This is a genomic window from Acidovorax sp. GW823-FHT02H02 (genome assembly GCF_058797075.1).
This window is the reverse complement of the sequence record NZ_JBXAJH010000016.1, coordinates 1-56841: the sequence shown is the minus strand read 5'-3', so window position 1 is coordinate 56841 and position 56841 is coordinate 1. Positions and strand designations below refer to the sequence as shown.

The 56841-nt window shown below is 65.8% G+C and carries 50 protein-coding genes (1 of these 50 only partly in view); 33 read left to right on the top strand and 17 right to left on the bottom strand.

The annotated features are described in order from the left end of the window. From AC1RDS_RS16500 to AC1RDS_RS16460, 9 genes are all read left to right on the top strand, one after another. Positions 1 to 51, top strand: partial view of a GTP pyrophosphokinase gene (locus tag AC1RDS_RS16500; protein WP_348683794.1) — the 3' end only. It extends 1020 nt beyond the left edge of the window; only the last 51 of its 1071 coding nucleotides appear in the window; the start codon falls outside the window, past its left edge; it ends in the stop codon at positions 49 to 51. A 249-nt stretch (positions 52 to 300) separates the two neighbouring features. After that, complete coding sequence (locus AC1RDS_RS16495) at positions 301 to 1902, top strand: polyhydroxyalkanoate depolymerase (RefSeq protein ID WP_287877884.1); 1602 nt, start codon at positions 301 to 303, stop codon at positions 1900 to 1902. Further along, entirely contained in the window at positions 1902 to 2594 is a 693-nt protein-coding gene (gene rsxB / locus AC1RDS_RS16490) for an electron transport complex subunit RsxB (protein WP_348683792.1), read from the top strand. Before AC1RDS_RS16495 ends, rsxB begins: the two co-directional genes overlap by 1 nt. Positions 2595 to 2862: 268 nt before the next feature. After that, positions 2863 to 4068, top strand: coding sequence for a succinyldiaminopimelate transaminase (gene dapC / locus AC1RDS_RS16485; protein WP_348683790.1), 1206 nt, complete (start codon positions 2863 to 2865; stop codon positions 4066 to 4068). Between the two features lie 4 nt (positions 4069 to 4072). After that, on the top strand, positions 4073 to 4897 hold the full coding sequence (gene dapD, locus AC1RDS_RS16480; RefSeq protein ID WP_348683788.1) for a 2,3,4,5-tetrahydropyridine-2,6-dicarboxylate N-succinyltransferase: 825 nt from the start codon (positions 4073 to 4075) through the stop codon (positions 4895 to 4897). A 68-nt stretch (positions 4898 to 4965) separates the two neighbouring features. Further along, positions 4966 to 6126 (top strand): PilT/PilU family type 4a pilus ATPase, encoded by a 1161-nt coding sequence (locus AC1RDS_RS16475; RefSeq protein WP_092698410.1) that lies wholly within the window; start codon positions 4966 to 4968, stop codon positions 6124 to 6126. 23 nt (positions 6127 to 6149) lie between these two features. Further along, positions 6150 to 7355 carry a succinyl-diaminopimelate desuccinylase gene (gene dapE / locus AC1RDS_RS16470; RefSeq protein ID WP_092698412.1) on the top strand — a complete coding sequence of 402 codons (1206 nt, stop codon included), beginning with the start codon at positions 6150 to 6152 and terminating at the stop codon, positions 7353 to 7355. After that, positions 7352 to 8281, top strand: coding sequence for a 50S ribosomal protein L3 N(5)-glutamine methyltransferase (gene prmB / locus AC1RDS_RS16465; RefSeq protein WP_348683784.1), 930 nt, complete (start codon positions 7352 to 7354; stop codon positions 8279 to 8281). The genes dapE and prmB overlap by 4 nt, the downstream gene beginning before the upstream one ends. Then, positions 8281 to 10341, top strand: a complete 2061-nt coding sequence (locus tag AC1RDS_RS16460; protein ID WP_092698416.1) for an ABC-F family ATP-binding cassette domain-containing protein — start codon at positions 8281 to 8283, stop codon at positions 10339 to 10341. Before prmB ends, AC1RDS_RS16460 begins: the two co-directional genes overlap by 1 nt. A 375-nt stretch (positions 10342 to 10716) precedes the next feature. Here the strand turns inward: AC1RDS_RS16460 and phbB are convergent, their stop codons facing one another. The 3 genes from phbB to AC1RDS_RS16445 all read right to left on the bottom strand — a co-directional run bounded on the left by phbB (position 10717) and on the right by AC1RDS_RS16445 (position 14751). Beyond that, positions 10717 to 11454: an acetoacetyl-CoA reductase gene (gene phbB, locus AC1RDS_RS16455; RefSeq protein WP_092698418.1), complete on the bottom strand. Its 738-nt coding sequence runs from the start codon at positions 11452 to 11454 to the stop codon at positions 10717 to 10719. A 329-nt stretch (positions 11455 to 11783) separates the two neighbouring features. Beyond that, positions 11784 to 12962, bottom strand: a complete 1179-nt coding sequence (locus AC1RDS_RS16450; protein WP_348683782.1) for an acetyl-CoA C-acetyltransferase — start codon at positions 12960 to 12962, stop codon at positions 11784 to 11786. Between the two features lie 88 nt (positions 12963 to 13050). Then, complete coding sequence (locus AC1RDS_RS16445; RefSeq protein ID WP_348683780.1) at positions 13051 to 14751, bottom strand: PHA/PHB synthase family protein; 1701 nt, start codon at positions 14749 to 14751, stop codon at positions 13051 to 13053. 108 nt (positions 14752 to 14859) lie between these two features. Between AC1RDS_RS16445 and AC1RDS_RS16440 the strand changes: the two genes are divergently transcribed. Further along, on the top strand, positions 14860 to 15210 hold the full coding sequence (locus AC1RDS_RS16440) for a hypothetical protein (RefSeq protein WP_092698424.1): 351 nt from the start codon (positions 14860 to 14862) through the stop codon (positions 15208 to 15210). On the opposite strand, the gene pgeF is transcribed toward AC1RDS_RS16440, so the two are convergent. After that, positions 15130 to 15987: a peptidoglycan editing factor PgeF gene (gene pgeF / locus AC1RDS_RS16435; protein WP_092698426.1), complete on the bottom strand. Its 858-nt coding sequence runs from the start codon at positions 15985 to 15987 to the stop codon at positions 15130 to 15132. The genes AC1RDS_RS16440 and pgeF overlap by 81 nt on opposite strands. Before the next feature lie 7 nt (positions 15988 to 15994). Next, entirely contained in the window at positions 15995 to 16663 is a 669-nt protein-coding gene (gene maiA / locus AC1RDS_RS16430) for a maleylacetoacetate isomerase (RefSeq protein ID WP_092698525.1), read from the bottom strand. Positions 16664 to 16874: 211 nt separating this feature from the next. Here maiA (AC1RDS_RS16430) and AC1RDS_RS16425 point away from each other — a divergent pair, with 211 nt between their 5' ends. Then, the gene (locus tag AC1RDS_RS16425; RefSeq protein ID WP_092698428.1) at positions 16875 to 17570 is read left to right on the top strand and encodes a fumarylacetoacetate hydrolase family protein; all 696 of its coding nucleotides are present in this window, start codon (positions 16875 to 16877) and stop codon (positions 17568 to 17570) included. A gap of 93 nt (positions 17571 to 17663) precedes the next feature. Further along, positions 17664 to 18215 carry an NUDIX hydrolase gene (locus AC1RDS_RS16420; protein WP_026436540.1) on the top strand — a complete coding sequence of 184 codons (552 nt, stop codon included), beginning with the start codon at positions 17664 to 17666 and terminating at the stop codon, positions 18213 to 18215. Between the two features lie 40 nt (positions 18216 to 18255). Here AC1RDS_RS16420 and AC1RDS_RS16415 read toward each other — a convergent pair whose 3' ends face one another. The 9 genes from AC1RDS_RS16415 to smc all read right to left on the bottom strand — a co-directional run bounded on the left by AC1RDS_RS16415 (position 18256) and on the right by smc (position 30754). After that, complete coding sequence (locus tag AC1RDS_RS16415; protein WP_348683777.1) at positions 18256 to 18738, bottom strand: hypothetical protein; 483 nt, start codon at positions 18736 to 18738, stop codon at positions 18256 to 18258. Positions 18739 to 18899: 161 nt separating this feature from the next. Beyond that, positions 18900 to 19373 (bottom strand): Spy/CpxP family protein refolding chaperone, encoded by a 474-nt coding sequence (locus tag AC1RDS_RS16410; protein WP_092698432.1) that lies wholly within the window; start codon positions 19371 to 19373, stop codon positions 18900 to 18902. Beyond that, positions 19370 to 19834 (bottom strand): anti-sigma factor family protein, encoded by a 465-nt coding sequence (locus AC1RDS_RS16405; RefSeq protein WP_287880382.1) that lies wholly within the window; start codon positions 19832 to 19834, stop codon positions 19370 to 19372. The genes AC1RDS_RS16410 and AC1RDS_RS16405 overlap by 4 nt, the downstream gene beginning before the upstream one ends. Positions 19835 to 19848: 14 nt before the next feature. After that, the gene (locus tag AC1RDS_RS16400; RefSeq protein ID WP_092698527.1) at positions 19849 to 20403 is read right to left on the bottom strand and encodes a sigma-70 family RNA polymerase sigma factor; all 555 of its coding nucleotides are present in this window, start codon (positions 20401 to 20403) and stop codon (positions 19849 to 19851) included. Positions 20404 to 20535: 132 nt separating this feature from the next. After that, positions 20536 to 22821 carry a penicillin-binding protein 1A gene (locus AC1RDS_RS16395; protein ID WP_092698436.1) on the bottom strand — a complete coding sequence of 762 codons (2286 nt, stop codon included), beginning with the start codon at positions 22819 to 22821 and terminating at the stop codon, positions 20536 to 20538. Between the two features lie 64 nt (positions 22822 to 22885). Beyond that, positions 22886 to 23845: a patatin-like phospholipase family protein gene (locus AC1RDS_RS16390; protein WP_092698438.1), complete on the bottom strand. Its 960-nt coding sequence runs from the start codon at positions 23843 to 23845 to the stop codon at positions 22886 to 22888. Beyond that, positions 23845 to 25947: an NAD-dependent DNA ligase LigA gene (ligA, locus tag AC1RDS_RS16385; protein WP_287880386.1), complete on the bottom strand. Its 2103-nt coding sequence runs from the start codon at positions 25945 to 25947 to the stop codon at positions 23845 to 23847. The genes AC1RDS_RS16390 and ligA overlap by 1 nt, the downstream gene beginning before the upstream one ends. Before the next feature lie 14 nt (positions 25948 to 25961). After that, the gene (locus tag AC1RDS_RS16380) at positions 25962 to 27077 is read right to left on the bottom strand and encodes a cell division protein FtsZ (RefSeq protein ID WP_348683774.1); all 1116 of its coding nucleotides are present in this window, start codon (positions 27075 to 27077) and stop codon (positions 25962 to 25964) included. Positions 27078 to 27229: 152 nt separating this feature from the next. Continuing rightward, positions 27230 to 30754: a chromosome segregation protein SMC gene (gene smc, locus AC1RDS_RS16375; RefSeq protein WP_348683772.1), complete on the bottom strand. Its 3525-nt coding sequence runs from the start codon at positions 30752 to 30754 to the stop codon at positions 27230 to 27232. 356 nt (positions 30755 to 31110) lie between these two features. Here smc and AC1RDS_RS16370 point away from each other — a divergent pair, with 356 nt between their 5' ends. Then, entirely contained in the window at positions 31111 to 31773 is a 663-nt protein-coding gene (locus AC1RDS_RS16370; protein WP_287880393.1) for a cistern family PEP-CTERM protein, read from the top strand. 529 nt (positions 31774 to 32302) lie between these two features. Here AC1RDS_RS16370 and AC1RDS_RS16365 read toward each other — a convergent pair. Further along, entirely contained in the window at positions 32303 to 35467 is a 3165-nt protein-coding gene (locus tag AC1RDS_RS16365; RefSeq protein ID WP_348683201.1) for a bifunctional diguanylate cyclase/phosphodiesterase, read from the bottom strand. Between the two features lie 239 nt (positions 35468 to 35706). On the opposite strand from AC1RDS_RS16365, the gene AC1RDS_RS16360 reads away from it, so the two are divergent. The 6 genes from AC1RDS_RS16360 (at position 35707) to AC1RDS_RS16335 (ending at position 42953) form a co-directional block, all read left to right on the top strand. Then, positions 35707 to 37095, top strand: coding sequence for a sensor domain-containing protein (locus AC1RDS_RS16360; protein ID WP_092698448.1), 1389 nt, complete (start codon positions 35707 to 35709; stop codon positions 37093 to 37095). 101 nt (positions 37096 to 37196) lie between these two features. Further along, on the top strand, positions 37197 to 37664 hold the full coding sequence (locus AC1RDS_RS16355; protein ID WP_092698450.1) for a CopD family protein: 468 nt from the start codon (positions 37197 to 37199) through the stop codon (positions 37662 to 37664). Positions 37665 to 37844: 180 nt separating this feature from the next. After that, positions 37845 to 38360, top strand: coding sequence for a MarR family winged helix-turn-helix transcriptional regulator (locus tag AC1RDS_RS16350; protein ID WP_092698452.1), 516 nt, complete (start codon positions 37845 to 37847; stop codon positions 38358 to 38360). Positions 38361 to 38394: 34 nt separating this feature from the next. Further along, positions 38395 to 39849, top strand: coding sequence for an efflux transporter outer membrane subunit (locus AC1RDS_RS16345; protein WP_348683204.1), 1455 nt, complete (start codon positions 38395 to 38397; stop codon positions 39847 to 39849). Positions 39850 to 40034: 185 nt separating this feature from the next. Then, positions 40035 to 41330: an HlyD family secretion protein gene (locus AC1RDS_RS16340; RefSeq protein ID WP_348683206.1), complete on the top strand. Its 1296-nt coding sequence runs from the start codon at positions 40035 to 40037 to the stop codon at positions 41328 to 41330. Positions 41331 to 41342: 12 nt separating this feature from the next. After that, complete coding sequence (locus AC1RDS_RS16335; RefSeq protein ID WP_348683208.1) at positions 41343 to 42953, top strand: DHA2 family efflux MFS transporter permease subunit; 1611 nt, start codon at positions 41343 to 41345, stop codon at positions 42951 to 42953. A 72-nt stretch (positions 42954 to 43025) separates the two neighbouring features. Here AC1RDS_RS16335 and AC1RDS_RS16330 read toward each other — a convergent pair whose 3' ends face one another. Next, positions 43026 to 43928, bottom strand: a complete 903-nt coding sequence (locus AC1RDS_RS16330; RefSeq protein ID WP_348683210.1) for a LysR family transcriptional regulator — start codon at positions 43926 to 43928, stop codon at positions 43026 to 43028. 4 nt (positions 43929 to 43932) lie between these two features. Beyond that, positions 43933 to 44415 carry a MarR family winged helix-turn-helix transcriptional regulator gene (locus tag AC1RDS_RS16325; RefSeq protein WP_348683212.1) on the bottom strand — a complete coding sequence of 161 codons (483 nt, stop codon included), beginning with the start codon at positions 44413 to 44415 and terminating at the stop codon, positions 43933 to 43935. Between the two features lie 129 nt (positions 44416 to 44544). On the opposite strand from AC1RDS_RS16325, the gene AC1RDS_RS16320 reads away from it, so the two are divergent. The 14 genes from AC1RDS_RS16320 to AC1RDS_RS16255 all read left to right on the top strand — a co-directional run. Continuing rightward, the gene (locus AC1RDS_RS16320; protein WP_348683214.1) at positions 44545 to 45747 is read left to right on the top strand and encodes a 3-hydroxybenzoate 6-monooxygenase; all 1203 of its coding nucleotides are present in this window, start codon (positions 44545 to 44547) and stop codon (positions 45745 to 45747) included. Positions 45748 to 45797: 50 nt separating this feature from the next. Next, on the top strand, positions 45798 to 46931 hold the full coding sequence (locus AC1RDS_RS16315) for a cupin domain-containing protein (protein ID WP_348683216.1): 1134 nt from the start codon (positions 45798 to 45800) through the stop codon (positions 46929 to 46931). Between the two features lie 83 nt (positions 46932 to 47014). Further along, positions 47015 to 47722 (top strand): fumarylacetoacetate hydrolase family protein, encoded by a 708-nt coding sequence (locus AC1RDS_RS16310; protein WP_348683218.1) that lies wholly within the window; start codon positions 47015 to 47017, stop codon positions 47720 to 47722. Positions 47723 to 47737: 15 nt separating this feature from the next. Beyond that, a complete protein-coding gene (gene maiA, locus AC1RDS_RS16305) occupies positions 47738 to 48376 on the top strand; it encodes a maleylacetoacetate isomerase (protein ID WP_348683220.1) in 639 nt (212 codons plus the stop codon). Between the two features lie 157 nt (positions 48377 to 48533). Then, positions 48534 to 49562, top strand: a complete 1029-nt coding sequence (locus tag AC1RDS_RS16300; protein WP_348683222.1) for a Bug family tripartite tricarboxylate transporter substrate binding protein — start codon at positions 48534 to 48536, stop codon at positions 49560 to 49562. A gap of 264 nt (positions 49563 to 49826) precedes the next feature. Next, positions 49827 to 51350, top strand: a complete 1524-nt coding sequence (locus AC1RDS_RS16295) for a CoA-acylating methylmalonate-semialdehyde dehydrogenase (RefSeq protein WP_348683224.1) — start codon at positions 49827 to 49829, stop codon at positions 51348 to 51350. After that, positions 51350 to 51814 carry a lysozyme inhibitor LprI family protein gene (locus tag AC1RDS_RS16290; RefSeq protein WP_348683226.1) on the top strand — a complete coding sequence of 155 codons (465 nt, stop codon included), beginning with the start codon at positions 51350 to 51352 and terminating at the stop codon, positions 51812 to 51814. Before AC1RDS_RS16295 ends, AC1RDS_RS16290 begins: the two co-directional genes overlap by 1 nt. Next, positions 51804 to 52970 carry an acyl-CoA dehydrogenase family protein gene (locus AC1RDS_RS16285; RefSeq protein WP_348683228.1) on the top strand — a complete coding sequence of 389 codons (1167 nt, stop codon included), beginning with the start codon at positions 51804 to 51806 and terminating at the stop codon, positions 52968 to 52970. Before AC1RDS_RS16290 ends, AC1RDS_RS16285 begins: the two co-directional genes overlap by 11 nt. 59 nt (positions 52971 to 53029) lie before the next feature. After that, positions 53030 to 53467 carry a TfoX/Sxy family protein gene (locus tag AC1RDS_RS16280; protein WP_348683230.1) on the top strand — a complete coding sequence of 146 codons (438 nt, stop codon included), beginning with the start codon at positions 53030 to 53032 and terminating at the stop codon, positions 53465 to 53467. 105 nt (positions 53468 to 53572) lie between these two features. Beyond that, the gene (mmsB, locus tag AC1RDS_RS16275) at positions 53573 to 54469 is read left to right on the top strand and encodes a 3-hydroxyisobutyrate dehydrogenase (protein ID WP_348683232.1); all 897 of its coding nucleotides are present in this window, start codon (positions 53573 to 53575) and stop codon (positions 54467 to 54469) included. Positions 54470 to 54952: 483 nt separating this feature from the next. Beyond that, positions 54953 to 55420 (top strand): hypothetical protein, encoded by a 468-nt coding sequence (locus AC1RDS_RS16270; protein ID WP_348683234.1) that lies wholly within the window; start codon positions 54953 to 54955, stop codon positions 55418 to 55420. A gap of 339 nt (positions 55421 to 55759) precedes the next feature. Next, positions 55760 to 56206, top strand: coding sequence for an IS200/IS605 family transposase (gene tnpA / locus AC1RDS_RS16265; protein WP_348683236.1), 447 nt, complete (start codon positions 55760 to 55762; stop codon positions 56204 to 56206). A gap of 114 nt (positions 56207 to 56320) precedes the next feature. Beyond that, positions 56321 to 56572, top strand: coding sequence for a hypothetical protein (locus AC1RDS_RS16260; protein ID WP_287878980.1), 252 nt, complete (start codon positions 56321 to 56323; stop codon positions 56570 to 56572). Between the two features lie 111 nt (positions 56573 to 56683). Beyond that, positions 56684 to 56841: helix-turn-helix domain-containing protein (locus AC1RDS_RS16255; RefSeq protein WP_492227190.1), on the top strand; the 158-nt coding region annotated here is incomplete at its 3' end.

Here is a 56841-nt window from a genome sequence, read left to right as displayed (position 1 = left end):
GTGGCGCGGGAAAGCTTCGAAGCCTGGCTGCAGGAGCACGGCAGCCCTTGAGGCAGACAAAGACAGCAGCGTGCCCCGGCACCCCCAAGTTGCACACGAGAAAACCAGAATAAAATTACTGTTAGCGATTAACAGTATTGCGCATGAAGCTCTAATTTTTATAGCATCAAAGACAAAGATACAGGCCATGCCCCGATGCCACCGGCTTGTCCCCCAGGTGACTTCGGATTGGTGGTTTCACTCCAGACACTCGTAACGAGTTGCTGTTATATTGCACTGCAACATAACGGAGTTTCACCCATGCTCTACCAGATCTACGAAACCCAACGCTCCTTAATGGAGCCCTTTGCCGAATTTGCCCAAGCGGCCTCCAAGCTGTACAGCCACCCCTCCTCCTTCCTGAGCCAAATGCCGCTCGCGCAGCGCGTTTCTGCCGGCTACGACCTGCTCTACCGCCTGGGCAAGGGCTATGAAAAACCGGAATTCGACATTCCCACGGTGGATGTGGACGGCGTGGGCGTGGCCATCCATGAGCGCGTCGAGATCAACAAGCCCTTTTGCGAACTGCGCCGTTTCAAGCGCTTTTCGGACGATCCGGCCACGCTGACCAAGCTCAAGACCCAGCCCGTGGTGCTGATCGTGGCGCCGCTGTCGGGCCACTACGCCACCTTGCTGCGCGACACCGTGCGCACCATGCTCAAGGACCACAAGGTCTACATCACCGACTGGCGCAGTGCCCGCCTGGTGCCCCTGTCCGAGGGGGAGTTCCACCTCGACGACTATGTGAACTATGTGCAGGAGTTCATTCGCCACCTGCAGGGCATCTATGGCAACTGCCATGTGATCAGTGTCTGCCAGCCCACCGTGCCGGTGTTGGCCGCCGTGTCGCTGATGGCCAGCCGGGGCGAAACCACCCCCATCACCATGACCATGATGGGTGGCCCCATCGATGCACGCAGGTCCCCCACCACGGTGAACAACCTGGCCACGAACCGCAGCTACGAGTGGTTTGAAAACAACGTGATCTTCCGGGTGCCCGACAACTTTCCGGGCGCCGGCCGCCTCGTGTACCCCGGTTTCCTCCAGTACACCGGCTTTGTGGCCATGAACCCCGACCGCCATGCCACCAGCCACTACGACTATTTCAAGGACCTGATCAAGGGCGACGACGCCAGCGCCGAAGCGCACCGCAAGTTCTACGACGAATACAACGCCGTGCTGGACATGGATGCGGATTACTACCTGGAAACCATCAAGACCGTGTTCCAGGACTACAGCCTGGTCAACGGCACCTGGGATGTGCGCTCGCCCGAAGGCAAGATCGAGCGCGTGCGTCCGCAGGACATCACGACCACCGCGCTGTTCACGGTAGAGGGCGAGCTCGACGACATCTCCGGCTCGGGCCAGACGGAGGCCGCGCACGACCTGTGCACCGGCATCGAGCGCAAGGAGCAGCACCACCTTGAAGCCAAGGGCGCGGGTCACTACGGCATTTTCAGCGGCCGCCGCTGGCGTGAGATCGTGTATCCCAAGGTGCGCGCCTTCATCCAGCAGCACCAGGCGCCCCGAGCCCAACCCTCCATGCCCGCACCGGCCAGCGAACCGGTCGTGTCGGTCAGCGCAGCCCCCGCACCGAGCGCACCCGTGGTGGCACCTGCCGCGCCGATGCAAGCTGCTGCCAAAGCGGCTCCGCAGTCCACCAGCGCGCGCGCCGCCAAGTCGGCCACCGCCCCGCGTCCTGCCAAGGCCGCTGCACCCAAGGCCGTGCAGGAAGTCCGCTCCAACCCGGCACCAGCCGGTGTGGCCACCCGGTGGGTCAAGCCCGCGGGCGGTGAAGCCGTTGCCAAAACCGCAGCGCCGGCAACGCCCGGCGCCAAGCGCTCCGCAGCACGCAAGGCCTGATGCCAGGCTTGCGGCAGAACGTGGACGAACTGGCAGAGCGCATCAACGCGGCCCTGCCCCAGACGCAGTGCACCCGCTGCGGCTACCCCGACTGCGCCAGCTATGCGCAGGCCATCGCCGCAGGAATCGCATCCATCAACCAGTGCCCACCGGGCGGACAGGAGGGGGTGGCCCGGTTGGCGGCCATCACGGGCCAGGCCGTGCAGCCGCTCCATCCAGACCACGGACTGGAGGCCCCGCGGACGGTGGCCGTCATCGATGAAAACTGGTGCATTGGCTGCACCCTGTGCATCAAGGCCTGCCCCACCGATGCCATCGTGGGCGCCAACAAGCTCATGCACACCGTGATGCCAGCCCATTGCACGGGTTGCGAGTTGTGCATACCGGTGTGCCCCGTGGACTGCATCCAGCTGGAAAATGCCAGTGGCAACGCCACCGGCTGGGCCGCCTGGACCTCGGCCCAGGCCGACGCCGCACGCCAGCGCTACACCGCGCGCCAGCAACGGCTGGCGCAGACCGGCGCCGAACCACCCGAGGCCGGGCCAGATGGCGGCACGCCCCTCCCCCCTGATGCGGGCACTGCACCGGCTTCGCCGGCCTCCACGGCCTCGATGGCGCAGGAGACACGCCAGGCCGCCATCGCAGCGGCCATGGCCCGCGCACGGCAGCGGCGAGGCCCTGCCTCGCAATGAGGTGCGTGGTGCCCCCGCCGCTGCAGCCGAAATAGCGGTACTTGCCAGCCGGACAGAGGGAGCCAGCGCATAAGCCACTGGCCCGGCCGCAGCAACCAGAACCCTGGCATGGCATCTCCGACAGGTTTCAAATAGCGACAGACATACGGAAAAGCGCCACTTACGCCGGATTGACACATGCAGGCTTCATGGGTTTTCCTTCGGTGATCCCCTTTTCAGCGTGGCGGCACGGCCAGCGCGGGCAAGGCATCGCCCATAATGCAGCCCCATGAATCCCCTGCTTTCCCATCTGCAGCCCTACCCATTCGAGCGGCTGCGGCAGCTTTTTTCGGGGATCACCCCCCCTGCGGCCTTGAGTCCGATCAGCCTGGGCATGGGTGAGCCGCGCCACCCTACGCCGCAGTTCATCAAGGATGCCATCAGCGCCAACCTGGGCGGGCTGGCCAGCTATCCAGCCACGGCGGGCGAGTTGCGCCTGCGCGAGGCGTTTTCTGCCTGGCTGTCGAAACGCTACGACCTGGCCGTGGATGCCGGCACCCAGGTACTTCCCGTGAACGGATCGCGCGAAGCCCTGTTTGCCTTTGCCCAGACCGTGATCGACCCGTCCCGAGGCCAGCCCGTGGTGGTTTGCCCCAACCCGTTCTATCAAATCTACGAAGGCGCGGCCGTACTGGCTGGCGCAACACCCTATTACGCCCCCAGCGACCCGGCCCGCAACTTTGCGGTGGACTGGGACAGCGTGCCCGAGGCGGTGTGGCAGCGCACGCAGCTGCTGTTTGTCTGCTCGCCCGGCAACCCGACAGGCGCCGTGATGCCGCTGTCCGAATGGCAAAAGCTGTTCGAGCTGAGCGACCGCCATGGCTTCGTCATCGCCTCGGACGAGTGTTACAGCGAGATCTACTTCCGCGACGAGCCCCCGCTGGGGGGCCTGCAGGCGGCCGCCCAACTGGGGCGCAGCGACTTCAAGAACCTGGTGTCCTTCACCAGCCTGTCCAAGCGCAGCAATGTGCCGGGGCTGCGCAGCGGCTTTGTGGCCGGTGATGCCGCCCTGATGAAGGCCTTCTTGCTGTACCGCACCTACCACGGCAGCGCCATGGGGCCGGTGGTGCAGGCCGCCAGCATCGCCGCCTGGAGCGACGAGCAGCATGTGGTGGAAAACCGCACGCTCTACCGCAAGAAGTTTGCGCAGGTCACGCCCCTGCTCGCCGGCGTGATGGATGTCTCCTTGCCTGACGCCGGCTTTTACCTCTGGGCCAGGGTGCCCGAGGCCCTGGGCATGACCGACACCGAGTTCGCCCAGGCCTTGCTGGCTCAATACAATGTCACCGTGCTGCCGGGCAGCTACCTGGCCCGCGAGGCCCAGGGCAGCAACCCCGGCGCCCAGCGCGTGCGCATGGCCCTGGTGGCCGACACCGAAGAATGCGTGGAAGCCGCGCTGCGCATCGTCCAATTCATCCAATCCCGTACTGCCTGACACCATGACCCAACAACTCCAGACCCTCATCGACAACGCCTGGGACAACCGCGCCAACCTCTCGCCCGCCTCCGCTCCCAAAGAAGTGCAGGACGCAGTCGAGCATGTGATTTCCGAGCTCAACAACGGCAAGCTGCGCGTCGCTACCCGCGAAAGCGTGGGCCAGTGGACCGTGCACCAATGGATCAAGAAGGCCGTGCTGCTGTCGTTCCGCCTCAAGGACAACGAACTCATCGAGGCCGGCGACCTGGGGTTTTATGACAAGGTGCCCACCAAGTTCGGCAATCTCAGCGCCGACGAAATGGCCGCCACCGGCGTGCGCGTGGTGCCACCGGCCGTGGCGCGCCGCGGCAGCTTCATCGCCAAGGGCGCCATCCTGATGCCGTCCTACGTGAACATCGGCGCGTATGTCGATGAAGGCACGATGGTCGATACCTGGGCCACCGTGGGCAGCTGCGCGCAGGTGGGCAAGAACGTGCACCTGTCGGGCGGCGTGGGCCTGGGCGGCGTGCTAGAGCCGCTGCAGGCCAACCCCACCATCATCGAAGACAACTGCTTCATCGGTGCCCGCTCCGAAGTGGTCGAAGGCGTGATCGTGGAAGAAAACTCCGTCATCAGCATGGGCGTGTACCTCGGCCAGAGCACCCCGATCTATGACCGCTCCACCGGCGAAATCAGCTACGGCCGCGTGCCCGCCGGCTCGGTGGTCATCAGCGGCAGCCTGCCCAAGGAAGGCGGCAAGTACAGCATGTACGCCGCCATCATCGTCAAGAAGGTGGATGCCAAGACCCGCTCGACGACCAGCCTGAATGATCTGCTGCGCGACTGAGCGCGGCTGACCGCCCACGCCAGCGCAATTGCCACCACAGCCGACACGAACAACGAGAGGGAAACACCATGAGCACGATGGAACGAATCCTGCGCCTGATGGCGGAGAAGAAGGCCTCCGATGTCTATCTGTCGGCCAACGCGCCAGCGCTGATCAAGATCAACGGCGAATGCGTGCCGATCAACAACCAGATCCTGCCGCCCGACGCGCCGCGCAACCTGCTCTCCGAGGTGGTGCCACCGGACCGCATCGAAGAGCTGGAAGAAACCGGCGAACTCAACATGGGCGTGCCGCTGACCGGTGTGGGTCGTTTCCGTGTCAGCGCCATGCGCCAGCGCGGCAGTTATGCGGTGGTCATCCGCTTCATCTCGCAGCACATACCCGAGCTCGGTTCGCTGGGCCTGCCGCCCGTTCTGCGCGAACTGATCATGGAAAAGCGCGGCCTCATCCTGGTGGTGGGCGCCACGGGCTCGGGCAAGAGCACCACGCTGGCGTCGATGATCGACAGCCGCAACGAACAGCTGACCGGGCACATCCTCACCATCGAGGACCCGGTGGAATACCAGTTCAAGAACAAGAAATCGATCGTGAACCAGCGCGAGATCGGCAGCGACACCCAGTCGCTGCAGACGGCTCTCAGGAACGCACTGCGCCAGGCCCCTGACGTGATCCTGATCGGTGAAATCCGCGACCGGGAAACCATGTCGGCGGCCATTGCCTATGCACAGTCCGGCCACCTGTGCCTGGCCACGCTGCACGGCAACAACAGCTACCACGCGCTCAACCGGATTTTGAGCTTTTACCCCGTCGAGGTGCGCCCCACCATGCTGGGCGATCTGGCATCGGCGCTCAAGGCGGTGGTGTCGCAGCGACTGGTGCGCACGGTGGAAGGTGGCCGCGTGCCCGCCGTGGAAATCATGCTCAACACCAAGCTCGTTTCCGAGCTGGTGGAAAAGGGCGACTTCTCGGGCGTGAAGGAGGCCATGGAAAAATCCATGGCCGAAGGCTCGCAGACCTTCGAAGAAGCCCTGGCCCACCACATCATGGAAGGCAAGATCGACCGCAAGGAAGGACTGGCCCACGCCGACTCGCCCACCAACCTCATGTGGCGTCTGCAAAACGACTTCGCCCTGGCGGCCAACGCTGCCAGGGCCCAGAAAGAGGCGCGGGACATCCCCGACGACCAACCTTCTTTCACCGAAATCGTGCTGGACGTCAAAGCCGCCTGACCCGGCCTCACCTGAATTCCCCGATGTCCCGCACCCTGCACCTGGCCGAACAGCTCATCTCCCTGCCCTCCCTCACGCCGGAGGACGCCGGCTGCCTTGACCTGCTGGCGGCACGCCTGGCCCCGCTGGGTTTTGTGTGCGAACGCCTGGACAGTGGCCCCGACCATTTCCGCGTCAGCAATTTGTGGGCAAAACGGCCTGCGGCGCTTGCACCATCTGCTCAGCAAGCTACAAAGACCATCGTATTTGCCGGTCACACCGACGTGGTGCCCACCGGCCCGCTGGCACAGTGGAGCAGCCACCCCTTCACGCCCACGCACAAGGACGGCAAACTTTTTGGCCGCGGCGCCAGCGACATGAAAACCTCCATCGCCGCCTTCGTCGTGGCGGTGGAAGAATTCCTGGCCACCCACCCCGATCCGCACCTCTCGATCGCCTTTCTGCTGACCAGCGATGAGGAGGGCCCCTCGGTGGACGGCACCAAGGTGGTGGTAGAGCAGCTCCGGGCGCGCGGCGAGCCGCTCGACTATTGCATCGTGGGCGAACCCACTTCGGTCGAAAAGACCGGCGACATGATCAAGAACGGCCGGCGCGGCACGCTCAGCGGCAAGCTCACCGTGCGCGGCATCCAGGGCCACATCGCCTATCCGCAGCTGGCACGCAACCCCATCCACCAGGCGCTGCCGGCGCTGGCCGAGATGGCCGCCACCGAGTGGGACCCGGGCAATGCCTTCTTTCCGCCCACCAGCTGGCAGATCAGCAACATGCATGGCGGCACCGGCGCCACCAATGTGATTCCGGGCGAGGTGGTGGTGGACTTCAATTTCCGCTTCTCCACCGAATCCACCGCCGAAAAGCTCAAGCAGCGCGTGCACACCCTGCTGAACCGCCATGGCCTCGAATACGACCTGCAGTGGACGCTGGGCGGCCAGCCCTTCCTGACCACACCGGGCGACCTCGTCACGGCCGTGCAGCGGGCCATCCTGGCCGAAACCGGACTGAGCACCGAACTGTCCACCACTGGTGGCACCAGCGACGGCCGCTTCATCGCGCAGATCTGCCCCCAGGTGATTGAGCTGGGGCCGCCCAACGCCACCATCCACAAGATCGACGAGCATGTGGTCGTGGCCGACATCGAACCGCTCAAGGCCATCTACCGCCGCACCCTCGAAAACCTGAACCAGATGGCCAGCCTGGCGCCCGCAGCCACCCAGGCGGCCGCGGCATGACCGGCTCCACCACCGCCCTGCCCGCCTTGCAAGGCGCCACCGTGGGCGCATTGGTGCAGTCGGGCGCCGCACTGCTCACCGCCGCGGGCGTTTCCTTCGGACACGGCACCACCAATGCCCAGGACGAAGCCGCCTGGCTGGTGCTGTGGCGCCTCGGGCTGCCGCTCGACAGCAACCTGGGCGATGGCCCAGATTCCGTGGCAAATCAGCCTGTAGACCAGGATCAACTTGCCCTGGCAGCTACACTTTTTGAAGAACGCATCCGCACCCGCAAACCCGCCGCCTACCTGACCCGCGAGGCCTGGCTGCAGGGCGTGCCGTTTTACGTGGACGAGCGCGCCATCGTGCCGCGCAGCTTCATCGCCGAGCTGCTGGCCGATGGCAGCATCGATGATTTCCTGGGCGCGCACACGCGCCGCGTGCTCGACCTGTGCACCGGCAACGGCAGCCTGGCCGTGCTGGCGGCCATGGCCTGGCCCGAGGTTGAAGTCACGGGCGCCGACATCTCGCCCGATGCACTGGCCGTGGCCCGCATCAATGTGGACCGGCACGGCCTGCAGGACCGCATCGCGCTGCAGCTGTCGGACGGCCTGGCCCAGTTGCCCGGCCCGTGGGACCTGATCCTGTGCAACCCGCCCTACGTCAACGCGGCCAGCATGGCGCAACTGCCCGCCGAATACCGGGCAGAACCCACCCTGGCCCTGGCGGGCGGCACCGATGGCATGGACTTCATTCGCCAGCTGCTGCAGGACGCCCCCGCACGCATGAGCGAAAATGCGGTCCTCATTCTCGAAATCGGCAACGAACGCGCCCACTTTGAAGCGGCCTTCGGGCAGCTGCCCGTGTACTGGATAGATACCAGCGCGGGCGAAGACCAGGTGCTTCTGGCCACACGCCAGGCCCTGGTTTCCTATTTTTCCTCCTGATGATCACTCTTAAAAATGTCACCTTGCGCCGCAGCGCCAAGGTGCTGCTCAATGGCGTCAACGCCACCATCAACCCCGGCGAAAAAGTCGGTCTGGTGGGCCGCAACGGCGCCGGAAAATCCAGCCTGTTTGCCCTGTTCAATGGCTCCCTGCACGAAGACGGGGGCGATTTCTACATCCCGCCCCAGTGGCGCATGGCGCAGGTCGCGCAGAACATGCCCGAAACCGATGAGTCCGCCACCGACTTCGTCGTCACCGGAGACACCCGCCTCGTCGAACTGCGCGCCCAACTGGTGCAGGCCGAAGCCGAAGATGACGGCATGGCCATCGCCCACGCCTACACCGACCTGGCCGATGCCGGCGACCACGACGCCATTCCACGTGCGCAGGCACTGATCCTGGGCCTGGGCTTCAAGGTGTCCGAGCTGGACAAACCCGTCAACAGCTTCTCGGGCGGCTGGCGCATGCGCCTGCAGCTGGCCCGCGCGCTGATGTGCCCGTCCGATCTGCTGCTGCTCGACGAGCCCACCAACCACCTGGACCTCGATGCCCTGGTCTGGCTGGAAGCCTGGCTCAAGCGCTACGAAGGCACGATGATCGTCATCAGCCACGACCGCGAGTTCCTCGATGCCGTGACCAACGTCACCATGCACATCGACAACGCGCAGATCACGCGCTACGGTGGCAACTACAGCAAGTTCGAGGATCTGCGCGCCCAGCAGCTCGAATTGCAGCAGGCCAGCTTTGCCAAGCAGCAGGAAAAGATCGCCCACCTCAAGAAGTTCATCGACCGCTTCAAGGCCAAGGCCAGCAAGGCCAAGCAGGCGCAAAGCCGGGTCAAGGCGCTCGACCGCATGGAAAAGATCGCCCCCGTGCTGGCCGATGCCGAATTCACCTTCGAATTCAAGGAGCCGCAGAACCTACCCAACCCGATGCTGGCCATCAGCGACGCCTCGTTTGGCTACCGCGCCGAAGACGGTGCGCAAACCACCATCCTGGAAAACGTCAGCCGCAGCGTGCTGGCGGGCCAGCGCATCGGCATCCTGGGTGCCAACGGCCAGGGAAAATCCACGCTGGTCAAGACCATTGCCCGCACCATGGCGCCGCTGGCCGGCACCGTGACCGAGGGCAAGGGCCTGTCGATCGGCTACTTTGCTCAGCAGGAACTGGACGTGCTGCGCCCGCACGAAAACCCGCTGGAGCACATGATCCGCCTGGCGCGCGAACTGGGCCCCAACAGCCGCGAAGCCAGTCGCGAGCAAGACCTGCGCAGCTACCTGGGCACGTTCAACTTCACCGGCGACATGGTCAAGCAGAGCGTGGGCAGCATGAGCGGCGGCGAAAAAGCCCGCCTGGTGCTGGCCATGATCGTCTGGCAGCGCCCCAACCTGCTGCTGCTCGACGAGCCCACCAACCACCTGGACCTGGCCACGCGCGAGGCGCTGTCGATGGCGCTCAACGAGTTCGAAGGCACCGTCATGCTGGTCAGCCACGACCGCGCCCTGCTGCGCGCCGTGTGCGACGAGTTCTGGATGGTCGGCCGCGGTGCCGTGGGGCCGTTTGATGGCGATCTCGACGATTACCAGCGCTACCTGCTCGATGAGGCCAAGCGCCAGCGCGAACTGGCCAAGACCGAAGCGGCGGCCGAAAGCGCGGCACTCAAGGCCGCTGCAGCGCCTGCACCCGTTGTCGTGGCGGTTACCGCCCCTGTTTCCATAGCTGCCAGCGCAAACCAGACAGGCGCCAAAGGCCGAATGGATGCCAAACCCACTGTCGATGCCAAGGAACAGCGCAAGCTCGATGCCCAGGCGCGCCAGCAGCTGGCGGAAAAAACGCGGCCCCTGAAACGCGAAATCGAACAGATCGACCAACGCCTGGCCACCCTGGTCGCCGAGCGGGCCGGCCTGGAAGAACGCCTCACCCAGGCGCTGGCGCCCGCGGAAATCGCCGACCTGGGCCGGCGCCTGAAAACCGGCCACGACGAAACGGCACGGCTGGAAGAACGCTGGCTGGAAATTTCTGCTGAGTTGGAAGAAATGGGCGTGAGCGCCAGCGCCTGATACGTAAAATCTTGTAATTTCTTCCGATATTTATTGGTCTTTAAGCCAATAAACACCTGCGCTGACAGCTATTATTTTTGAAGCAAATTTTCTCATCAAAATAGCGAGTGATACGGTTGCATTTTTTTGCGTTTGGACGTCAACCAAGCCTTGAGTGAGCGCGTTGTTGGTACATCACAGGAGTTTTCCAGTATGAATACCACCGCAATCTTGTCCGCTTGGCCCGAAGACGAACGCGACCGCAAACGCGCACCGGCCCGCCTTTGAGGGCGTGGCAGCCGCCCACCATGGCGGTGGTAGCCCCTTCATCCATGTTCCTCTCAACAAAAAACCCCGCAATGCGGGGTTTTTTGTTGTCGGCTTCGGGGCTTCGTGTCAGCCCATGTGCAAGCCACCGTTGACGGAGAAATCAGCCCCGGTGGCGTAGCCTCCCTCTTCCGAAGCCAGCCAGGCGATGATGGAGGCAATTTCGCTGGGCTCGCCCAGGCGCTTGACGGGCACGGTGGCCACGATCTTCTCCAGCACATCGGGGCGAATGGCCTTGACCATGTCAGTGCCGATGTAACCCGGGCTCACGGTATTCACCGTCACGCCCTTGGTGGCCAGTTCCTGCGCCAGCGCCATGGAAAAGCCGTGCATGCCGGCCTTGGCGGCCGAATAGTTGGTCTGCCCCGCCTGGCCCTTCTCGCCATTCACGCTGCTGATGTTGATGATGCGGCCCCAGCCCTTTTCCACCATGTCGGCCACCACCTGCTTGGTGACATTGAACATGCTGTTGAGGTTGGTCTCGATCACCTGGTCCCAGTCCTCGCGGGTCATCTTGAGGAACATGCGATCGCGCGTGATACCGGCGTTGTTCACCAGCACATCGATCGAACCATGTTCGGCCTTGGTCTTGGTGAAGGCTTCCACGGTGGAATCCCAGTCGCCGACATTGCCCACCGATGCGTAAAAGGTGTAGCCCAGCGCTTTTTGCTCATCGAGCCACTTGCTGAAGTCTCGCGTGGGGCCACAGCCGGCGATGACCGTGAACCCCTCCTTGTGCAAACGCTGGCAGATGGCGGTGCCGATGCCACCCATGCCGCCGGTGACATACGCTACTTTCTGGCTCATTTGATTTCTCCTGGTTGTGATGTGCTCCGCACCCACTCTACCCAAGAATTGATACGCTGCGGTGAAGAAAAACACGGAAGCCTTCGTTTTTTCTGCAAGACTGCACCGATCGATCCCCACCCGCGTGCTGTGCATGGCAGAAAGGGCCGCGATCCGGCACAAACCGTCCTCGCCAGACCGCGTTTCGGCATAAGCACACCCGCAGCGGCTGCCTCCGCGGGCACAGGCCTGTGCGCCCTGCCTGCGGCATCAAACACCACCGGCAACAAAAAAGCCGCGTGGCAACGCGGCTTCTGAAGGGGGCCTTTGCAGGCGGCGTGCGGGTACCCTCAGCGCTCCAGCGCCAGCGACACGCCCATCCCTCCGCCAATGCACAGCGCCGCCAGGCCCTTCCGGGCGTCGCGGCGCTGCATCTCGTGCAGCAGCGTGACCAGGATGCGGCAGCCGGACGCACCAATGGGGTGGCCGATGGCAATGGCGCCACCGTTCACGTTGACCTTCGCGGGGTCGATGGCCAGTTCCTTGTTGACGGCGCAGGCTTGCGCTGCAAAGGCTTCGTTCAGCTCGAACAGGTCCACGTCGGCAGCGTTCCAGCCCGCGCGCTGCAGCGCCTTGCGCGAGGCGGGCACCGGGCCCATGCCCATGGTGGCCGGGTCGAGGCCGCTGGTGCCAAAGGCGGCAATGCGGGCCAGGGGCTTGAGGCCCAGGGCGGCAGCCTTCTTGGCGCTCATCACCACCACGGCAGCGGCGCCATCGTTGATGCCCGAGGCATTGCCCGCCGTCACGCTGCCCGCCTTGTCGAAGGCCGGGCGCAGGCCGGTCAGCACTTCGGCATTGGTCTTGCGGTTCAGGTATTCGTCGGCATTGAAGAGGATGGGGTCGCCCTTCTTCTGGGCCAGGCTCACGCCCACGATTTCATCGGCAAACTTGCCTGCGTCCTGCGCGGCGGCGGCCTTTTGCTGGCTGCCCAGGGCCAGGGCGTCCTGCATGTCGCGGGTGATGCCGTAGGCCTTGGCCACGTTTTCTGCCGTGATGCCCATGTGGTACTGGTTGTACACGTCCCACAGGCCATCGACGATCATGGAGTCGACCATTTTCCAGTCGCCCATGCGCTGGCCGTCGCGCGAACCGTTGAGCACGTGGGGCGAAAGGCTCATGTTTTCCTGGCCGCCGGCCACCACGATTTCGCTGTCACCCCAGGCCACGGCCTGGGCCGCCAGCATCACCGCCTTGAGGCCCGAGCCACAGACTGCATTGATGGTGAGGGCCGGTGTTTCCTTGGCCACGCCGGCCTTCATCATCGCCTGGCGCGCGGGGTTCTGGCCTACGCCAGCCGTCAGCACCTGGCCCATGATGACTTCGCCGATCTGGTCGGACGCCAGCCCGGCCCGCGCGATGGCCTCGCGGATCACGATGGAGCCCAGTTCGGTGGCGGGCGTCTTGGCCAGAGCGCCACCAAATTTACCCACGGCAGTGCGGGCAGCAGAAACAATGACGATGTCTTCCATGGAAAGTCCTTTCGAAGTAAATCGGTGGGGGCGAAAGCACGCGCCCCGGAGAGTTTTCAGATTCTCGCAGCCCTTTGGAGCGGTTCGCTCAGGCCTTTTGCTTCACGTAGCGGCCAGGTGCCGGCTCGATGGCCTTGAACCGGGCGCCTTTGCCGTAGGCCTTGGGTGCCGCAACCTGTTTGCCGGCGTGGCCCTTGAGCCAGCCGGACCAGTCGGTCCACCAGCTACCCGGGTACTCCGTGGCGCCTTCCAGCCATTGGTCGAGCGTTGCGGGCAGCTTGCCGTCGGCGCGAATCCAGTGGCTGCGCTTGCCCTTGGCGGGCGGGTTGATCACACCGGCGATATGCCCCGAGGCGCCCATCACAAAGCGCTTCTTGCCGGGCAGCACCTGGGTGGAGGCATAGGCCGCATTGATGGGCACGATATGGTCTTCGCGCGAGCCGTAGATATAGACCGGCAGCGTGAGGTTGGTCAGGTCCATCTTCTCGCCGCAGACGGTGAGCTTGCCGGGCTGGACCAGGTTGTTTTCGAGGTAGAAATTGCGCAGGTACCAGGCGTAGAACGGCCCGGGCAGGTTGGTGCTGTCGCTGTTCCAGTACAGCAGATCGAACGGTGGCGGTGTTTCGCCCTTGAGGTAGTTGCCCACCACGTAGTTCCACACCAGATCGTTGGGCCGCAGGAAGCTGAAGGTCGAGGCCAGGTCCTGCCCTTTCATGAGCCCGCCCTTGCCCATCTGCATCTCGCGGAACTTCACGAAGTTCTCGTCGATGAACACGTCCAGGATGCCGGTGTCGGTGAAGTCGATGAGCGTGGTCAAAAAGGTGGCGCTGGCCACGGGCTCATCGCCGCGCGCAGCCAGCACGGCCAGCGCATTGCTCAGGATGGTGCCGCCCACGCAAAAACCCAGGGCATTGATCTGTTCGGCACCCGTGATGTTCTGCACCACGTCGATGGCGGCCATCACGCCGTCTTCGACATAGTCATCCCAGGTCTTGTGGCCCAGGGAGTCGTCGGGGTTGCGCCAGCTCACCACAAAGGTGCGGTGGCCTTGCTCGACGGCATAGCGGATCAGCGAATTCTCGGGCTGCAGATCCAGGATGTAGAACTTGTTGATGCACGGCGGCACCAGCAAAAACGGCCGCTCGTACACCTTGGCGGTGAGCGGCTTGTATTCGAGCAGCTGGAACAGTTCGTTCTCGAACACCACCGCGCCCTCGGTGGTGGCCACGTTGCGGCCCACCTCGAACAGGCTTTCGTCGGTCATCGACACATGGCCCTGGGTAATGTCGTGCAGCAGGTTCTGCATGCCTTTGGCAATGCTTTCACCCTTGGTTTCGATGGCCTTTTTCTGCGCTTCGGCATTGAAAGCCAGAAAGTTGCTGGGCGCCATGGCGGCCATCCACTGCTCCACGCCAAAGCGGATGCGGGCACGGGTCTTGGCGTCGGCCTCGACCGCCTCGGCCAGGCCCATCAGCGTGCGCGCGTTGAGCAGGTAGGCCGCCGCGGAGAACGCGGCCACCGGGTTGCTGGCCCAGCCCTCGCCCGCGAAACGCCGGTCTTTCAGTTCGGGAGTGGTTTGCAGGCCCTGGGCCCACAATTCCTGGGCATCCTGAAGATACTGCTGCTGCAGTGCCTGCAATTTGTTCGGCGAAAACTTCAAGGGTGCGGCACCTGGCGTGCGGCCCGCCAGGTCTGCGGATTGAAAGGATTGCACCGCCTTCGTCCAGCTGTCCCCGAAAATCTGCTGGAATTGCTGGGCGCTTTGGGCCCAGAGTGCTTCAGAATTCATGCTGCATCCTCAATGGTTGGTCGGTCGCACGGGGCTTGCGCACCATTGTTGCCCACCTGCTGCCGCAAGGCAATGTTCACCCGCGTTTTTCTCTTCTCTCTTGTTCTCATGTACCTCGTTGTCATCACCTGGCTGTATGTCACCCTCATGATGGCCGTGGCCGAAGCCACCAGCAGCACGGGCAGCCTGATGGGCGCTGTCGTGACGTTTGTGCTGTATGGGCTGCTGCCGGCCGGCATCGTGGCCTATATCCTGGGCACGCCCGCGCGCAAGCGGGCCATCAAGGCGCGCGAGCAGGCGCAGCAGGCCGCCTATGACGCTGAGCAAGCTGGCAATCCGCCGGATGCAGGGGCTACACCGGGTGCCGCGCCGGCAGCGTCAGCCGCGCCAGATGCAGGCGGCCATGCGGCCGCTGCCACCAAGAGCCCTCTGGTCGCGCCGGTACGAAAAGAACCGTGAGGCATTGCCCACGGTGCACCAGGGCGCAGTGCTGTCATTGCCGTAGATCTGCGTGACGCCCAGGGTACGCAGCCGCAGCCGCGCCAGCCCTGCCAGATCGGCCAGAAACTTGCCCTGGCCCTGCGCCGCAAAGCACGCCTGGGCCGCCGGGTGGTGTTGGCAGAATGCCTCGCGCACCTCTGCACCCACCTCGAAGGCCGTGGGGCCGATGCAGGGCCCCAGCCACGCCATCGTGTCAGCAGCCAGCGCATCAACCGCTTCGTTTTTGATAGCTGATGGCGATTTACCAGCCAGCGCCAGAGCCTTGAATCGTTCAAAAACAGACTCCAGCACACCCACCCCGTCCATTCCCGCCAGCCCGCGCCAGCCCGCATGGACCGCGCCCACCATGGCACCCGAGCCATGGGCGAGCAGCACGGGCAGGCAATCGGCCACCATGATGGTGCAGACGGCTCCCGGCTCTGTGGCCACGCAGGCATCGGCCTCGGTGCCGTCGGGCGTGGCGTGGTCGATCTCGGCCACCGCCGTGCCATGCACCTGGTTCAGAAAGACGGGCCGGGCACCCGGGGTGGCGCCCTGCACCACGGCCTGCAAACGCTGGCGATTGGCCTGCACTGCCGCTGGCGCATCGCCCACATGGCTGCCCAGGTTCAGGCTGGCATAGGGGCCGCTGCTCACGCCACCGGCCCGCGTGGTGCACAGGGCGTGCACGCCGGCAGGCGCGGGCCACTGCGGCTGCAGCCAGTCGGCATGCGCCATCCCTGTCGAGAGGTTCATCGCCTGCTCACGGCTGATGGTCCGGGCAGGCCGAGGGTTGTGCCTGCGCAAACGCAGGCAGCGCCATGCAGGCAGCAAAGGCCGCCATGGTCAGCGGCAGCCCTTGCAGTTGGACATTGAAGCGCTGGCAATTGAAGACATGCGGCACCAGGCAACAATCGGCCAGCGTGGGGGCATCGCCCCAGCAATACACCGAAGGCGCCAGCCCCTGCGCCACGCGCTGCTGCGCCAGCAGCTCCAGCTGGCGCTCGAATGCCTCCAGCCCGCTGCGCGCCCAATGCTGGTACCAGGCGTTCTTGGCGTCCTCCGAAACCTTCAGCTCACGCACCAGGTATTTGAGCACCCGCAAGTTGTTCAGAGGGTGCATCTCGCACGCCACCATCTGCGCCAGGGCCCGCACCTGGGCCCGGGCCAGCGGCTCGGCGGGCAGCAGGGGCGGCGCAGGATGGGTTTCATCAAGGTATTCGATGATGGCCATGGACTGGGACAGCGCCACGCCATCGTCGGTCAGCAAGGTGGGCACGAGGGCATCGCCCACCCGGCCGGTGTAGGCCGGGTCGTGGTGCTCGCCGCGCACCAGATGCACGGGGATGTATTCGTAGCCAAGCCCCTTGTGCTGCAGCGCGATGCGCACGCGAAACGACGCCGACGAGCGGAAATAATTGAACAGTTTCATGGGTTGCAGAGCGTGGGTGGTGCGCGAAGGGAGGCTGGCGGGGAGGTGGGCTTTGCCGGTCTGCGCCGGCAGGAACACCCCGGGCGCGAGTGTAGCGCCGCTGGGCAGACACGCCGGCCCCGTGGCACACTGGTGCAAGGCGGCGCCACCGCGCCAGAGCCCCGCGCCTGCGCCCCGCCCTATTGACCATCCTGTAGCAGAAAGACCCCCCATGAGCTATGTTTTTTCTCCCGCGCCCGTGGCCAGCGTGCCCGTTGTGGGCTCTGGCGACCGTTTCCCCGTGCACCGCATTTACTGCGTGGGCCGCAACTACGAAGAACACGCCAAGGAAATGGGCTTCACCGGCCGCGAGCCGCCCTTCTTCTTCCTGAAACCTGCCGATGCCATCGTGGTGGTCAACGCCGGCGAAACCGGCCTGCTGCCCTACCCCAGCCTCACGGCCAACCTGCACCATGAGATCGAGCTGGTGGTGGCCATTGGCAAGGGCGGCAAGAACATCCAGGCCGCCGATGCACTGCAGCACATCTACGGCTACGCCGTGGGCCTGGACATGACGCGCCGCGACCTGCAGAACGACATGAAGAAACAGGGCCGCCCCTGGTGCATCGGCAAGGGCTTTGATGCCAGCGCCCCCATCGGCCCCATCACGCCGGCCGCACAGGCAGGTGACGTGGCCCATGCGGCCATCTGGCTGCAGGTCAATGGCGCCGACCGCCAGCGCAGCACCGTGGCCCAGCTCATCTGGAACATCGCCGAGACCATCGAACACCTGTCTGCCGCCTGGGCGCTGCAGCCGGGCGACCTGATCTACACCGGCACGCCCGAGGGCGTGGGTGCCGTGGTGCGCGGTGATGTGCTCGAAGGCGGCGTGGAGGGTCTCACCCCGCTGCGCCTGAGCGTGGTGTAGCCGCCCTGGCACTGCCCGCATTCACTTTACTTTTCATGACTGCAAGCGCTTGATGCACAAGCGCCTGCAGCCTGTTTGAATCCTATTTTTCGCATGACCTTTCGCAGCCCGATCCAACACTGCCGCGCCTGCGGTACGGCCGTGGTCTACCGCCTGCCCGACGACGGCGACACCCGCCAGCGCGCCGTCTGCCCGGCCTGCAACACCGTGCACTACGAGAACCCGCTGAATGTGGTGGGCACCGTGCCGGAGTTTGCCGATGGCCGGGTGCTGCTGTGCAAGCGCAACATCGAGCCGCGCTGGGGCAAGTGGACGCTACCGGCCGGATTCATGGAGCTCGATGAAACCACGTCCCAGGGCGCGGCCCGCGAAACCGACGAAGAGGCCGGCGCCCAGATCGAGATGGGCCCGCTGTTCAGCCTGCTGAACGTGCGCCGCGTGGGCCAGGTGCACCTGTTCTACCGCGCCCGGCTGCTCAGCGAGCAGTTCAACCCCGGCTACGAGACCATCGAGGCGCGCCTGTTCACCGAAGCCGAGGTGCCCTGGGATGAGCTGGCGTTCCGCACCGTCAAGGAAACGCTGGAACACTATTTCGCCGACCGCAAGGCCGGGCAGTTCGGGCTGCACTGCATCGACCTGGAATAGCCCGCCCCCGCACCGTGCGGCCCGGGGTTCGCTCGCGCACTCAGTGCGGCAGCGCGATGGCTTTCCAGCCGGAATGGTTGAAATGGCTGCCGTAGGTGTTGAGCGCCTGCGCCACCTTCACCACCCCCGCTGCGCGTGCCTGCTCGCCTTCCTTGCCCTGCGCGGCATCCACGCCGCCCAGAATCTCGCCGATCACGACGTGCAGCTGGGCATCGGCCTGGGGTTCGAGCTTGCAGTTTTCCACGATGAACGCCACCTGTTTGGAGACTTCCGCGCCAAAGGCATCGTAGTCGGCAGCCCGCGCCTTGCCCGCATGGGCCAGGGGCAGCGTGCGGTTCACGGCCTTGTGCATGGCGTTCATGCCCTGGCGCAGCGGGGCATCGATGTGCCATTTCTTGCCGGCATTGCGTTCGACTTTCTGAGGCGTGGCGGCGCCATGGTCATGGGCGGCCGGGCTGGCGGCCAGCGTGGCAACCGGCAGGATCAGGGCGGCGGCGAGCACAAGGTACAGAGGGGATTGCATGAGAAGACTCCGGTAGGTTGAACAAAAGGGCCGGCAATTGCCGGGCCTTGTTGCTTCAAACGATGGACGACCGCCAATGTTCCATCTGTTTTGCATCTTTTTTGATGCACTGCTGATGCACGGACTTTGGCGGCCCCCGCCCTGGCACCGCTAGGCTGCCCTCAATCGCGGTGCAGCAGCTCCTCTTCGGTGGATTCCTGGGCATAGCGGCTGAGCAGCAGGGCCATCAGGCGGGCACGCTGCCCGTCGTCGAGCAGCGCGCGCTCGGCCAGAAGCTGCACAATCACGCGCTGCTGCTGCGCATCCTGCAGGGCGGCAATGCGGGACTGCTCGGCGTCGATGGCGGCGCGCTGCGGCGGGTTGGCAAAAATATGCCGCACCAGTGCCTCGCGATGCCGGCGGATATCGGCCCAGTTGGCGGCCAGGTCGCTCAGGAAGGTGGGTTCGAGCTGCTGCCAGCGCTGGCGCTGCTCGGGGCTCAATTCCAGGTAATCTGGCAGATTCACGGCGCTTGGCCTGGCAGCGCCCGCCTGGGTGGGTGGCTGCAGCTGGTGCAGGGCCACGGCCACGACAATGCCGGCATTCAGGGCCAGCGACACGGCCAGCAGCCATGCCGGTACGCTGCGGCGGTTCATGGCATTCCTTTCGAGAGACGGCAGATTTCTGCGGCGGCGCACAGGCCGCCCGGCGGCACGGGGTCGAACACCCGCACCAGGCCGGCGCTGGTCACCATGGCCGCGCCGCCGCCCAGCAGCAGGCCGCCCAGCCAGATGCCCGAGGCCAGTGCCAGCCCGCCCGCCAGTCCGGCGGGCATCCAGCCCAGCCAGGCGGACCACGCGGACCACGCGGACCTCTGACGCGCTGGCCGCCGCCCCGGTGGCGGAGCGTGCAAGCGGTCGTTCAGTTGCGCCGCCAGGTCAAAACCCAGCCGGGGCGACGGCAAGGCGCGCAGGCTCTGGCCCAGCGCGGTGATTTCATCGAGCCGGTGCTGGCAAGCCGGGCAGCCCGCCAGGTGAAGGCTGAAGCGGGCGCGCTCGGCGGGGGCCATCATGTCGTCCGCATAGGCGGACAGGTCGGAGTGTCGTGGGCAGGTCATGGCAAGGTCTCCATTCAGCGCGGCATTTTTTCCAGCAGCCCGGCGCGCGCCCGTGCAATGCGCGACTTGACGGTGCCGGTGTTCAGGTCCAGCACGGTGGCGATGTCGTCGTACGACATTTCTTCGATCTCCCGCAGCAGCAGGATCTCGCGGTGTTCAGGGGGCAGCCGCGCCAGGGCCTTTTCCAGGGCCTGGTAGCGCTGCGCCGTCTCCAGCACAGCGTCGGGCGCCGGCGCGGGGTCGGGGTGGCTGGCGGCTTCGTCTTCGTCCCAGGGGACAAAGGCCACGCGCTTGCCGCGCCGCAGCCAGTCAAACGCCAGGTTGCGGGCGATGCGAAACAGCCAGGTGCTCAGCCGGGCGTCGGGCGTCCAGCGCGCCAGGGCCTGGTAGGCGTGCAGAAACGTTTCCTGTGTCAGCTCCAGTGCGTCGTCGGGCGAGCGCGTCAGCCGCACCAGAAAACGGTAAATACGGTCCTGAAAGCGGCCTACCAGTTCCGAAAACGCCGCGCGGTCGCCGCGCTGCGCTTGCGCGGCGCATGCTTCGTCATCGAGGTGGCTGCAGATTCCCATGGTGAACGGATGCTTCAACGCACGGGCGGCCGGAATGTTCCAGGTATTTTGGATGCAGGGTTCGCCGGGGTCTGCATGGCATCACCATGCATGAACGCGGGCAGGCGGTCAACCGCCCGCAAGCCCGGCAGGTCAGGCGCCCCCAGGCTCCTCGACGCGCACGGGCGGCAACGATGGCGCATCGTCGGTGGTCACCGGTGGCAGGCGGCGCGGCGCGGGCGCGGGGGACGGCTGGGCAGATGGCGCAGGCGGTGCGGGTGGATCGCTGCGGAACAGGCCCCGGATCCAGTCGCGCATGCTGTCCAGCGAACGGTCCAGCGACGGTGCGGTGTCGAACTCGTCCACGAACCGGTCCCGGCCATGGACCACGTTGGCGCGCAGCGCCTGCTGCATGAATTCACCCACCATGGGCAGCGCGCTGCGGGCGCCCTGCCCCCAGTAGTCGCTGCGCAGCGTGATGCGCCCGTCATTGAAGCCGGCCCAGGCGCCCGCCACCACGCGGCTGTGCATGAGGATGAACCAGCCGTCGGTGTTGTCCTGCGTGGTGCCGGTCTTGCCCGCCACGTCGGCCTGGATGCCGTAGCGCGTGCGGATGGCCGTTGCCGTGCCTCGGTCCACGGCGCCGCGCAGGGTGTTGCGCAGGGTTTGCGCGGCGCGGGCGTCAAACACCGCCTCGGGCGTGGGCGGGGCAAAGGCCTCCAGCAGCTTGCCATGGCGGTCTTCGATGCGCGTGATGAGCACCGGCTCCACATAGCGCCCCAGGTTCGCGATGGAGCTGTAGGCCGTCACCATCTCCTTGAGCGTGACCGGGCTGGTGCCCAGTGCGAGCGACGGCACCTCTTCGAGCGGCGACTGGCGCACGCCCAGGGCGCGTGCCACCTCGGCCACGCGGGCCGGCCCCACCTGCTGCATGACCTGCGCGGTGATGGTGTTGCGGGAATACGCTAGGCCGTCGCCCAGCGTCATGGGCTGGTCGCTGGGCGGGCGGCCATCGGTGGGGCGCCACACGCGGCCGCCACCCAGGGGGATTTCCACGGCCTCATCCATCAGCGTGTCGTCGGGCGAAGCGCCGTTGGCAAACGCCGCGCCATACACAAAGGGCTTGAAGGTGGAGCCGGGCTGGCGCCGCGCCGCCTGCACATGGTCGAACGGGTCTTGCGCAAAATCGCGGCTGCCCACCCAGGCCAGAACATGGCCGGTGACCGGGTCCTGCGCCAGAAAGCCCGCCTGCACGCGCGTTTTTTCGGTACGCAGCTTGGCCATGAAGGCACTGTCGGCCAGCAGCTCCTTGAGCGCGTCCTCGGGCGCTTCGCCCTTGTCGATGGCGCTGCGGTATTCGGCGCTTTCGCGCACCAGCGTCTGCACCAGCGCGCTGTGCGGCCCCCAGCCGTCGCGCCGCGCCCAGGCGGCGTCGGCCACGCCCTGCAACTGGCGCCCCTGGCGTGCCACCGCCTGGTTGGCATAGGCCTGCAGGCGCGAGTCGATGGTGGTGCGGATCACCAGGCCGTCGGAGTACAGGCTGTAGCCCTTGCTGTCGGCCCAGGCGATGAGCTGTTTGCGCAAGTGCATCGCAAAGTGCGGTGCCGGGCCCATGACCTCGGTCTGGCGCTCGAAGTTGACCCTCAGCGGGCGCTTTTGCAGCGGCTCCAGTTGCTTGGCATCCAGCTTGCCGCGTTTGACCATCTGCGACAGCACGGTGTTGCGCCGGTCCCTGGCACGCTCGGGGTTGAGCACCGGGTTGTAGTAGGCCGTGCCCTTGAGCATGCCGATCAGCGTGGCGCTCTCCAGCACATTGAGCTGGTCGGCCGACTTGTCGAAATAGGTGCGCGCGGCCATTTCGATGCCGTAGGCGTTGTACAGGAACGGCACGGTGTTCAGATAGGTCTCCAGGATCTCGTCCTTGGTGTACGAGGCCTCGATCTTGAGCGCGGTGATCGCCTCCTTGAGCTTGCGCGTGAGCGTGCGCGAGCGGCCGATTTCCTCGGGGAACAGGTTGCGTGCCAGCTGCTGCGTGATGGTGGAGCCGCCCTGCGGATCGCCGCGCAGCGTCAGCAGCACCGACGATGCCGTGCGCCGCCAGTCCAGTCCGAAGTGCTCGTAAAAGCGGTGGTCTTCGGTGGCGATGAGGGCCTTCACCACGTTGGGCGAAATCTGGTTCAGCTCCACCCATTCGCGGTTGGCCCAGCGGTATTCGGCCAGCAGCTTGCCATCGGCCGACAGGAGCTGCGCAGGCAGCTCGCTCTTGGCCTTGCGGATGTCGCTGATGCCGGGCGTGAACGGCACCAGCACCAGCGCATACAGCAGCAGGGCCAGCGGCAAGGCGGCCAGCAGCCAGGACAGGCTGTGCAGCGACAGCAGCCGCTCGGGCCGGCGCAGCAGCCGCGCGAACGCGGCGCGCAGGGAAGTCAGGGAAACCATGAAAATCCGAATAAAAAGTGCCTCAGGCGCTTATAGTCAAAGCGCCTGCAGCGATGAAAAAACGTCATGCCATGAAACGCCGCAGCTGCGGCAGTGCAGCCCGGGCGGCGCGGCGGCCTTCCGCTATGGCTTCGGCGGCACGGTGAAAGTCCAGCAGCCCCAGATGCGCCAGCGCGGGCGCCACCACCACCTCGGGCGGGTCGCCCGCCATGCGGCTGCGGGTGATGCGCATCTGCATGATGTTGACGCTGGTCATCACCACGTCCAGCATCGAAGGCACGCGCGGCACGGGCACCGCCACAGCGTCACCAGATCCTGGCCCCCAGAACTTCAGGCGGCGCATCCAGTCGCCATTGCGCGCAGGTTCGGGCTCGGGCACTGCAGGGTCGGTGCCAACCGCCTCCGGTGCATCGGCCTGCGGCTCACGTACAACGGCCAGGGGGTGCATGTTGCGATGCAGGATGTCGCTGTTCAGGTCCACCGCGATCACGATGTCCGCCCCCATGGCGCGCGCGAGCGAAGCGGGCACGGGGTTGACCAGGCCGCCGTCCACCAGCAGCCGCCCGTCGTCCTGCACCACCGGCGTGAACAGGCCCGGCAGCGCGATGGAAGCGCGCACCGCATCGGCAATCGAGCCATGGCGCAGCCAGACCTCGGCACCCGAATGCAGATCGGTGGCCACGGCGCCAAAGGGCATGGGCGAGGCCTCGATGTCGAAATCCGCGAAATTGCGGCGCCAGAAGGCAATCAGCTTCTCGCCCTTGAGCATGCCGCCCGACAGATTGAAATCCATGAAGCCGAACACGTCGCGCATGCCCAGGCCCTGCACCCAGTCGGAAAAGCGCTCCAGCTCACCCGCCGCATGGGCCGCGCCCACCAGCGCGCCGATGGACGAGCCGCACACGATGTCGGGCCGCACGCCTTCTTCGGCCAGTGCCTGCAGCACGCCGATGTGCGCCCAGCCGCGCGCCGAGCCGCTGCCCAGCGCCAGGCCCAGGCGGGGTGCGCGCCGCGCCAGTGCCATCAGCCCGCGCCCTCGGCCGCCGCGCCCGCCTGCAGCAGCGCCAGCATGCCGGCCTCGTCGAGCACGGGCACGCCCAGCTCCTGGGCCTTGGCCAGCTTGCTGCCGGCCTCTTCGCCGGCCACCACGTAGCTGGTCTTCTTGCTGACCGAGCCGGCCACCTTGGCGCCAGCAGCTTCGAGCAGGTCCTTGGCGGCATCGCGGCTCAGCGTGGGCAAGGTGCCCGTCAGCACCACGGTCTTGCCGGCAAGAATCTGCGGTGCGCGCTCGGCAGGGGCACCTTCGGGCCAGGTCACGCCGCTGGCGCGCAGTTGTTCGACCACCTCGCGGTTGTGCGGCTGCTGGAAGAAAGTGTGCAGGCTCTGTGCCACCACAGGACCCACGTCGTTCACCTGCAGCAGCTGCTCGACGCTGGCATCCATGATGGCGTCGAGCGTGCCAAAGTGCCGCGCCAGGTCCTTGGCCGTGGCCTCGCCCACATGGCGCAGTCCCAGGCCGAACAGAAAACGCGGCAGCGTGGTCTGCTTGGATTTTTCGAGCGCGGCCAGCACGTTCCGGGCCGATTTGTCGGCCATGCGCTCCAGCGCAATCAGAGAGGTGAGGCCCAGCCGGTACAGATCGGGCAGCGTGCGGATCACGTTGGCATCCACCAGCTGGTCCACCAGCTTGTCGCCCAGGCCCTCGATGTCCATGGCGCGGCGCGCGGCAAAGTGCAGGATGGCCTCCTTGCGCTGCGCGGCGCAGAACAGGCCGCCCGTGCAGCGGTGGTTGGCCTCGCCCTTTTCGCGCACCACGTCGCTGCCGCACACGGGGCAGGCCTTGGGCATTTGGAAGTTGGGCACGTAGCCGGTGCGGTTGCCGGGCATCACGCCCACCACTTCGGGGATCACATCGCCCGCGCGGCGCACGATGACGGTGTCGCCCACGCGCACGCCCTTCTTGCGGATCTCGAACAGGTTGTGCAGCGTGGCATTGGTCACGGTGACGCCGCCCACGAACACCGGCGCCAGCCGCGCCACGGGTGTGATCTTGCCGGTACGGCCCACCTGCACGTCGATGGCTTCGACCTTGGTGGCCATCTCCTGCGCAGGGTACTTGTGCGCCACGGCCCAGCGCGGCTCGCGCGTCTTGAAGCCCAGGTCGCGCTGCAGCTGCAGCGAATTCACCTTGTAGACCACGCCGTCGATGTCGTAGGGCAGCGCGTCACGGCTGGCGCCCACCTGCTGGTGGAATGCGACCAATTCCGCAGCACCCAGCGCAATTTGCACCTGCGCTGCGACCGGAAAACCCCAGGATTTCAGGGTCTGCAGCATCTCGTAATGGGTGCGAAACACGGGCCCGCCATCGCCGGGCGGCGTGATCGCGCCCAGGCCATAGGCAAAAAAGCTCAGCGGGCGCTGGGCCGTGATGCCCGAATCGAGCTGGCGCACCGCACCCGCTGCCGCATTGCGCGGGTTGACGAAGGTCTTGCCGCCCTGCTCGCGCTGGCGCTCGTTGAGCGCGTCGAAGTCGGCGCGGCGCATGTAGACCTCGCCGCGCACTTCGAGCAGCGGGGGCACACCGCCGGGCAGAGTCAAAGGGATTTGGCGAATGGTGCGGATGTTGTGCGTGACATCTTCACCCACCTCGCCATCGCCGCGCGTGGCGGCCTGCACCAGGCGGCCGTGTTCGTAGCGCAGGCTCATGGCCAGGCCGTCGAACTTGGGCTCGGCCACGTATTCGATGGCGGGGTCGGCATCCGACAGGCCCAGTTCGCGGCGCACACGGGCGTCAAAAGCCTGCGCACCCGTGGCCTCGGTGTCGGTCTCGGTATGGATGCTGAGCATGGGCACCGCGTGGCGCACGGGCACCAGGCCGTCCATCACCGCGCCAATCACGCGCTGCGTGGGCGAATCGGGGGTGACAAGGTCGGGGTGCGCGGCTTCGAGCGCCTGCAGCTCGCGGTACACGCGGTCGTATTCGGCGTCGGGCACGGTGGGCGCGTCCAGCACGTAGTACTGGTGTGCCCAGTGGTTGAGCTGGTCGCGCAACGCCTTGATTCTGATGGCTGGCTGCGCTGGATCCACGGGCGCTGGGGTCGAAAACAGGTCCAAATTCTCGGTCATGACCGCACCAGCGCTCAACTGAAGAGACGCCGTGCCAGCACTGACCCGGCCGACAGATCGCGGCCATCCAACTGGTCGTACAGCAGCTCCAGGTCGGCGGCAATCGGGTCCATGGCCATGGCGGGCAGCGGCTGGCCGTTCTGGTCGCAGAGCACGCCGTCCATGGCCTGGCACAGGGCGGCGGCCACCTCGCGCAGGCGGGCAAAGGGCTGTTCGCTGCGGTGCACCTGGGCCACGTCCAGGCTCAGCATGAGGTCGCGGATGGCGGATTGCTCGGGGTCGTCGGCCAACGCGGCCTGCGTGTCGTAGCCCAGCGTGAGCACGGGTGGCAAGCCCTGGATGCCGGCCGGCAGCACCAGGCGGCCGGGCATGGCGCCGGCCACAAAGCCCAGGCGGGCGGCGTTCTGCTGCACATAACCGGGGCTCCAGGCGGCCTGGCGGGCGCGCAGCACGAACATGAGCTGGGCGTCGTGGTCGCTGGCGAACTGGTCCAGCTCGCGGGCGCGGGCCACTTCCTGCAGCATGTCCGGGAAGTCGGGGGCGGCGTTGATGGCATCAGCGAAGGCCTGGGCCTTGACCACGAATTCTGAAAACTCGATCTCGTTGAGCGCGCCCGTGCGGTTGGCCAGTTGCACGCCGGCCTGGAAGCTCTGGTAGCGCTGGCCGGGCGCGGGGGTTTCCCACTGCTGCGTGGCCTCATTGAGGCCTTCGATGGCAAAGGGCTTGCTGCCCGCGCGGCGCGTGGGCGGCAGCGCGGCCAGCGCCGCATCGCCCGACACGGATTGCTCGGGCTGCAGCGTGGCGATGATGTCGATCAGCGGGTCCAGCCCCGGGCGGCGCTCGTGCAGCAGGGGCGGCACCGGCAGCTCCATGGCATCGCTGGCATCCACCGTGTGGCTGGCAGGATCGGGGCCGCGGTCCAGGCCATGGAACGCGCCGCCATCCACCGGCGCGGCCGCATCGGCATCGAATGCGGGCTCCTGGCGCAGCACCGGCTCGGCCGTGCGCTCGGGCTCTTGCGGCAAGGCGCGCTTGGGCGCATTGCGCCGCGAGGTCCAGGCGTTGTAGGCCACGATCAGGGCCAGCACCAGACCGCCAATGATGGCCAGACTCAGTTGCAATGTGCTCATAGAAAATATTTTCGGCTATCCGTTGCGCTGCGCACACCCAGCTGCGCATGAAACTGGCGCAGCCCATGCCAGGGACGCCGAACAAGGCCCGCCCCGCAGTGAGGGCGTCGTCACCCTGGAGGGGCAAGGCGCGAAGCGACACAGGGGGTGCTTCATACATTCGCCATGGAGAGGGCGCTTTCCATGTCCACGGCCACGATGCGCGAGACGCCCTGCTCCTGCATGGTCACGCCGATCAGTTGCTCGGCCATTTCCATGGCGATCTTGTTGTGGCTGATGAACAGGAACTGGGTCTCGCGGCTCATGCTGGAGACCAGCTTGGCATAGCGTTCGGTGTTGGCGTCGTCCAGCGGCGCATCCACCTCGTCCAGCAGGCAGAACGGCGCGGGGTTGAGCTGGAAGATGGCAAACACCAGCGCAATCGCCGTCAGGGCCTTCTCGCCGCCCGACAGCAGGTGGATGGTCTGGTTCTTCTTGCCGGGTGGCTGCGCCATCACCTGCACGCCCGAATCGAGGATTTCGTCGCCGGTGATGATGAGCTTGGCCTGGCCGCCGCCGAACAGCTCGGGGAACATGCGGCCAAAGTGCGCATTCACGGTGTCGAAGGTGCCCGAGAGCAGCTGGCGCGTTTCGCCGTCGATCTTGCGGATTGCGTCTTCGAGCGTGTTCATGGCCTCGGTGAGGTCGGCCGTCTGCGCATCCAGGAACACCTTGCGTTCGCTGGCGAGTTTCAGCTCGTCGAGTGCCGCGAGGTTCACCGCGCCCAGGGCGGCGATCTCGCGGTGCAGGCGGTCGATTTCTCCTTGCAGGCCGCCCACGCGCACATTGCCGTCGGTGATCGACTGGGCCACGGCCTCCAGGTCGGCCTGGGCGTCCTGCAGCAGGGTGGTGTACTGCTCCAGGCCCAGGCGCGCTGCCTGTTCCTTGAGCTGGAATTCGGTGATGCGGGCGCGCAGCGGGTCGAGCGCGCGCTCCAGCTGCATGCGGCGCTCGTCGCTGGCGCGCAGCTTGGCCGTGAGGTCGTCGTATTCGCTGCGCTGGGCTGAGAGGGCTTTTTCGCGCTCCATCTTCATGTCGAGCGCCTGCTGCAGGCCGCCCTGAGCGGCGGCGTCGGACAGGCGGGCCAGCTCATCGCGCGCGCGCTGCTGCTCGTCGGCCAGGGCTGTGGCCTGCTGGGTCGCGGTTTCGATGGAACGGGACAGTTCGCCCCGGCGTGCCTCCACCGTGCGCTGCGAGAACGTGGCTTCTTGCGCCTGGCGCTCCAGCGTGCGCTGCTGCTCGCGGCAGGCGGTGAGCTTGCGCTCGGCCTCGATCACGCGGTCGCCCAGTTGCGCCTCGCGTTCCTGGCTGTCGGCCAGCTGCATGTCGAGTTCTTCAAAGCGCGCTTCGGCGGACACGCGGCGCTCCTGCAGGTCGGCCAGCTGAGCCTCGACCTCGGCCAGGTCACCGTCGATCTGCTGGCTGCGTGCGCGGGTCTGCTCGGCCAGTTGGGTCAGGCGCAGGGTTTCGACCTGCAGTTCGTGGGCGCGGCTCTGGGTTTCGGTGGCTTCGCGGCGGGCCGCCACCAGTCGCTGCGAGGCGTCGGCATACGCCGCCTCGGCGCGGACCAGGGCGGTGCGCGACTCCTCGGCGATCAATGCCTGGGCGCGCAGCTCCTTTTCAAGGTGCTCGATCTCCTGCGCGCGGGCCAGCATGCCGGATTGCTCGGAGTCCTGCGCGTAAAAGCTCACGCTGTGGGCGCTGACCGCATGGCCGGTGGGCACGAACACCATTTCGCCGGGTTGCAGCGTGGTGCGGCGGCTTAGGGCTTCGTCCAGCGTGGGGGCCGTGTAACAGCCCTGCAGCCAGTCGGTGAGCACGGCGCGCAGGCCCGCGTCGTTCAGGCGCAGCAGATCGGACAGGCGGGCGTGGGGTGAGGATGTCTCGGGGTGTCCCGCAGCGGGGGCGCTGTAGAAGGCCAGGCGCGCGGGCGGCGCGTCGTTGCCGCCGGAGCCCAGAAAACCGCGCACCATGTCCAGGCGCCCGACTTCCAGCGCGCCCAGGCGCTCGCGCAGCGCGGCTTCCAGCGCGTTTTCCCAGCCGGGTTCGATGTGGATGCGGCTCCACAGGCCTTGCAGGCCATCGAGCCCGTGCTTGGCGAGCCAGGGGCGCAGCTTGCCGTCGGTTTTGATCTTTTCCTGCAGCGCCTTGAGCGCCTCCATGCGCGCGGACAGGTCGGCCTGGCGGGCACTTTCGGTGTTCACGGCCTGCTGGCGCGCACGGCGGTCGTCGTCGAGCTGGGGCACGGACTCCTGCAGCTCGTGCAGGCGGGCCTCGGTGGTTTCGGCGATCTCCTGCGCTTCTTCGAGCTGTTCGCGCAGGTGGATCAGGCGGGCTTCGTCGGGCGCTGCCAGCGCATTGCGATCGGTGCGCAGGCGCTCGAAGCGGGCGTCGAGCTGGCGGCTTTGCTCGTCAAAGCTGCGCTGCTCGGCGGCCAGCACGCCAATCTGCTGCTGTACCTGCACCACGCTGCTGCGCTGCTCGGCCGTGCGGCTCTGGGCCTGGCGCAGGGCTTCTTCCAGGTCGGGCAGCTGCATGGCCTGCTCTTCGACCTGGGCGGCCAGCAGCTCGGCGCGTTCTTCGGCATCCACGCCGGCACCGGCGAGGTTTTCAAGCTCGATGTCGGCCTCTTCCTTGCGGGTTTGCCACTGGGCGACCTGCTCGGCCAGGGTGACGAGGCGCTGCTCCACGCGCTGGCGGCCTTCGACCACGTAGCGGATCTCGGCTTCGAGCTTGCCCACCTCGGCCGTGGCCTCGTACAACTTGCCCTGGGCCTGGTTGACCTGGTCGCCAGCGGCGTAATGCGCCTGGCGGATGGTTTCGAGGTCGGACTCCACGGCACGCAGGTCGGCCATGCGCGATTCGAGGTCGTTCACGGCCTGCAGGCCATCGAGGCGCACCTTGGTCTGGTCGGCTTCGGCGTCGGCACGCTTGAGGAACCACAGCTGGTGCTGCTTGAGCGTGGCATCGGCCTGCAGCGCGTTGTATCTGGCGGCCACCTCGGCCTGCTTTTCGAGCTTTTCGAGGTTGGCGTTGAGCTCGCGCAGGATGTCTTCGACCCGCGTGAGGTTTTCGCGCGTGTCGTGCAGGCGGTTCTCGGTCTCGCGGCGGCGCTCCTTGTATTTGGAGACGCCAGCGGCCTCTTCCAGGAACAGGCGCAGTTCCTCGGGGCGGCTTTCGATGATGCGGCTGATGGTGCCCTGGCCGATGATGGCGTAGGCGCGCGGCCCCAGGCCCGTGCCCAGGAACACGTCCTGCACGTCGCGGCGGCGCACGGGCTGGTTGTTGAGGTAATAGCTGCTGGTGCCGTCGCGCGTGAGCACGCGGCGCACGGCCACCTCGCCGTACTGGCCCCATTGGCCGCCCGCACGGTGGTCGGAGTTGTCGAACACCAGCTCGACGCTGGCGCGGCTGGCCTGCTTGCGCGTGGTGGTGCCGGAAAAGATCACGTCCTGCATGGACTCGCCACGCAACTCGCTGGCCTTGCTTTCACCCAGCACCCAGCGCACCGCATCCATGATGTTGGACTTGCCGCAGCCGTTCGGCCCCACCACGCCCACCAGCTGACCGGGCAGCATGAAATTGGTGGGTTCAGCGAACGACTTGAAGCCGGAGAGTTTGATGGAATTGAGACGCACGAATCACCTGTAACACCGTACCGCTGACAAAGCGCCAGGGCCGGTCGGCAGCCGCCGCCGGGCGCGCTGGCGTGCCGGGCGGTTCGAGGGGTGAATGTTAACTGAGGTGGTTGGCGTTGCCGCACTGTGGGGACAGGGTCATTGCCTGCGCAGACTGGGAATGCAGAGCAGCCCCGCGCGCCTGCCCATGGGCCCATGGGCTATCCAGCCCCTGTTTGTCGATTTTTTTTACACTTCATCCGATGACTTGTCAGATTGGGATACCAAGTGTTTGATTTTGTTGTCTATTTTCAATCTGGCACACATCATGCTTTCTGGAGGTGCGTCACTGCAAGCAAATCCAAAGGATGTCCTCCATGAAACTCCAGAAATTTCTTCACACCGTTGCCCTTTGCGGGGGATTGATGGGAATGGGCAGCAGCCATGCTGCGGCCATGATCTTCGACAGCGTGGCCGATACGGGTTCGATTCTGTATTCAGCGACCCAAGATGGCGCCACGCTTTCCGCAACGGTGAAATTCACGCTCAACTCTTTGACAGCAGCGCAAGCAATCTTTGACGTGGAGGTCTTGAACAACTCCTTCGGTCCGGGGACCAACCGGCTGATGTCGTTTGGCATCGACATCGTCAGCCCCACATTGAATTTCGCGTCGGCCAACGGAGGTTGGGATGCCACACGCAACACCAACTTCCCGTCTTTTCAAACCGTAGACCTTTGCATTTGGGACGGCAGCAGCTGTTCCGGCGGTGGTAACCAGGGCGTTGGTGAGGGGCAGAAGGATATCTTTGCGCTGACACTGGGAACCGCCGGAAACTTCCTCACGAATGGGGTTTCATTCACCAGCCCTTATGCCGCCAAGTTTCAAGACGCTGGAACCCAGGGCAGCTCCATTGAACTCGCCGGCTGCATCGTGGGTACGGCCCATTGCGATCCCACCCAAGTTCCCGAGCCGGCCTCGATCGCACTGATGGGTTTGGGCCTGCTGGGCGCCGCACTGGCCCGCCGCCGCAAGGCTTGAACGCACGGCGATGCCCGGGAATAGGCCGGATATCTTGCCTGCTCCCGTAAAAAAGCGCTCACCGAGCGCTTTTTTCATGGGCGCTTCCTGCCCGCGGGCCAATGACCGGTTCTCCATACCCTGTCAGGGCGGACTCACGAGCAAACCGGTCCTGTTTTTAAAGCGCCAATTCGGTCCTGGCGCTTAGAGCCTGATCACGATCTCGCAGGGGATCGCGTTGGAGCGCAATCGGGATGAGTGGATGCTTCGGGTGCGCCGCATGGGCTCGTGCCCATGCAAGCAGCCGGGGCGGCCTTGTCGCCCGATTTCGCTCCAACCCATCGGGCAGTGGTCTTTGCGGGCGGTCTGCGGCGTTGCGGCGCTTGTGGATAGCCGGGCTATCCACTGCACACCGCGCCTTGCATCCCATCCCGCAAAGACCGCTGCGCGACCCCTGGGAGATCGTGAACAGGCTCTTATAGAGAAAGCGCTGACAGCCATCAATTCTGATGAAAGCAGGATGAGAGCGGAGCAACGGATGCTGCTTCGCCTACGTCTGCGGCAGGTCCGGGCCATTGGTGTGCAGCACCAGCGCCTCGAACTCGGCCGCGGGCAGTGGTGGACTCAGCAAAAAGCCCTGCCAGGCGTGGCAATGGTTGCGGGCCAGGAACTCGCGCTGCGCTTCGGTCTCCACGCCCTCGGCGATCACGCGCAGGCCCAGGCTGGTGGCCAGCGCCACCACGGTGCGGGCGATGGCCGCGTCGTTGGGGTCGGTGAGCACGTCGCGCACAAAGCTCTGGTCGATCTTGAGCTGGTCGAGCGGCAGACGCTTGAGGTAAGCCAGCGACGAATAGCCGGTGCCAAAGTCGTCCAGCGAAAAACCCACGCCATAGGCCCTGAGCTGGCCCATTTTCTCGATGGTGTCTTCCACATCGTCGAGCAGCAGGCCTTCGGTCAGCTCCAGCTTGAGGAGATGCCCCTCGGCGCCCGTGCCGGCCAGCGCCGCCAGCACCTGCGGCACGAAATCGGCCTGATGGAACTGCCGTGGGCTTACATTGACGGCCAGAGACAGCGGAGCCAGACCCGGTTGCGCCGCCCACAATGCCAGCCGCTCGCAGGCGGTCTTGAGCACCCATTCGCCCAGCGGCAGGATCAGGCCCGACTCCTCGGCCAGCGGAATGAACTGGGCGGGCGAGATGAAACCGCCCTGCGGGTGGCGCCAGCGCAGCAGCGCCTCGGCACCGGTGATGCGGCCCTGCTCGGTCTGCGCCTGGTAATACAGCTCGAACTGGCCCTGGGCCAGACCGGCACGCAGGTCCTGCTCCATGGCCGCCCTTGCGCTCACGGCGGCCTGCATCTGCGGGTCGTAGAACCGCAGGGTGTCGCGACCCGCCGATTTGGCCTGGTACATGGCCAGGTCCGCCCGCTTGAGCAACTCGTACACGGTTTCGCGCATGCCGCTGAAAATGGTGATTCCCATGCTCAGCGAGCTATGGTGGACCTCACCGTGCAACGGGTAGGGCGCGCGCAGCGCCGCCAGAATTTTCTGGCCCGTTTCTTCGCTGCGCGCCGCCGCCTCTTCGGGGTTGCTGCCCAGGTCTTCCAGCACCACCACGAATTCATCGCCGCCCTGGCGCGCCACCGTATCGTCCTCGTGCACGCAGCCGAGCAGCCGCTGGGCCACCTGCTGCAGCAGCATGTCGCCGCGCTCGTGGCCCTGGGTTTCGTTGAGGGTCTTGAAATTGTCCAGGTCCAGCAGCAGCAGGGCACCACTGCGCCGGTGCCTGGCGCTGGCCGCCAGCGCCTGCTGCAGCCGATCCCTGAGCAGGCGGCGATTGGGCAGGCGCGTGAGCGGATCGTAAAAAGCGAGGTAGCGGATTTCCTCTTCGTCGGCCTTGCGCTGGCTGAGATCCACCAGGGTGAACAGGTGGCCACCGTCCACCATGGCACCGGCAATTTCCACGGTGCGCTGCTGGCCATCCTTGCAATGGATGGTGTACTCACCGGCGGCAATGGTGCCGTCGCCGGCAATCGCCTGGGTGCGCGCCGCAGTCCATTCGGCGCGGGCGCGCTCGCGGGATTGCCCGTCGGGGTACACCGCGGGCCACCAGTCCTGGCCCGTGGGCACGTCGTCCTCGGTGTAGCCGCAGATCTGCACGAACTGATCGTTGCGAAACACCATGCGCCCGTCCTGCTGCACCAGGCACACGCCCACGGGCAGCCGCTGCAGGATGCTGCGCAGGCGCAACTCGCTTTTGCGCAGGTGCTCTTCCATCTGCTTGCGCGCGGTGATGTCCTGCACCACGGCAATGTGAAAGCCAGGCTGCGCCCCGGGAGCCCACATGGGCGACACCGTCAGGTCCACCCACACGGCGTGGCCGTCGCGGTGGAAATAGCGCGTTTCCATGTGGTATTCGGAGATCTCGCCCGCTTTCAGGCGCTCCAGCAGGGCCAGATCCTCGGCCAGCTCGGCGGGGTGGCTGATGGTCTGAAAATCCATCCGGACCATCTGCTCCACCGAGTAACCCAGGATATCGCCGTATTTCTGGTTGACGCGAACGAACTGCCCGGTCTGCGTATCGACCTGCGCCATGCCCACGGCCGCCTGCCTGAATACGGCGCGAAAGCGCTCTTCGCTCTGGCGCCGGGCGTCGTCCGACACCCGCGCCCGCGCCAGGGCCAGCGTGCGCTGCCGGCCCAGCAATGCCACCAGCGCTGCCAGCAGCACGGAAACCAGCGTCCCCGCCAGACCGGCCAGCAGCGGCAGACGCCGCTCGGACGGTGAGAGAAAGTCCTGGGTCGGCACAAAACCCAGGCGCCAGCGGCGATCGTGCACCTGCATATCCACCGTATGCAGCTGCACCGAGGCCGGCGCAGCATCCGTCAGTGCCAGCAGGGGAAGCTCCTTCTCGCCCTGGGCATTCGCCGCACCGGCATGCACCGGGCCACGATCGGTGATCGAGACGGCAATGCCTTGCAGGTAGCCCAGCGTGCGCAATCCGCCCACCAGGTCGTGGAGGCGGATGGTGGACGCCACAGCACCCAGAAAAACCGGTTTCTCGCCCGGCCCCGCGGGGCCAAAGACCGGCACCCGCAGGACCACGGCAGTGCGATGCTCCTGCTCCTGCGGCAGATCGAACGGCGCCGAGATCACCGTGTTGCCGGTTTCGCGGCTGTAGCGCATGGCCGCCAGGTTGGCGGGCTGGGCACTGATGTCCATACCCAGCAGACCCTTGCCATCTTCCTCGGGCCACACATACTCCAGCACAAAATACTCGGGGCGCTCGCCCGCGGGGTGGATGGCAAAGTCGGCCAGCCCCTGCGGCCGCACCGAAGTATCGGAGCGCACGCGGGCTTCGAATGCAGGGCGCTGGGCGGCTGTGACGTAGCGCATAAAGGTCAGATTGCGTACCCCAGGGTAACGCTGACTCACATCCAGTTCGCGGGTGACGCGCTCGAACTCTGCATGGCTGAGCAGCGGGTTGACCATGAACAGTCCGCGCAGACCGTTGACGATTTCGGTGTTCGCCGCCATGCGCTGCGTCAGCGCACTGGAAAACTCCCGCACTTCATACAGGAAGCGGGCTTCGGAAATCGTGGCCACCGACCGCGCCTGTTGCTGCGCCAGCCAGAAGGTCGTCACCAGTCCCAGCACAGCCACCGCCGCGCCCAGCAGCCAGTGCCGGTGGCGGGTGAGGTGTGGCATGAATGTCATCGGCAATGGGGAATATTCAAAACGGACCGCGAAGGAACGCCAGGGATGGAGCCCCAGAGAATAGCGGCAATTCAGGGCCGGCCCCTGGACGCTGTGGGAAGCGACACGCAGCGCTGTTGGCTCAGCCTGCTGGATATGCCCCGCCGACCCATTCCAAAGGCACAATGGACCATCACCCGCTCCGCCAAGCGCCCTATGCCCGCGTTCACACCGGCCTGCCGGATTTTCCTTCTGCTGCGATGACGGCCCTGATCCCCCCGAACATGGTCGACCTGCTGCTCGACGCTGTCTGCATCGTCGATGCACAGGGCCGCTTTGTGTATGTCAGCCCCTCGTTCGAGCGCATTTTTGGCTATACACCCGAAGAGGCGGTGGGGCGACCCATGATTGAAATGGTGTACAGCGAAGACCGCGAGCGCACCCTGCGCGCCGCACAAAACATCATGGCGGGGACTCTGCAGCTGCATTTCGAGAACCGTTATGTGCGCAAGGACGGGCACATCGCCCATATCCGCTGGACAGCGCGCTGGGTAGAAGACCAGCAGGTCCGGCTGGCGGTGGCGCACGACATCACCGAGCGCAAGCACACCGAATCGCTGCAGGCCGCCATCTATTCCATATCCGAGGCGGCACAGGGCGCAGAAGACCTGGATACGCTGTTTGCAAAAATCCACCACATCATCGGCACGCTGCTGCCCGCCTCCAATTTTTCCGTCGCGCTGCACGACCGCCTGCCCGACACGATCAGCTTTCCCTACCATGTCGATGAGCGCCACCCGGCCCCCACGCCGAGCCCGCTGGATGCCGACGCACTGTGCTCCCACGTCATCCGCAAGGGGCAGACCCTGCTGCTAACCCCCGACAGCCTCCCACCCACGGCGCCGCCCATGGCATCCGCTCCCAGGCCGCTGTACTGGCTGGGTGTGCCATTGCAAACACCGGCGGGCGTGCTGGGGGCGCTGGTGCTGCAGGGCTATTCCGAGGAGGCGCGTTACTCCGAGCGGGACAAGGAACTGCTGCAATTCGTCTCCACCCAGGTGGCGTCCGCCATTGAGCGCACGCAGATGCGCAAGCGGCTGCAGCACATGGCGCAGTACGACCAGCTCACCCATCTGCCCAACCGGCAGCTGTTTCTGGATCGCCTGAAAACCGCGCTGCCCCGGGCCCAGCGCGAGCAGACGCTGCTGTCGCTGCTGTTCATTGACCTGGACCGCTTCAAGCAGGTGAACGACAGCCTGGGCCACTCGATGGGGGATTTGCTGCTGCAGCGCGTGGCCCAGCGGCTGCTGGAATGCGTGCGCGCCTCGGACACCGTGGCGCGCCTGGGCGGCGACGAGTTTGTCGTGCTGCTCGAAAGCAGCGACTCGGCCGAGCATGCCGCAGCGGTGGCAGAAAAAATACTGGCCACCTTCATCCAGCCCTTTGATCTGCACGGGCACCAGGTGACGATGCGGCCCAGCATCGGCGTTGCCATGCACCCGGACCATGGCAGCGAAGAAAGCCTGCTGCTCAGCCATGCCGATGCAGCGATGTACCGGTCCAAGAACAGCGGCGGCAACCAGGTGTGCGTGGCCGGCGCTACCGGCATGGCACTGCAGTTCCTGCCGCGGCCAGGCGCACCGCACTGACACCGCGGGAACCCCATTCGTACAAGACACAAGGGCATCCCACCGCCGCGCGCCCGCAGTCCCTGCAGCCTTTTTCTTCCACACTTCAAGAGCCCCGCACCATGCTTTACGCCAGCCTGAAACTGATCCACCTCCTGTCCATCATCGTCTGGATCGGCGGCATGGTCTTTGCCCATTTTTTCCTGCGCCCCGCAGCCCAGGCGCTGGAGCCTGCCGCGCGCGTGCAGCTCATGCACCAGGTGCTGCAGCGCTTTTTTGCCGCCGTGCTGGTGGCCGTGGTGCTGGTGCTGGCCAGCGGCTTGTGGATGATCGGCCAGTCGGCGCGCGAGGCCGCGCAATCGGATGGCCGCTTTGCCATGCCCATGGCCTGGACGGTGATGGCCACGCTCGGGCTGGTGATGGTGGCCATCTTCGGCCACATCCGGCTCATCCTGTTCAAGCGCCTGCAGCGCGCCGTGGCAGCGTCCGACTGGCCCGCCGGCGGCAAGGCGCTGGCCGGCATCCGCACCTGGGTGGGCGTCAACCTGGTGCTGGGAGTTCTGACCGTGGTGGTGGCGCTGCTGGGGTAGGCCAGAGGTTTCACGCCGCCATCGCCCATACGGCGTCGCTGGTTCGGCGGTCTGGCTGCGCGGACCACGACCGCCATCCCCTCCCCTGAGCCAAGTCGCAGGCTGCGTAATAACCCTGACGGGATATCTGAATTTAATAATTGCCAAGACAATGATTGTCTAGTCAATTACATTCACGGCATGTCTGATTTGCCCGATAAGCTTGGCCTCCAGGGCTTCTACCAACCCGACCACATGCAGCCCGCCGACAGCGTGGGCTACCTGATGCGCAAGGTGACATCGTCCATCCGCACGCAAGCAGATGGCCAGCTCGCCTGCCACGACCTGACCTATGCACAGTGGCTGCCGCTGTACAAGATGAGGCTCTGCGAAAACGCCACGCTGGCCAGCATGGCGCGTGATCTGGAGACCGACCCGGCCTCCATGACGCGCACGCTGGACCGGCTGGAAGCCAAGGGGCTGGTGCGGCGCGAGCGCTCCACCGCCGACCGCCGCGTGGTGCACCTCACGCTCACCGATGAAGGCCAGGTGGTGGCCGCCAAGGTGCCGCGCGTGCTGGCCGATGTGCTCAACGGCCACCTGGTCGGCTTCACCCATGATGAATGGCAGTTGCTGCTGAATATGCTGCGCCGCATGCTGGCCAATGGCGATGCACTGCGGCAGCAGATCCCACCGCCCGACACGGCGGCCGGCTAAGCCAAGTCCTCCACACTCTTCGAACGCACCCTCCATGCACCGTTCTGTCTTTTCGCGATGGGCTGGCGCGCCAGGCCACCCCGCCCCCCTGGCCATTGCGCTGGCCTGTGCGCTTTTCATCACCGGATGTGCCAGCCCGGGCGCATTGCATACACCGCTGACCCAGACCACGCCCGCTGCGCTGGGCCTGTCCGACTCGCCCCCGGCAACGCAGACGGCAGCCCCGGCGCGATGGTGGACGGCACTGGGGGATGAACAGCTCGACACCTTGGTTGACCAGGCCCTGCAAGGCAGCCCCAGCCTGGCCGTCAGCCGCGCCCGGCTGGAGCAGGCCGTGGCCCTGAGCCAGGTGCGCGAGGCCGCCAATGGCCCGCAGGCCACCCTGGGCGTGGACGCCACGCGCCAGCGCTATTCCGCCAACGGCCTGGTGCCCGCCCCCATTGCCGGCAACACCTACAACAGTGGCACGGTGCAGGCATCGCTGAGCTGGTCGCCCGACTTTTTTGGCCAGCACGCGGCCGAACTGCAGGCCGCGCTGGGCCAGGCCCGCGCCGCCCAGGCCGATGCCGCCGCCGCCGCCAACACCCTGGCCACCCAGGTAGGCCGCAGCTATGTGGCGCTGGCCCGGCTGGTGGCGCAGCGCGACGTGGCTGCGCGGGCGCTGGAACAGCGCGAGGAGCAACGCAAGCTGACGCAAGAGCGCACCGCCGCCGGCCTGGACAGCCAGGTCGAACTCACCCAGGCCCAGGCCGCCGTGCCCGACGCGCGCACGCAGATCGAGGCGCTGGATGAACAGATCATCCTGGCCCGCCGCCAGTTGGCCGTGCTCACCGGCCAGGCGCCCGGTGCGCTGCCCACCCTCGCTCCCCGGCTCACTGCGCTGCAACCCATCGCCGTGCCCGAGGTGCTGGGCGCCGACCTGCTGGGCCGCCGCCCCGACGTGGTGGCGGCCCGCTGGCGCGTGGAAGTGGCCACCCAGGGCGTGAACAGTGCGCGCAGCGAGTTCTATCCCAACATCAACATTGGCGCTTTCATCGGCCTGAACGCGCTGGGGCTCGACCAGCTTTTCAGCGCCGGCTCGCGCCAGATGGGCGTGACACCCGCCCTGCGCCTGCCGATTTTTGATGGCGGCCGCCTGCGCGCCCAGCTCGGTGGCCGCCAGGCCGAGCTGGATGCCGCCATCGCCCAATACAACGGCGCCGTGCTCGATGCGGTCAAGGAAGCGGGCGACGCCATGGCCTCCATTCAGTCGCTGACCCGCCAGCAAACGCTGCAGGGCGACGCCATGGTCAGCGCCGAGAAGGCCTACCGCTTTGCGCAAGAGCGCTACCGCGCAGGCCTGGGCAACTACCTGGTGGTGCTCAGCACCGAAAGCCAGGTGCTGGCCCAACGCCGCCTGGCCGTGGACCTGCGCGCCCGCCAGCTCGATACGCGCCTGGTGCTGATGAAGGCCCTGGGCGGCGGCTGGACCGACGACACGGCACTATGAGACACCCCCTGAGCCGCTTCGCGTCTTCCCCCTCTCTCGCTTCTCGGGAGGGGAACGCACCCAGCGGCCTGGCAAAGCCAGTTCCACGGGTGCACTGGCCTGGGCCGCGCCAATGGCGTACGTAGCAGGCAATGACCGGCCCCATCAAAAACCACACAACAACACAGTCCTGAAAGATCACCGCCATGAGCGCCCCCCTTACCTCCCACGAAGCCAGCACCGCCCGCCGCCGTGGCCTGACCGTGATTGCCGCCGCGGTGGCCATTGCGGCGCTGGGCTGGGGCGGCTGGCACTGGTTCAACGCACGCCACGCAGAGACCACCGACAACGCCTACGTGGCCGGCAACGTGGTCCAGATCACGCCCCAGGTGGGCGGCACGGTGGTGTCGATTGGTGCGGACGACACCGACTATGTGCGCGCTGGCCAGCTGCTGGTCCAGCTCGACCCGGCAGATGCCCGCGTGGCGCTGGACCAGGCCGAGGCCCAGCTGGCGCAAACCGTGCGCGAGGTGCGCACGCTGTATGCCAACAATTCCACCCTCCAGGCCCAGGTGAGCCTGCGCCAGGCGGACCTGGCGCGCGCCCAGGCCGATGCCACCCGCCTGCAGGACGACGTGAACCGCCGCGCCCCGCTGATGGCCAGCGGCGCCGTGGGCAAGGAAGAATTCCAGCACGCCAGCGCCCAGCTCACCGCCGCCAAAAGCACCGTGGCCGCGGCCCAGTCGGCCGTGCTGGCGGCGCAAGAGCAACTGGCTGCCAGCCAGACGCAGACCGAAGGCACCACGATCGAGCAGCACCCCAACGTGCTGCGCGCCGCGGCCCGCGTGCGCGAGGCCTATCTGGCCGTGCAGCGCGCCCAGCTGGTGGCCCCGCTCGACGGCCATGTGGCCAAGCGCGGCGTGCAGGTGGGCCAGCGCGTGCAGGCCGGCGCTCCGCTGATGACCTTGGTGGCGCTGAACGACCTGTGGGTGGATGCCAATTTCAAGGAAAGCCAGCTCAAGAACCTGCGCATCGGCCAGCCGGCCGAGCTGGTGGCCGATGTGTACGGCACCAGGGTCACCTACCATGGCAGCATTGCCGGCCTGGGCGCAGGCACGGGCTCGGCCTTTGCGCTGCTGCCGGCACAGAACGCCACCGGCAACTGGATCAAGGTGGTGCAGCGGGTGCCCGTGCGCATTGCGCTGGACCCCAGGGAAGTGGCCGAGCACGCACTGCGCGTGGGCCTGTCGATGGAGGTGAAAGTGGACACGGCCGACCAGAGCGGCAAGGCCCTGGCCGACACCCAGCGCACCGCGCCCGTGGCCGCCACCACGGTGTTTGACGAACAGCTCCAGGCCGCGGATGCCGATGTGGCACGCATCATCGCCGCCAACCTGGGCCGCAAGGCGCAGGCAGGCCCTGCGCCCACCGCACGCAAGTCCACCGCGCCCACCGCTGCCACGCTGGCCGCCGCGCCCCTGCGTGCCGCCACCGTGCAGTAAGCCAAGGCCTGCATGACTGCCGCCAATCCCACCGCCGGTCCGGCCCAGCCGCCTGCGCCTGCCACCCCGGCTGCGCCCGCAGCGCACCCGCCGCTGCAAGGCACCGCCCTGCTGCTGGGCACGCTGTCGCTGTCGCTGGCCACGTTCATGAACGTGCTGGACTCGTCCATCGCCAACGTCTCCATCCCCGCCATCGCCGGTGACCTGGGCGTGAGCCCCGGCCAGGGCACCTGGGTCATCACCAGCTTTGGCGTGGCCAACGCCATCTCGGTGCCGCTGACCGGCTGGCTCACGCAGCGCTTTGGCGCCGTGCGCCTTTTCACCATGAGCGTGCTGCTGTTTGTGCTGACCTCGTGGCTGTGCGGCTTTGCCTCGTCGCTCGAAATGCTGGTGGTGTTCCGCGTGCTGCAAGGCCTGGTGGCCGGGCCCATGATTCCGCTGTCGCAAACCCTGCTGCTGGCCAGCTACCCGCGCGCGCTGGCGGGCACCGCCCTGGCCCTGTGGGGCGTGACCACGCTGGTCGCCCCCGTGGTGGGGCCGCTGCTGGGCGGCTGGATCACCGACAACATCTCGTGGCCGTGGATCTTCTACATCAACGTGCCCGTGGGCCTGCTGGCCGCCGCCCTGACCTGGGGCATCTACCAGAAGCGCGAAACGCCCACGCGCAAGCTGCCCATCGACACCGTGGGCCTGTCGCTGCTGGTGCTGTGGGTGGGGGCGCTGCAGCTCATGCTCGACAAGGGCAAGGAGCTGGACTGGTTTGCCTCCAGCGAAATCATCCTGATGGCCGTGGTGGCCATGGTGGCGTTTGCCGTGTTTCTGGTGTGGGAGCTGACCGACAAGCACCCGGTGGTGGACCTCAAGCTCTTCAAGGGCCGCAACTTCACCTTCGGCGTGCTGGCCCTGTCGGTGGCCTACGCGCTGTTCTTCGGCAACGTGGTGCTGCTGCCGCTGTGGCTGCAGCAGTGGATGGGCTACACCGCCACCTCGGCCGGCATGGCGCTGGCGCCGGTGGGTGTTTTCGCCATCCTGCTCACACCGCTGGTGGGCAAGAAGGTGGGCCAGTGGGACCCGCGCCGCATGGCCACAGGGGCGTTCATGGTGTTCAGCATGGTGCTGTGGCTGCGCTCGCAGTTCACGGTGCAGACCGACTTTGTGCACATCCTCATCCCCACGCTGCTGCAGGGCGCGGCCATGGCGTTCTTCTTCATTCCGCTCACCACGCTCACGCTGTCGGGCATTGCGCCAGAGCGCATTCCGGCTGCCGCGGGCCTGTCCAACTTCGTGCGCATCACCGCCGGGGCCATGGGCACCTCGATTGCCACCACGCTGTGGGAAAGCCGCGCCGCCATGCACCACGCGCACCTGACCGAGGGGCTGGTACAGGGCCAGGGCGTGTTTGCCGCCACACTGGACCAGCTCATGGCATCGGGCCTCACGCAGATGCAGGCGCTGGCGCAGATCAACCGGCTGATCGACCAGCAGGCCTTCACGCGCGCCGCCGACGACATCTTTCTGGGATCGGCCGGCCTGTTCCTGCTGCTGATCGGATTGATCTGGCTGACCAGGCGCCCCGCCCGCGTAGCGGCGGGAACCGCGGTGGATGCGGGTGGCGCGCATTGAATGCCTGTTGCCATAGTCAGTTTCAGCCAAAAGGCCTTGATTGTGCGTGCATCAAGCGCTGCGAGCTATTAATTAAATAGCATTCATTCCCGGCAAAAGCAGGCCCTGCTGCGCCGCCACCGCCTCGCGCAAAAACGCCCAGGTGGCCTGGATGCGCGCCACATGCTTGTTGTCGGCGGGCATGGACATCCAGAACGTGCGCTGGAACCGCGCCACACCGGGCAGCACCGGCACCAGCGCAGGGTCTTGCGCCGCCACAAACGCCGGCAGCACCGCCAGCCCCGCCCCGGCACGTGCGGCCTCGTACTGTGCCAGGATGCTGGTGCTGCGCAGCGCAAAGTGCGCGGGGCGGTGCAGTTCGTCCAGGATCTGCAGCTCCTTGCTGAACAGCAGGTCGTCCACGTAGCTGATGAAGGTGTGGCCGCGCAGGTCGTCAGCGGTGTGGATGGGCGCGTGCCGCTGCAGGTAGCTGGTCGCGCCATAGAGCTGCAGCACATAGTCGGTGAGCTTGACCACCAGCACCGCGCCGCGTGCCGGGCGCTCCAGCGAGATCACGATGTCGGCCTCGCGCCGCGACAGGTGCACCAGGCGCGGCAGGGCCAGCAGGTCCACCACCAGCCCCGGATGGCTCAGCGCAAAGCGCGCCAGCTGCGGCGCCAGGATCAGGTTGCCAAAGCCCTCGGTGGTGCCGATGCGCACCAGGCCGTGCAGGCCCTGGCGCACGCCGGGCGCGGCGTTTTCCACCGCCAGAAAGGCCGCCTCCATGGCCTCGACCTGGGGCAGCAGCGCGCGCCCGGCCTCGGTCAGCCGGTGGCCGCCGGCCTCGCGCGCAAACAGGGCCGAGCCCACCTGTTTTTCGAGCGCCTGCAGGCGGCGCGCCACCGTGGTGTGGTCCACCGCCAGGCGGCGCGCGGCGCCCACCAGCGTGCCGGCGCGGGCCAGTTCCAGAAAGTAGCGCAGGTTGTCCCAGTCCATGGCGTCACCGGGCACGCCGTGGGGTGCGCTCGTCCAAGGGTTCGCTGGGCGCACGGCTGAGCGCGTTGTTGCCCCGCACCAGCGTGCGCAGCATGTCCATGAACACCGCACGCTGCTCCGGCGCCAGGGGTTCGAGCATGCGCTCTTGTGCGCGCAGCATGCCGGGCTCCACCTCCTCCAGCAAACGCTGGCCGTCGGGCGTGATGGTCAGCAGGCGTACGCGCCGGTCCTCGGGGTGGGCGTTGCGCTGCATCAGGCCCCGCGACTCCAGGCGGTCGATCACGCTGCCAATGGTGGAGGTGTCAAAGCCGATGGTGCGCGCCAGCGTGCGCTGGTCAATGCCCGGCTCACGCCCCACGGCATACAGCGCGGCGAATTGCACGGGTGTGATTCCACTGGCCTGCGTCTCCTCCAGAAATACCGCCACGGCGATCTGCTGCAGACGGCGGATATGGAAACCGGGAAGGTTGTCGATCTCTACGGACATGAAAAATTAAGGGTTTCCACTAATCTTGATTCACATCATTTTAGGACCTACACTAATCATCAGTGTACTTTTCATATGCACACTGTTTATTGATCCACATCAGCATCACAACCGACGGAGACAGCGGCAATGACAGTTTTGAACATTCCCACGGCACCAGTCCTGGTCGCCGGCGGCGGCATCGGTGGCGTGGCGGCAGCACTGGCTCTGGCGCGCCAGGGGTACGCGGTCAAGGTGCTGGAGCAGGCCCCCCAGCTCGGCGAGATCGGCGCAGGCATCCAGTTGGGCCCCAACGCCTTTGCGGCGTTTGATGCCCTGGGCATTGGCGAGCTGGCGCGGGCCCGCGCGGTCTACACCGATGAAATGGTCATGCACGACGCGCTGGACGAGCGCCTGGTGGGCCGCATCCCCACCGGCGACGCCTTTCGCCAGCGCTTTGGCAATCCGTATGCGGTGATCCACCGCGCGGACATCCACACCTCGCTGCTGGAAGGCGCCAAAGCGCATGGCAACATCGAGACGCTGACCGGCACCCGCATCGAGCGCGTGGAGCAAACCGGAGATACCGTCACGGTGTATGACCAGCATGGCGTGGCGCACCGGGGCCAGGCCCTGATCGGTGCGGACGGTGTCAAATCCGCCGTGCGGCAGCAATATGTGGGCGACGCCGCCCGCGTGTCGGGCCATGTGGTGTACCGCGCCGTGGTCGAGAAGAACGACTTCCCCGAAGACCTGCGCTGGAACGCCGCCAGCATCTGGGTCGGCCCCAACTACCACCTGGTGCACTACCCGCTGCGCGGCGGCGAGCAGTACAACGTGGTCGTGACCTTCCACAGCCGCGAGCACGAGGAATGGGGCGTGCGCGAGGGCAGCCGCGAGGAGGTGCAGAGCTACTACCGCGATTGCTGCCCGCGCGCCCACCAGCTGATCGACATGCCCAAGAGCTGGAAACGCTGGGCCACCGCCGACCGCGAGCCCATCGGCCAGTGGACCTTTGGCCGCGCCACCTTGCTGGGCGATGCCGCCCACCCCACGCTGCAGTACCTGGCACAGGGCGCCTGCATGGCGCTGGAAGACGCGGTGACGCTGGGCGAAGCCCTGAAGCGCTGCGACCAGGATTTCCCCAAGGCGCTGTCGCTGTATGAGCGCTCCCGCATCGCGCGCACGGCACGTGTGGTGCTCTCGGCCCGCGAAATGGGCCGCATCTTCCACGCCAAGGGCGTGGAGCGCCTGGTACGCAACGACCTCTGGAAGAACCGCAGCCCCGAGCGCTTTTATGACGCCATGGAATGGCTGTATGGCTGGAAGGTGGACAACTGTCTGGCCGACTGAGCCTGCCATCGGCCCGTTCGTTCCACCTTCATTGACCGAAAGATTCCCCCATGAGCCTGATCGATACCGTACCTTCGCCCGTTCGCCTGCCCGCCGTGGCGGCCCATGGCCAGCCCGAGCCCACACCCGCGCTGGAGCAGCTGTACCGCGGATTTGAACGGGAGATGCTCGTGCCGCTGTGGACGCAGATCGGCGACCTGATGCCCCCCCATCCGCAGAGCAAGGCCAGTGCCCACCTGTGGCACTGGGACCGGCTGGTAGCGCTGGCCGATGAGGCCGGCCGCATCGTGCCGGTGGGTCGGGGCGGCGAGCGCCGGGCCATCGCCCTGGCCAACCCGTCCCTCGGCGGTAGGCCCTTTGCCACGCCCACCCTGTGGGCCGCCATCCAGTACCTGATGCCCGGCGAGGACGCACCCGAGCACCGCCATACCCAACACGCCTTCCGTTTCATCGTGGAGGGCGAAGGCGTCTGGACCGTGGTCAATGGCGATTCGGTGCGCATGTCACGCGGCGACTTCCTGCCCCAGGGCGGCTGGAACTGGCACGCCCACCACAACGCGGCCGACAAGCCCATGGCCTGGATCGACGGGCTGGACATTCCGTTCGCCTACTACACCGAGTCCCAGTTCTTCGAGGTGGGCCGCGATGCCATCAGCCCGGCCGAACGCATTTCGCCCGAGTTTTCGCGTTCCGAACGCCTGTGGGCGCATCCGGGCCTGCGCCCGGTCTCGCAACTGCAGGACCAGGCCGTCACGCCGATGCTGGCCTACCGCTGGGTGGACACCGACAAGGCGCTCAACGAACAACTGGCCCTGGAAGCCGAAGACCACGCCGCCACGCTGAGCCCCGGCCACGCCGCCGTGCGCTACACCAACCCCACCAATGGCCGCGACGTGCTGCCCACCATCCGCTGCGAGATGCACCGCCTGCGCAGCGGCGCCACCACCCGCACGCGCCGCGAGGTGGGCTCCTCGGTGTTCCAGGTGTTTGACGGCCAAGGCAGCGTGAAGGTGGGCGACCACCAATGGCCGGTGCGCCGTGGCGACATGTTCGTGGTGCCGTCCTGGCAACCGTTCACCGCCCAGTGCGATGCCGGCCAGCCCTCGCTGGACCTGTTCCGCTTCAGCGACACGCCCATTTTTGAAGCCGTGCATGCCTGGCGCGAACAGGTGGAACCCGCCTGATAACCCCCAAGCCCTTTTCTTCGCAGCACCCGCCTGCCCGCGCGGACAGGCCCTGCGCCCTTTATCCCTGACTGGAAGCCCCGATGACCGCTACCCCCTATCTCTGGCCCCCCTCCCCCGTTCAATCCCTGCCCGTGCGTGGCAGCGCGCAGCGCCTGCCCATCCACCGCCTGTTTTTCGTGGGCCGCAACTACCACGCGCATGCCGTCGAAATGGGCCGCCCCGTGGACAAAAGCGTCGAGCGCCCCTTCTACTTCACCAAGGCCCCCCAGACGCTCACCGAATCGGGCGCCACGGTTGCCTACCCACCGGAAACCCAAAACTACCACTTCGAGATGGAACTGGTCGTGGCGATTGGCAAGGCCGGGTTCCGCATCCCGGCCGAGCAGGCGCATGAATACATCTACGGTTACGCCTGTGGCCTCGACATGACCCGCCGCGACCTGCAACTGGTGGCGCGCGACAAGGGCCGCCCCTGGGACCTGGGCAAGGACGTGGAGCAATCCTCCGTTGCGAGCGAGGTCGTGCCCATGCCCGGCAAGGTGATCGATTCCGGCGTGATCGAGCTTTCGGTCAACGGCGCGGTCAAGCAGCAGTCCAACGTGGACAAGCTGATCTGGAACATCCGCGAGATCATTGCCGACCTCTCGCTGTTCTACCACCTGCAGCCCGGCGACCTGATCTACACCGGCACGCCCGAAGGCGTGGGTGCGGTGGTGCCGGGCGACCGGATCACCGGCCGCGTGGAAGGTGTGGGCGAGATCGCGCTGACCGTGGGCCAGCCCGAGTAAGCCGAGGACCGCCCCATGAAGCTCTACAGTTTTTTTCGCAGCGGCACCTCGCACCGCCTGCGCATCGCGCTCAACCTCAAGGGCCTCACACCCGACTACGTGCCGGTGGACCTGCGCGTGGACGAGCAGGCCCAGGCGCCGTTCAAGGCCATCAACCCGCAGGGCCTGGTGCCCGCGCTGGAGATCGACAGCGGCGAGGTGCTGATCCAGTCGCCTGCCATCATCGAATGGCTGGAGGAGCGCTATCCCACCCCCGCGCTGCTGCCCGCTGATCCACTGGCCCGCGCCCATGTGCGTGCACTGGCCGCCATCGTGGGCTGCGACGTGCACCCCATCAACAACCGCCGCATCCTGCAAACCCTGCGCAAGCAGTTCGGCGCGGATGAGGCCGCCATCAACGCCTGGTGCGCCACCTGGATCACCGCTGGCTTCGACGCCATCGAAGCCCTGCTGGCCAAGGACAACGCGCGCGGCAGCTACTGCTTTGGCGGTGCTCCCACCCTGGCCGATGTGTACCTGATCCCGCAGGTCGAAAGCGCCCGCCGCTTTGGCCTGGACATGACCGCCTGGCCGCTCATCAGCGCGGTGGATGCCGCCTGCGCCGAGCTACCGGCCTTTGCCCGAGCAGCTCCTGCGGCCCAACCGGATGCCTGAGCCCGCAGGGCTTTGAAGATTGTTGGAAAGACAACGCCGGCCCCACGCGCCAGCGGCCGGTGCGCGGTCGCGCGCGTGCCTCCCCTTACCGCTCCGCCCTGCAACAAAGCCGGGGCCCGCAGTGCCAGTACTCATAACCGTTCCCAGGAGACAAACCATGCCAGCCTTCCATTCCGCCCCGGCCCCGCTGCGCGGCCTGCGCCGCCGCGCACTCACCACTGCAGCGTTATTGCTGGGCGGCGCCAGCGCCACCGGCCTGGCCTGGGCCCAGGGCGGCACGCCCACCTTTCCCAGCAAGCCGGTCACCGTGGTCACTGCCTTTGCCGTGGGCAGCGGCCCCGATGCGGTGCTGCGCCTGGTGGCCAACAAGCTGTCGGTGGCCTGGAAGCAGAGCGTGACCGTGGACAACCGCCCCGGCGGCGGCGGCTTCATCGCCATCGAAGCCGCGCGCCGTGGCGCCCCCGACGGCCACACCCTGCTGCAACTGGACAGCGAGCACCTGTCCGCCCTGCCCCACCTGTACAAGCAACGCAACTTCCAGACGCTGCAGGTCTTCGACCCGGTCGCGCCGCTGTTTCGCACGCCGTTTCTGGTCGCCGTGCCCACGCAGTCGCCTTGGAAGAATGTGGGCGACCTGATTGCGGCGGCCAAGAAGGGCACCGGCGCAGTGAGCTACGGCTCGTGGGGCGTAGGCAGCCCGGGCCATCTGGGCGGCGAGTGGCTGGACCTGGTGGCAGGCACACAGATGACCCATGTGCCGTTCCGCGAGGTCAGCCAGCTGTTCACCTCGGTCGCCAATGGCGACCCGGCCTGGAGCCTGGCCAGCATTCCGTCCAGCCAGGGCATCTACAAGGCGGGCAAGATCCGCTACCTGGCCGTGGCTGGCCCCCGCCGCATTGCCCAGTTGCCCGACGTGCCCACCCTGGCCGAGGCCGGAGGCCCCGCGCAGTTGGATGTGAACTCGTTCGTGTCCCTGCTGGCCGTCAAGGGCGTGCCTGCCCCCGTGCGCGCCCAGATCCATGCCGATGTCCTGAAAGTGCTGCAAGAGCCCGAGGTGCGCGAGAAATTCAACACCTTTGCGTTCGAGCCCCTGTCGTGGTCGGTAGAGGAAATCCAGCGCCAGGCCGGGGTCAAGTCCGAGCAGTACAAGCTGCTGATCCAGAAGGCCAACATCAGCCTGGACTGACGGCCCCGGCCCCGAGCCCCGGCCGCGCCGGGTTACCCGCTTGAGGCCCTTCACGCCCGCCTTCGCCCTTGCACCGGTCACACGGGCGAGGCCGCAGGCGGGCGCTTCGCCATGGGGGGCTGCGCATGCATGGCGTCGATGTGCAAATATGCAAAAACAAAGTGCAATTTTCTCTATTGCGCTAGCAATTTCGCACAACTAACATGGCGTGGTTTTGGGCGCTTTGCCCGCACCCCTGCCCGCTTTTTTCCAGGAGACAACCCCATGAACGCACCCACCAACGTGGCCGCACTGGCCCCCACCGTCAAGCTGCTGATCGGCGGCCAGTTTGTCGAATCCAAGACCACCGAGTGGCGCGACGTGGTGAACCCCGCCACGCAAGAAGTGCTGGCCCGCGTGCCTTTCGCCACCGATGAAGAAATCGAAGCCGCCGTGGCCGCCGCCAAGGAAGCCTTCAAGACCTGGAAGAAAACCGCCATTGGCGCGCGCGCCCGCATCTTCCTCAAGTACCAGCAGCTCATCCGTGAAAACATGGGCGAGCTGGCAGCCCTGCTGACGGCCGAACAGGGCAAGACCCTGCCCGACGCCGAAGGCGATGTGTTCCGTGGCCTGGAGGTGGTGGAGCATGCCGCCAGCATCGGCAACCTGCAGCTCGGCGAGCTGGCCAACAACGTGGCCGGCGGCGTGGACACCTACACCCTGCTGCAGCCGCTGGGCGTGTGCGCCGGCATCACCCCGTTCAACTTCCCGGCCATGATTCCGCTGTGGATGTTCCCCATGGCCATTGCCACGGGCAACACCTTCGTGCTCAAGCCCTCCGAGCAAGACCCCATGGTCACCATGCGCCTGGTGGAGCTGGCGCTGGAGGCCGGCATTCCGCCCGGCGTGCTGAACGTGATCCACGGGGGCGAGCGCGCGGTCAACGCCATCTGCGACCACAAGGACATCAAGGCCGTGTCGTTCGTGGGCTCCACCAAGGTGGGCACCCATGTGTACAACCGCGCCACCCTGGCCGGCAAGCGCGCGCAATGCATGATGGGCGCCAAGAACCACGCCATCATCCTGCCCGACGCGAACAAGGAGCAAACGCTCAACGCCATCGCCGGTGCCTCGTTTGGCGCCGCTGGCCAGCGCTGCATGGCCCTGCCCGTGGTGGTGCTGGTGGGCGAGGCGCAAAAGTGGATTCCCGAGCTGGTGGCCAAGGCCAAGACGCTCAAGGTCAATGGCGGCACCGAAAAGGGCACCGATGTGGGCCCGCTGGTCTCCTGCGCAGCCCTGGCCCGCGTGGAAGGCCTGATCGAGCGCGGCATTGCCGACGGCGCCACGCTGGAACTCGACGGCCGCAAGCCCGTGGTGCCAGGCTATGAAAAGGGCAACTTCGTGGGCCCGACGATCTTCTCGAACGTCAAGCCCGGCATGGCCATCTACGACCAGGAAATCTTTGGCCCCGTGCTGGCCCTGGTCCCCGCCGCCGACATCGACGAAGCCATCGAGTTCATCAACGCCAACCCCAACGGCAACGGCACGGCCATCTTCACGCAAAGCGGCGCCGCGGCCCGCAAGTTCCAGGAAGAAATCGACGTGGGCCAGGTCGGCATCAACGTGCCAATTCCTGTGCCGGTGCCACTGTTCTCGTTCACGGGTTCGCGCGCCTCCAAGCTGGGCGACCTGGGCCCCTATGGCAAGCAGGTCATCATGTTCTACACGCAGACCAAGACCGTGACGGCCCGCTGGTTCGATGACAGCACCACGTCGCACGGTGTGAACACCACCATCAGCCTGAAGTAATGGCGGGCTGCCAGCCTGTTGTCGCGTTCTGCACCACCGCCCTGCTGGCGCTGCAGGCAGGCGGTGCATGGGCACAGGCGGGCGCCACCTGCCGCCCCGGCGGCAGCGTGGCCGAGGTCAATGCCTGCGCGGTGCAGGACTTCCAGACCGCAGACACCACCATCGCCGTGCTGTATGCCGACGTGATGCGCGCCCTGGCCGCCCACGAACGCCCGCAGCTGCGCCCGCAGCTGCGCCAGGAGCACAGCGCCTGGCTGCGCGAGCGCACCACCCGCTGCAAACAGGCCACGCGCGCCACCGAGCAGCAGCCCGACGGCCCCCGACTTTTCCATGAGTGCCTGACGCGCGAGACGCAGCAGCGCCGCCGGGGCCTCATGCGCTGGCTGAGCGCCGACACGCCCGCAAAGCCCTTACCGATCCCCATTCAGTCGCAAGACCCTGCGAGACTTCCCCATGGACTTTGAACTCACCGAAGAACAGCGCGCCTTTGCCCAGACCGCCCGCGAATTTGCTGAAGGCCAATTGGCGCCCCATGCGGCGCAGTGGGACGCCGAAGGCATCTTCCCGCGCGAGGCGATTGCCAAGGCCGGCGAACTGGGCTTTTGCGGCCTGTATGCGCCCGAGAACGCTGGCGGCCTGGCCCTGCCCCGCCTCGATGCCACGCTGGTGTTCGAGGAAATGGCTGCCATCGACCCCAGCACCACCGCCTTCATCACCATCCACAACATGGCCACCTGGATGCTGGGCACCTGGGCCACGCCCGCCGTGCGCGAGCACTGGGGGCCGCTGCTCACCACCGGCGAAAAGCTGGCCAGCTACTGCCTGACCGAGCCCGGCGCAGGCTCTGACGCCGCCTCGCTCAAGACGCGCGCTGAGTTGGTCGGCCATGAATACGTCATCAACGGCAGCAAGGCCTTCATCAGCGGCGCGGGCGCCACCGACGTGCTGGTGCTGATGGCCCGCACCGGAGACGCGGCCTCGGGCGCGGGCGGCATCAGTGCCTTTGTGGTGCCCGCCGATGCCCCCGGCATCACCTACGGCAAGAAGGAACACAAGATGGGCTGGAACAGCCAGCCCACGCGCACCATCAGCTTCGACAACGTGCGCATCCCTGCCGACCACCTGCTCGGCCGCGAGGGCGAAGGCTTCAAGATCGCCATGAAAGGCCTGGACGGCGGCCGCATCAACATCGCCACCTGCTCGGTGGGCGCGGCCCAGGGCGCACTGAACGCCGCCCAGCAATACCTGCACGACCGCAAGCAGTTCGGCAAACCCATCGCCAGCTTCCAGGCCCTGCAGTTCAAGCTGGCCGACATGGCCACCGAACTCGTCGCCGCGCGCCAGATGGTGCGCCTGGCTGCAGCCAAGCTCGACGCAGGAGCCCGCGACGCCTCCACCTACTGCGCCATGGCCAAGCGCTTTGCCACCGACGCGGGCTTCAACGTGGTCAACGAAGCCCTGCAACTGCATGGCGGCTACGGCTACATCCGCGAATACCCGCTGGAGCGCCTGCTGCGCGACGCGCGCGTGCATCAGATCCTGGAAGGCACGAACGAAATCATGCGCGTGATCATTGCCAGGCGCATGCTGGACGGCGACGCCACGGAGGTGATTCGCTAGGTTTTTTATAGCTTCCAGCGCTTTATACACAAGCGCTAGCAGCCCATTTGACCCAAACCATGCCGGCCCGCCCCCTCCGCGACGAAACCCTGCACCTGATCGACGCCGTGCGCACCGCGCTGGCGCAGCGCAGCGATGTGGACGAGCGCCGGCTGTTTGGCAGCCATGCCTTCTTTGTGGACGGCAAGCTGTGCATAGCCGTCAAGGGCGAAGAACTGCTGGTGCGCCTGCCGCCGGGGCGGCACGCGGAGTTTCAGGAAATGCAGAACACACGCGAGCTATCGCCCGAGGGCAAGATGCAGGGCTACTTCTGGGTGGAGCCCAACGGCTACGCCACGCGTGCGCAGTGGAATTTCTGGCTGCACGAAGCCCTGGCCTACAACCCGCAGGCCAAGGCCACGCCACCGCGCAAGCGGGCAGCAGCCAACCCCCCGCCCGCAGCGCCATCCATCTCCAAGAGCAAGCGGCACAGCATTTTTGACGACGACACACCCTGATTTCAAGCCTTTTTGGCCGATAGCGCTTATGCAACAAGCGCCAGAAGCTATCCAATTGATACCAATATCCATCCCTCACCCACATCACCACCAGGAGACAACCGCATGAAAATCGCATTCATTGGCCTAGGCAACATGGGCGGCCCCATGGCCCTGAACCTGCACAAGGCCGGCCACACCGTCCAGGCGTTCGACCTTTCCAAGCCCGCCTGCGACAAACTGGCCGCCGACGGCGTGGCCATTGCCGCCAGCGCCACCGCCGCCGCGCAGGGGGCCGAGGCCATCATCACCATGCTGCCCGCCAGCCAGCATGTGGAAGCGCTGTTCCTGGGCAGCAACGGCCAGCCCGGCCTGCTGGCCCACATCGCCAAGGGGGCGCTGGTGATCGACAGCTCAACCATCGCCGCCGCCACCAGCCAGAAAGTGGCCAAGGCCGCTGAGGCTGAAGGCATCGACTTCATCGACGCCCCCGTCTCGGGCGGCACCGGCGGCGCCATCGCCGGCACGCTCACCTTCATGGTCGGCGGCACGGCAGCCGCCCTGGAGCGCGCCCGCCCCCTGCTCGAAAAAATGGGCGCCAACATCTTCCACGCCGGCGCCGTGGGCGCAGGCCAGACCGCCAAGATCTGCAACAACATGCTGCTGGGCATCCTCATGGTCGGCACCAGCGAGGCCATTGCCCTGGGCGTGGCCAACGGCCTGGACCCCAAGGTGCTGTCAGAAATCATGCGCCGCAGTTCGGGCGGCAACTGGGCACTGGAAAAGTACAACCCCTACCCCGGCGTGCACGAAAACGCCCCCGCCAGCAAGGGCTACACCGGCGGCTTCGGCACGGATTTGATGCTCAAGGATTTGGGCCTGTCCCAGGAAAACGCCACCGCCGTGAAAGCCAGCACCCCGCTGGGCGGCATGGCCCGCGCGATTTACGCCGCGCACAGCATTGCAGGGCATGGCGGGGAGGACTTTTCGAGCGTGATCAAGATGTTGCAGAAAAACGGGTAAAACGGATTTACCCGTAAACCTTCTGCCAAAAGGGCGTTGTAGCTTGAAGTTACAGCGCCCTTTTTCCATTATGTTAATGGCAAGACCTCTCAGCACTCTTGAGAAAACCCAATTGCAGTCAGACAACTCTTAATTTCTCTGCGATTGCTTCCGACCCACAGCGGCCTTCCGGATAAAAACCTCAAAGCCGTTATTCAGCGAACTGGCAGCAACGCCTTCCCCGCGTGCCACCAGGGGCACCAGAGACACCCTCATGCCCGATTCGTAGGTATGCCCCACCAGCGCTGCCTTCCCGGCAAGGGGCCACCGCCTGCGGCACCGGAGATTCAATGGAACATCTCGGTATCCTAGTACCAGTCGGATCGAGTTGGAAACAGTTCCATAGCGATTGATCGCAATCAAATGATCGCCGACTAGCTGCGAGCAAGCTATAACGTAATCGCAGCAAAATATCTTCAGCAGGACTTCACAACAGAAGGTCATATGCTCAAACGATATCCACCCTACTTGCCCCTGTTGTTTCCACTGTTCCTCTCCGCATGTGCCACCGATCAGGCGTCGTCGATACACTCAGCAGTCGATCGCGCCCCTTCATTTTGGTGCGCCCCCAAAATGGCGGCAGGCAAGGGTAGGATTTGGATTTATCGAACGGCACCGAAACGAATGGGATTGCCCCCCGACATCGTCGTAGACAACAGGCTTTACGAGGCACTTCGCCCCGACACTGCCTACACGATTGACGTCGCCCCCGGAAAGCACGAAGTCAAGCTCGCCTATGACAAGGACAAGCTCGACATAGAGGTGGTTGAGGGCAGCGATACCTTTATCCGCTTTGACCTTGACCCCGCACCATTCGGGCGGGGCTTCTTTCCAATTCTTGTCGTTCGTGAAATCGCAAAAATTGAAATACACGAGCACACCGGGACTGACTTCACCTGCACCAAAGACTAGCCGAGCCAATGGAGCGACTGCATGCTGGAAAAGAAATTGGATTCCGCAAGCCCAACTAGCGAATTGGACCCAATTATGGGAAAAAATACCAAATCCAGCCAGCCACGGCGCTGCCTAAGCCTTCGTTCAAGCAGATCTGTCGAACACCCGCTTCATTTTCCCGGTGGCCGCCTCGCGCGATAGTCCGTAAATTTTCATCGCCAGCCATTTCAAAGTAGCATTTTTTTGGAAATAAATCATGAAAAAATTCTTATTTTTGATTTTCCATCACAAGGTTCAAACCACCGGCTTTGAGCCGGTGAGCTTTAGCTGCAAGATATGAGCAGATGGAGCGAAGGTATGGACTACAGATACGGCAGCCACACGGTCTACCAGATCGAGTACCACTTTGTATGGGTGACGAAGTATCGATACAAGGTGCTGACGGGAGAGGTGGCGCTCAGGGTAAGAGAGCTGGTCAGGCAGACGTGCGAGGCATTCGAGATAAGGATAGTCAAAGGGGTGGTGAGCGGGGATCACATTCACATACTGGTGAGTGCGCCGCCGGAGCTGGCACCCAGTGAGATCATGAGGCGGCTCAAGGGGCGCTCGGCGAGTAAGCTGTTTGAGGAGTACCCGCACCTGAAGAAGAGGTTCTGGGGGCGTCACCTGTGGGCCCGTGGGTATTTCTGCGCGACGGTGGGGCAGATGACGGAAGAGATGATCAAGCAGTATCTGGAGCGCCACTTTGAGCCGAACCCCAATGACAACTTTAGGGCAGAGCCGCCTGGTCTTGACGCGTCGTGAAGTCGACGCGTGGGCGATGCACTTTCAGTGCCTGGATCTCAACCCACCGGCTTTAGCCGGTGGTTGTTGAGTATCTCCTCAGCACTATTAATTTCTGGCTGCATCTCAACCGCGATGAAATCCTACTCTTCTGATACGCCACCCGGTTCACTAAAGTTTATCCAGGTCATGGATATCGCAAGCAGGGAAGACTTGCTGCAAGGCAAGATATTTTACGAAGAATTAATAAATACAGGGATACCCGACAGCAATATTCGCGACGGAAGCATGGTTGTTGGTCGCATATATTGCTGCGGAGGTACGGCAGAGCTTCCAAACCGTCAATATGCCTATGTACCATTCTCCAATGGACATACAGCCGCTTGACATTGTCGAGATACGAGTCGGCATATCACCTTCAAACAAGGATCGCGGGACAGTCAATCGGGGCGGATTCAAAAGTGAAGTGCAACACCTGCCAACCTGTAAGGTCAGCAGATGCACTCCTTCCCTTCGCAGTACCGCCAGCTCCAGCCTGAAGACCGCACCACCATCGCCAGCCTGAAGCAGCAGAACCACGGCGTACGTGCGATTGCACGGCAATTGCAACGCTCGCCCGCCACCATCAGCCGGGAACTGAAGCGCAACGCCTATTC

What these genes read in the sequence shown, in the direction of transcription:
- prmB (WP_348683784.1), top strand. Translation starts at nt 7,352, where the DNA reads ATGACCGGCTCCACCACCGCCCTGCCCGCCTTGCAAGGCGCCACCGTG.
- AC1RDS_RS16340 (WP_348683206.1), top strand. Translation starts at nt 40,035, where the DNA reads ATGAGCGCCCCCCTTACCTCCCACGAAGCCAGCACCGCCCGCCGCCGT.
- AC1RDS_RS16345 (WP_348683204.1), top strand. Translation starts at nt 38,395, where the DNA reads ATGCACCGTTCTGTCTTTTCGCGATGGGCTGGCGCGCCAGGCCACCCC.
- AC1RDS_RS16290 (WP_348683226.1), top strand. Translation starts at nt 51,350, where the DNA reads ATGGCGGGCTGCCAGCCTGTTGTCGCGTTCTGCACCACCGCCCTGCTG.
- phbB (WP_092698418.1), bottom strand. Translation starts at nt 11,454, where the DNA reads ATGAGCCAGAAAGTAGCGTATGTCACCGGCGGCATGGGTGGCATCGGC.
- AC1RDS_RS16270 (WP_348683234.1), top strand. Translation starts at nt 54,953, where the DNA reads ATGCTCAAACGATATCCACCCTACTTGCCCCTGTTGTTTCCACTGTTC.
- AC1RDS_RS16380 (WP_348683774.1), bottom strand. Translation starts at nt 27,077, where the DNA reads ATGAGCACATTGCAACTGAGTCTGGCCATCATTGGCGGTCTGGTGCTG.
- AC1RDS_RS16405 (WP_287880382.1), bottom strand. Translation starts at nt 19,834, where the DNA reads ATGACCTGCCCACGACACTCCGACCTGTCCGCCTATGCGGACGACATG.
- AC1RDS_RS16320 (WP_348683214.1), top strand. Translation starts at nt 44,545, where the DNA reads ATGACAGTTTTGAACATTCCCACGGCACCAGTCCTGGTCGCCGGCGGC.
- AC1RDS_RS16280 (WP_348683230.1), top strand. Translation starts at nt 53,030, where the DNA reads ATGCCGGCCCGCCCCCTCCGCGACGAAACCCTGCACCTGATCGACGCC.
- rsxB (WP_348683792.1), top strand. Translation starts at nt 1,902, where the DNA reads ATGCCAGGCTTGCGGCAGAACGTGGACGAACTGGCAGAGCGCATCAAC.
- AC1RDS_RS16420 (WP_026436540.1), top strand. Translation starts at nt 17,664, where the DNA reads ATGACCTTTCGCAGCCCGATCCAACACTGCCGCGCCTGCGGTACGGCC.
- AC1RDS_RS16360 (WP_092698448.1), top strand. Translation starts at nt 35,707, where the DNA reads ATGACGGCCCTGATCCCCCCGAACATGGTCGACCTGCTGCTCGACGCT.
- AC1RDS_RS16395 (WP_092698436.1), bottom strand. Translation starts at nt 22,821, where the DNA reads ATGGTTTCCCTGACTTCCCTGCGCGCCGCGTTCGCGCGGCTGCTGCGC.
- AC1RDS_RS16370 (WP_287880393.1), top strand. Translation starts at nt 31,111, where the DNA reads ATGAAACTCCAGAAATTTCTTCACACCGTTGCCCTTTGCGGGGGATTG.
- tnpA (WP_348683236.1), top strand. Translation starts at nt 55,760, where the DNA reads ATGGACTACAGATACGGCAGCCACACGGTCTACCAGATCGAGTACCAC.
- dapE (WP_092698412.1), top strand. Translation starts at nt 6,150, where the DNA reads ATGTCCCGCACCCTGCACCTGGCCGAACAGCTCATCTCCCTGCCCTCC.
- dapC (WP_348683790.1), top strand. Translation starts at nt 2,863, where the DNA reads ATGAATCCCCTGCTTTCCCATCTGCAGCCCTACCCATTCGAGCGGCTG.
- AC1RDS_RS16355 (WP_092698450.1), top strand. Translation starts at nt 37,197, where the DNA reads ATGCTTTACGCCAGCCTGAAACTGATCCACCTCCTGTCCATCATCGTC.
- pgeF (WP_092698426.1), bottom strand. Translation starts at nt 15,987, where the DNA reads ATGAACCTCTCGACAGGGATGGCGCATGCCGACTGGCTGCAGCCGCAG.
- AC1RDS_RS16460 (WP_092698416.1), top strand. Translation starts at nt 8,281, where the DNA reads ATGATCACTCTTAAAAATGTCACCTTGCGCCGCAGCGCCAAGGTGCTG.
- AC1RDS_RS16335 (WP_348683208.1), top strand. Translation starts at nt 41,343, where the DNA reads ATGACTGCCGCCAATCCCACCGCCGGTCCGGCCCAGCCGCCTGCGCCT.
- AC1RDS_RS16495 (WP_287877884.1), top strand. Translation starts at nt 301, where the DNA reads ATGCTCTACCAGATCTACGAAACCCAACGCTCCTTAATGGAGCCCTTT.
- AC1RDS_RS16330 (WP_348683210.1), bottom strand. Translation starts at nt 43,928, where the DNA reads ATGGACTGGGACAACCTGCGCTACTTTCTGGAACTGGCCCGCGCCGGC.
- AC1RDS_RS16390 (WP_092698438.1), bottom strand. Translation starts at nt 23,845, where the DNA reads ATGGCACTGGCGCGGCGCGCACCCCGCCTGGGCCTGGCGCTGGGCAGC.
- maiA (WP_348683220.1), top strand. Translation starts at nt 47,738, where the DNA reads ATGAAGCTCTACAGTTTTTTTCGCAGCGGCACCTCGCACCGCCTGCGC.
- AC1RDS_RS16440 (WP_092698424.1), top strand. Translation starts at nt 14,860, where the DNA reads ATGTACCTCGTTGTCATCACCTGGCTGTATGTCACCCTCATGATGGCC.
- maiA (WP_092698525.1), bottom strand. Translation starts at nt 16,663, where the DNA reads ATGAAACTGTTCAATTATTTCCGCTCGTCGGCGTCGTTTCGCGTGCGC.
- AC1RDS_RS16415 (WP_348683777.1), bottom strand. Translation starts at nt 18,738, where the DNA reads ATGCAATCCCCTCTGTACCTTGTGCTCGCCGCCGCCCTGATCCTGCCG.
- AC1RDS_RS16445 (WP_348683780.1), bottom strand. Translation starts at nt 14,751, where the DNA reads ATGAATTCTGAAGCACTCTGGGCCCAAAGCGCCCAGCAATTCCAGCAG.
- AC1RDS_RS16315 (WP_348683216.1), top strand. Translation starts at nt 45,798, where the DNA reads ATGAGCCTGATCGATACCGTACCTTCGCCCGTTCGCCTGCCCGCCGTG.
- AC1RDS_RS16300 (WP_348683222.1), top strand. Translation starts at nt 48,534, where the DNA reads ATGCCAGCCTTCCATTCCGCCCCGGCCCCGCTGCGCGGCCTGCGCCGC.
- AC1RDS_RS16260 (WP_287878980.1), top strand. Translation starts at nt 56,321, where the DNA reads ATGAAATCCTACTCTTCTGATACGCCACCCGGTTCACTAAAGTTTATC.
- AC1RDS_RS16350 (WP_092698452.1), top strand. Translation starts at nt 37,845, where the DNA reads ATGTCTGATTTGCCCGATAAGCTTGGCCTCCAGGGCTTCTACCAACCC.
- AC1RDS_RS16400 (WP_092698527.1), bottom strand. Translation starts at nt 20,403, where the DNA reads ATGGGAATCTGCAGCCACCTCGATGACGAAGCATGCGCCGCGCAAGCG.
- AC1RDS_RS16475 (WP_092698410.1), top strand. Translation starts at nt 4,966, where the DNA reads ATGAGCACGATGGAACGAATCCTGCGCCTGATGGCGGAGAAGAAGGCC.
- AC1RDS_RS16450 (WP_348683782.1), bottom strand. Translation starts at nt 12,962, where the DNA reads ATGGAAGACATCGTCATTGTTTCTGCTGCCCGCACTGCCGTGGGTAAA.
- AC1RDS_RS16410 (WP_092698432.1), bottom strand. Translation starts at nt 19,373, where the DNA reads ATGAACCGCCGCAGCGTACCGGCATGGCTGCTGGCCGTGTCGCTGGCC.
- dapD (WP_348683788.1), top strand. Translation starts at nt 4,073, where the DNA reads ATGACCCAACAACTCCAGACCCTCATCGACAACGCCTGGGACAACCGC.
- AC1RDS_RS16425 (WP_092698428.1), top strand. Translation starts at nt 16,875, where the DNA reads ATGAGCTATGTTTTTTCTCCCGCGCCCGTGGCCAGCGTGCCCGTTGTG.
- AC1RDS_RS16285 (WP_348683228.1), top strand. Translation starts at nt 51,804, where the DNA reads ATGGACTTTGAACTCACCGAAGAACAGCGCGCCTTTGCCCAGACCGCC.
- AC1RDS_RS16325 (WP_348683212.1), bottom strand. Translation starts at nt 44,415, where the DNA reads ATGTCCGTAGAGATCGACAACCTTCCCGGTTTCCATATCCGCCGTCTG.
- AC1RDS_RS16365 (WP_348683201.1), bottom strand. Translation starts at nt 35,467, where the DNA reads ATGACATTCATGCCACACCTCACCCGCCACCGGCACTGGCTGCTGGGC.
- mmsB (WP_348683232.1), top strand. Translation starts at nt 53,573, where the DNA reads ATGAAAATCGCATTCATTGGCCTAGGCAACATGGGCGGCCCCATGGCC.
- ligA (WP_287880386.1), bottom strand. Translation starts at nt 25,947, where the DNA reads ATGACCGAGAATTTGGACCTGTTTTCGACCCCAGCGCCCGTGGATCCA.
- AC1RDS_RS16310 (WP_348683218.1), top strand. Translation starts at nt 47,015, where the DNA reads ATGACCGCTACCCCCTATCTCTGGCCCCCCTCCCCCGTTCAATCCCTG.
- AC1RDS_RS16295 (WP_348683224.1), top strand. Translation starts at nt 49,827, where the DNA reads ATGAACGCACCCACCAACGTGGCCGCACTGGCCCCCACCGTCAAGCTG.